The 47643-nt window shown below is 72.5% G+C and carries 49 protein-coding genes, 1 tRNA gene and 1 pseudogene; 33 read left to right on the forward strand and 18 right to left on the reverse strand.

Annotated features, from left to right (window positions below):
• Nucleotides 1-501 (forward strand): M23 family metallopeptidase (locus tag EDM22_RS11480; RefSeq protein WP_138708074.1); only part of this gene is annotated, 501 nt, incomplete at its 5' end.
• A 111-nt stretch (nt 502-612) separates the two neighbouring features.
• On the opposite strand, the gene ppa is transcribed toward EDM22_RS11480, so the two are convergent.
• Nucleotides 613-1098, reverse strand: a complete 486-nt coding sequence (gene ppa / locus EDM22_RS11485) for an inorganic diphosphatase (RefSeq protein ID WP_122937197.1) — start codon at nt 1096-1098, stop codon at nt 613-615.
• A gap of 74 nt (nt 1099-1172) precedes the next feature.
• Between ppa and tilS the strand changes: the two genes are divergently transcribed.
• The 14 genes from tilS to EDM22_RS19570 all read left to right on the forward strand — a co-directional run bounded on the left by tilS (nt 1173) and on the right by EDM22_RS19570 (nt 13629).
• Nucleotides 1173-2279, forward strand: a complete 1107-nt coding sequence (gene tilS / locus EDM22_RS11490) for a tRNA lysidine(34) synthetase TilS (RefSeq protein ID WP_122937198.1) — start codon at nt 1173-1175, stop codon at nt 2277-2279.
• 49 nt (nt 2280-2328) lie between these two features.
• Nucleotides 2329-2880, forward strand: coding sequence for a hypoxanthine phosphoribosyltransferase (gene hpt, locus EDM22_RS11495; protein ID WP_122937199.1), 552 nt, complete (start codon nt 2329-2331; stop codon nt 2878-2880).
• 131 nt (nt 2881-3011) lie between these two features.
• Nucleotides 3012-5030 carry an ATP-dependent zinc metalloprotease FtsH gene (ftsH, locus tag EDM22_RS11500; protein ID WP_122937200.1) on the forward strand — a complete coding sequence of 673 codons (2019 nt, stop codon included), beginning with the start codon at nt 3012-3014 and terminating at the stop codon, nt 5028-5030.
• Nucleotides 5031-5069: 39 nt separating this feature from the next.
• Nucleotides 5070-5666: a GTP cyclohydrolase I gene (folE, locus tag EDM22_RS11505; protein ID WP_122937201.1), complete on the forward strand. Its 597-nt coding sequence runs from the start codon at nt 5070-5072 to the stop codon at nt 5664-5666.
• A 97-nt stretch (nt 5667-5763) separates the two neighbouring features.
• On the forward strand, nt 5764-6555 hold the full coding sequence (folP, locus tag EDM22_RS11510) for a dihydropteroate synthase (protein ID WP_122937202.1): 792 nt from the start codon (nt 5764-5766) through the stop codon (nt 6553-6555).
• Nucleotides 6548-6919 carry a dihydroneopterin aldolase gene (folB, locus tag EDM22_RS11515; RefSeq protein ID WP_245989338.1) on the forward strand — a complete coding sequence of 124 codons (372 nt, stop codon included), beginning with the start codon at nt 6548-6550 and terminating at the stop codon, nt 6917-6919. The genes folP and folB overlap by 8 nt, the downstream gene beginning before the upstream one ends.
• Nucleotides 6916-7401, forward strand: coding sequence for a 2-amino-4-hydroxy-6-hydroxymethyldihydropteridine diphosphokinase (gene folK / locus EDM22_RS11520; RefSeq protein ID WP_122937204.1), 486 nt, complete (start codon nt 6916-6918; stop codon nt 7399-7401). The genes folB and folK overlap by 4 nt, the downstream gene beginning before the upstream one ends.
• Nucleotides 7398-7868 carry a DUF3180 domain-containing protein gene (locus tag EDM22_RS11525; protein ID WP_122937205.1) on the forward strand — a complete coding sequence of 157 codons (471 nt, stop codon included), beginning with the start codon at nt 7398-7400 and terminating at the stop codon, nt 7866-7868. The genes folK and EDM22_RS11525 overlap by 4 nt, the downstream gene beginning before the upstream one ends.
• A complete protein-coding gene (locus tag EDM22_RS11530) occupies nt 7861-8493 on the forward strand; it encodes a PH domain-containing protein (RefSeq protein ID WP_122937206.1) in 633 nt (210 codons plus the stop codon). The genes EDM22_RS11525 and EDM22_RS11530 overlap by 8 nt, the downstream gene beginning before the upstream one ends.
• Nucleotides 8490-10169 carry a PH domain-containing protein gene (locus EDM22_RS11535; RefSeq protein ID WP_122937207.1) on the forward strand — a complete coding sequence of 560 codons (1680 nt, stop codon included), beginning with the start codon at nt 8490-8492 and terminating at the stop codon, nt 10167-10169. The genes EDM22_RS11530 and EDM22_RS11535 overlap by 4 nt, the downstream gene beginning before the upstream one ends.
• Nucleotides 10159-10920 (forward strand): Rossmann-like and DUF2520 domain-containing protein, encoded by a 762-nt coding sequence (locus tag EDM22_RS11540; RefSeq protein ID WP_122937208.1) that lies wholly within the window; start codon nt 10159-10161, stop codon nt 10918-10920. Before EDM22_RS11535 ends, EDM22_RS11540 begins: the two co-directional genes overlap by 11 nt.
• The gene (gene panC, locus EDM22_RS11545; RefSeq protein WP_122937209.1) at nt 10917-11783 is read left to right on the forward strand and encodes a pantoate--beta-alanine ligase; all 867 of its coding nucleotides are present in this window, start codon (nt 10917-10919) and stop codon (nt 11781-11783) included. Before EDM22_RS11540 ends, panC begins: the two co-directional genes overlap by 4 nt.
• 76 nt (nt 11784-11859) lie before the next feature.
• Nucleotides 11860-13377: a lysine--tRNA ligase gene (lysS, locus tag EDM22_RS11550; RefSeq protein ID WP_122937210.1), complete on the forward strand. Its 1518-nt coding sequence runs from the start codon at nt 11860-11862 to the stop codon at nt 13375-13377.
• A gap of 102 nt (nt 13378-13479) precedes the next feature.
• Nucleotides 13480-13629 carry a hypothetical protein gene (locus EDM22_RS19570; protein WP_170964104.1) on the forward strand — a complete coding sequence of 50 codons (150 nt, stop codon included), beginning with the start codon at nt 13480-13482 and terminating at the stop codon, nt 13627-13629.
• Here the strand turns inward: EDM22_RS19570 and EDM22_RS20260 are convergent.
• Nucleotides 13584-13856, reverse strand: coding sequence for a hypothetical protein (locus EDM22_RS20260; protein ID WP_465251356.1), 273 nt, complete (start codon nt 13854-13856; stop codon nt 13584-13586). The genes EDM22_RS19570 and EDM22_RS20260 overlap by 46 nt on opposite strands.
• Between EDM22_RS20260 and EDM22_RS11555 the strand changes: the two genes are divergently transcribed.
• From EDM22_RS11555 to EDM22_RS11575, 6 genes are all read left to right on the forward strand, one after another.
• The gene (locus tag EDM22_RS11555; protein WP_122937211.1) at nt 13855-14700 is read left to right on the forward strand and encodes a hypothetical protein; all 846 of its coding nucleotides are present in this window, start codon (nt 13855-13857) and stop codon (nt 14698-14700) included. The two genes, EDM22_RS20260 and EDM22_RS11555, sit on opposite strands and share 2 nt — an antisense overlap.
• 311 nt (nt 14701-15011) lie before the next feature.
• Nucleotides 15012-15188, forward strand: coding sequence for a hypothetical protein (locus tag EDM22_RS19575; protein ID WP_170964105.1), 177 nt, complete (start codon nt 15012-15014; stop codon nt 15186-15188).
• A 5-nt stretch (nt 15189-15193) separates the two neighbouring features.
• Nucleotides 15194-16660: a cardiolipin synthase gene (gene cls, locus EDM22_RS11560; RefSeq protein WP_122937212.1), complete on the forward strand. Its 1467-nt coding sequence runs from the start codon at nt 15194-15196 to the stop codon at nt 16658-16660.
• Between the two features lie 321 nt (nt 16661-16981).
• On the forward strand, nt 16982-17770 hold the full coding sequence (locus tag EDM22_RS11565) for a DeoR/GlpR family DNA-binding transcription regulator (protein ID WP_122937213.1): 789 nt from the start codon (nt 16982-16984) through the stop codon (nt 17768-17770).
• Entirely contained in the window at nt 17767-18744 is a 978-nt protein-coding gene (locus EDM22_RS11570; protein WP_122937214.1) for a 1-phosphofructokinase family hexose kinase, read from the forward strand. The genes EDM22_RS11565 and EDM22_RS11570 overlap by 4 nt, the downstream gene beginning before the upstream one ends.
• 13 nt (nt 18745-18757) lie before the next feature.
• Nucleotides 18758-20812, forward strand: coding sequence for a PTS fructose transporter subunit IIABC (locus EDM22_RS11575; RefSeq protein WP_122937215.1), 2055 nt, complete (start codon nt 18758-18760; stop codon nt 20810-20812).
• 57 nt (nt 20813-20869) lie between these two features.
• Here EDM22_RS11575 and EDM22_RS11580 read toward each other — a convergent pair whose 3' ends face one another.
• A complete protein-coding gene (locus tag EDM22_RS11580; protein ID WP_122937216.1) occupies nt 20870-21880 on the reverse strand; it encodes a pirin family protein in 1011 nt (336 codons plus the stop codon).
• Nucleotides 21881-22020: 140 nt separating this feature from the next.
• Between EDM22_RS11580 and EDM22_RS11585 the strand changes: the two genes are divergently transcribed.
• On the forward strand, nt 22021-22470 hold the full coding sequence (locus EDM22_RS11585; RefSeq protein WP_122937217.1) for a hypothetical protein: 450 nt from the start codon (nt 22021-22023) through the stop codon (nt 22468-22470).
• A 12-nt stretch (nt 22471-22482) separates the two neighbouring features.
• On the opposite strand, the gene EDM22_RS11590 is transcribed toward EDM22_RS11585, so the two are convergent.
• Nucleotides 22483-23004 carry a glycine cleavage system transcriptional repressor gene (locus EDM22_RS11590; protein WP_122937218.1) on the reverse strand — a complete coding sequence of 174 codons (522 nt, stop codon included), beginning with the start codon at nt 23002-23004 and terminating at the stop codon, nt 22483-22485.
• A gap of 190 nt (nt 23005-23194) precedes the next feature.
• Between EDM22_RS11590 and EDM22_RS11595 the strand changes: the two genes are divergently transcribed.
• The 4 genes from EDM22_RS11595 (at nt 23195) to EDM22_RS11610 (ending at nt 27796) form a co-directional block, all read left to right on the forward strand.
• Nucleotides 23195-25717: an ATP-dependent Clp protease ATP-binding subunit gene (locus tag EDM22_RS11595; protein WP_122937219.1), complete on the forward strand. Its 2523-nt coding sequence runs from the start codon at nt 23195-23197 to the stop codon at nt 25715-25717.
• Between the two features lie 116 nt (nt 25718-25833).
• Nucleotides 25834-26337, forward strand: a complete 504-nt coding sequence (locus EDM22_RS11600; protein WP_122937220.1) for an amino-acid N-acetyltransferase — start codon at nt 25834-25836, stop codon at nt 26335-26337.
• A 138-nt stretch (nt 26338-26475) separates the two neighbouring features.
• Nucleotides 26476-27114, forward strand: a complete 639-nt coding sequence (locus EDM22_RS11605) for a hypothetical protein (protein ID WP_122937238.1) — start codon at nt 26476-26478, stop codon at nt 27112-27114.
• Nucleotides 27115-27388: 274 nt separating this feature from the next.
• Nucleotides 27389-27796 carry a dehydrogenase gene (locus tag EDM22_RS11610; protein ID WP_122937221.1) on the forward strand — a complete coding sequence of 136 codons (408 nt, stop codon included), beginning with the start codon at nt 27389-27391 and terminating at the stop codon, nt 27794-27796.
• Between the two features lie 57 nt (nt 27797-27853).
• On the opposite strand, the gene radA is transcribed toward EDM22_RS11610, so the two are convergent.
• Entirely contained in the window at nt 27854-29218 is a 1365-nt protein-coding gene (radA, locus tag EDM22_RS11615; RefSeq protein ID WP_122937222.1) for a DNA repair protein RadA, read from the reverse strand.
• 75 nt (nt 29219-29293) lie between these two features.
• Between radA and EDM22_RS11620 the strand changes: the two genes are divergently transcribed.
• Entirely contained in the window at nt 29294-30508 is a 1215-nt protein-coding gene (locus EDM22_RS11620; protein ID WP_138708075.1) for a flavin-containing monooxygenase, read from the forward strand.
• On the opposite strand, the gene EDM22_RS11625 is transcribed toward EDM22_RS11620, so the two are convergent.
• Complete coding sequence (locus EDM22_RS11625; RefSeq protein ID WP_122937224.1) at nt 30496-31413, reverse strand: SGNH/GDSL hydrolase family protein; 918 nt, start codon at nt 31411-31413, stop codon at nt 30496-30498. The genes EDM22_RS11620 and EDM22_RS11625 overlap by 13 nt on opposite strands.
• A 104-nt stretch (nt 31414-31517) precedes the next feature.
• On the opposite strand from EDM22_RS11625, the gene EDM22_RS11630 reads away from it, so the two are divergent.
• Nucleotides 31518-31607 (forward strand) — tRNA-Ser (locus tag EDM22_RS11630).
• A 79-nt stretch (nt 31608-31686) separates the two neighbouring features.
• On the opposite strand, the gene EDM22_RS11635 is transcribed toward EDM22_RS11630, so the two are convergent.
• From EDM22_RS11635 to EDM22_RS11650, 4 genes are all read right to left on the reverse strand, one after another.
• Complete coding sequence (locus EDM22_RS11635; RefSeq protein WP_465251355.1) at nt 31687-32760, reverse strand: DNA polymerase IV; 1074 nt, start codon at nt 32758-32760, stop codon at nt 31687-31689.
• Nucleotides 32761-32788: 28 nt separating this feature from the next.
• A complete protein-coding gene (locus tag EDM22_RS11640) occupies nt 32789-34006 on the reverse strand; it encodes a trans-sulfuration enzyme family protein (RefSeq protein WP_122937225.1) in 1218 nt (405 codons plus the stop codon).
• A gap of 108 nt (nt 34007-34114) precedes the next feature.
• On the reverse strand, nt 34115-34939 hold the full coding sequence (locus EDM22_RS11645) for a universal stress protein (RefSeq protein ID WP_122937226.1): 825 nt from the start codon (nt 34937-34939) through the stop codon (nt 34115-34117).
• A 114-nt stretch (nt 34940-35053) separates the two neighbouring features.
• On the reverse strand, nt 35054-36691 hold the full coding sequence (locus EDM22_RS11650) for a DHA2 family efflux MFS transporter permease subunit (protein ID WP_122937227.1): 1638 nt from the start codon (nt 36689-36691) through the stop codon (nt 35054-35056).
• 223 nt (nt 36692-36914) lie between these two features.
• On the opposite strand from EDM22_RS11650, the gene EDM22_RS11655 reads away from it, so the two are divergent.
• Nucleotides 36915-37181 carry a GlsB/YeaQ/YmgE family stress response membrane protein gene (locus EDM22_RS11655; protein WP_122937228.1) on the forward strand — a complete coding sequence of 89 codons (267 nt, stop codon included), beginning with the start codon at nt 36915-36917 and terminating at the stop codon, nt 37179-37181.
• Between the two features lie 62 nt (nt 37182-37243).
• Here the strand turns inward: EDM22_RS11655 and EDM22_RS11660 are convergent, their stop codons facing one another.
• The gene (locus EDM22_RS11660; protein ID WP_122937229.1) at nt 37244-37975 is read right to left on the reverse strand and encodes a glutamine amidotransferase; all 732 of its coding nucleotides are present in this window, start codon (nt 37973-37975) and stop codon (nt 37244-37246) included.
• Nucleotides 37972-38718, reverse strand: coding sequence for a LysR family substrate-binding domain-containing protein (locus tag EDM22_RS19335; RefSeq protein WP_170964106.1), 747 nt, complete (start codon nt 38716-38718; stop codon nt 37972-37974). Before EDM22_RS19335 ends, EDM22_RS11660 begins: the two co-directional genes overlap by 4 nt.
• Before the next feature lie 138 nt (nt 38719-38856).
• Here EDM22_RS19335 and EDM22_RS11675 point away from each other — a divergent pair, with 138 nt between their 5' ends.
• A complete protein-coding gene (locus EDM22_RS11675) occupies nt 38857-39252 on the forward strand; it encodes a DUF5997 family protein (protein WP_122937230.1) in 396 nt (131 codons plus the stop codon).
• A gap of 47 nt (nt 39253-39299) precedes the next feature.
• Here the strand turns inward: EDM22_RS11675 and EDM22_RS11680 are convergent, their stop codons facing one another.
• Nucleotides 39300-39944: an alpha/beta hydrolase gene (locus EDM22_RS11680; protein ID WP_122937231.1), complete on the reverse strand. Its 645-nt coding sequence runs from the start codon at nt 39942-39944 to the stop codon at nt 39300-39302.
• A gap of 51 nt (nt 39945-39995) precedes the next feature.
• Here EDM22_RS11680 and EDM22_RS11685 point away from each other — a divergent pair, with 51 nt between their 5' ends.
• A complete protein-coding gene (locus tag EDM22_RS11685; RefSeq protein WP_122937232.1) occupies nt 39996-40577 on the forward strand; it encodes an NUDIX hydrolase family protein in 582 nt (193 codons plus the stop codon).
• Between the two features lie 35 nt (nt 40578-40612).
• Here the strand turns inward: EDM22_RS11685 and EDM22_RS11690 are convergent, their stop codons facing one another.
• The gene (locus EDM22_RS11690) at nt 40613-41575 is read right to left on the reverse strand and encodes a nucleoside hydrolase (RefSeq protein WP_122937233.1); all 963 of its coding nucleotides are present in this window, start codon (nt 41573-41575) and stop codon (nt 40613-40615) included.
• 51 nt (nt 41576-41626) lie between these two features.
• Entirely contained in the window at nt 41627-42130 is a 504-nt protein-coding gene (locus EDM22_RS11695) for a GNAT family N-acetyltransferase (RefSeq protein ID WP_122937240.1), read from the reverse strand.
• Between the two features lie 147 nt (nt 42131-42277).
• Here EDM22_RS11695 and EDM22_RS11700 point away from each other — a divergent pair, with 147 nt between their 5' ends.
• A complete protein-coding gene (locus EDM22_RS11700; protein ID WP_170964107.1) occupies nt 42278-43783 on the forward strand; it encodes a S1C family serine protease in 1506 nt (501 codons plus the stop codon).
• A 119-nt stretch (nt 43784-43902) separates the two neighbouring features.
• Here EDM22_RS11700 and EDM22_RS11705 read toward each other — a convergent pair whose 3' ends face one another.
• The 3 genes from EDM22_RS11705 to EDM22_RS11715 all read right to left on the reverse strand — a co-directional run bounded on the left by EDM22_RS11705 (nt 43903) and on the right by EDM22_RS11715 (nt 46942).
• Entirely contained in the window at nt 43903-45456 is a 1554-nt protein-coding gene (locus tag EDM22_RS11705; protein ID WP_122937235.1) for a DEAD/DEAH box helicase, read from the reverse strand.
• 237 nt (nt 45457-45693) lie between these two features.
• Nucleotides 45694-46323, reverse strand: coding sequence for a DUF1684 domain-containing protein (locus EDM22_RS11710; RefSeq protein WP_122937236.1), 630 nt, complete (start codon nt 46321-46323; stop codon nt 45694-45696).
• A gap of 103 nt (nt 46324-46426) precedes the next feature.
• A complete protein-coding gene (locus EDM22_RS11715) occupies nt 46427-46942 on the reverse strand; it encodes a hypothetical protein (RefSeq protein ID WP_122937237.1) in 516 nt (171 codons plus the stop codon).
• Between the two features lie 101 nt (nt 46943-47043).
• Between EDM22_RS11715 and EDM22_RS11720 the strand changes: the two are divergent.
• Nucleotides 47044-47643 (forward strand): annotated as a pseudogene (locus tag EDM22_RS11720) (hypothetical protein); the annotation flags it as partial.

Consider the following 47643-nt stretch of genomic DNA (forward strand, 5'->3'; position numbering starts at 1 on the left):
GAGGCCGCCGCCGCAGCGGCCGCGGCGGCGGCAGCCGCGGCGGCGGGCGGCGGGGGCGGATCCGGCGGCGGCGTGCAGAGCTCGGGCTGGGCGAAGCCCGCGTACGGCTACATCTCCGAGTACTACGGCCCGCGCGAGGTCATCTGCAGCGGCGGCTACTGCACCAACCCGTTCCACTACGCGGTCGACATCGCCACCGGGTGCTCGGCGCCCATCTACGCGGCCTCGAGCGGCACGGTCGTCTACGCGGGCTGGTCGGGCAGCTACGGCAACTTCATCAAGATCGACCACGGCGGCGGCATCTCCACGGGCTACGCGCACATCCGGCCCGGCGGCATCTTCGTCGGCTACGGCGAGCAGGTGTCGGCGGGCGAGAACATCGCGTCGAGCGGCACCACGGGTGCGTCGACCGGGTGCCACCTGCACTTCGAGGTCTACGACGGGTGGAGTCGCATCGACCCGATCCCGTTCATGTCGGCGCGGGGCGTCTCGCTGGGCTGAGCGGCGCTGCCAGGCGCGACGCGCCCGACGACGCGGAAGGGGCGAGCCGCACGGCTCGCCCCTTCTCCATGAGCGGATGCCGCAACCACGCGACATCCGCTCGACACCCGGTCAGTGACCGGGGAACGCCTCGATCGCCTTCTGGATGAGCGACTCGGCCTCGGCCGCGTTCGCCCAGCCCTCGGTCTTGACCCACTTGCCGGGCTCGAGGTCCTTGTAGTGCTCGAAGAAGTGCTCGATCTCCTTGCGGGTGAACTCGGGGATGTCGTCGACGTCCAGGATGTGGTTCCAGCGGGGGTCGCCCGCGGGTACGGCGATGACCTTGGCGTCGCCGCCGCCGTCGTCGGTCATGTGGAAGACGCCGACCGGGCGAACGGTCACGCCCACGCCCGGGAAGAGGGGGTACTCGAGCAGCACGAGCACGTCGAGCGGGTCGCCGTCGTCGCCGAGCGTGTTCTCGAAGAATCCGTAGTCGGTGGGGTAGGAGAACGAGGTGTACAGCACGCGGTCGAGGAAGACCCGTCCGGTCTCGTGGTCGACCTCGTACTTGTTGCGGCTCCCCTTGGGGATCTCGATGACGGCGGCGTACTCGCCCATGCTGGTTCTCCTGTCGGTGGAAGTCTCGCCGGCCGCCCGGATCGGGCACGCGATCGGCGCAATAAGGTTACTTGATGCCTTCCGACGAGCCCACGGGCGAGCGAGCGGATGCCGCGACCGGGCGGCGTCCGCGCCTGACACCGCCGATCGCCGACGTGCGGCGCGCGGTGCGCGCGGTGCTCGGGCCCGTCGGTCGAGCAGCGCCGGAGGCGCGTCTCGAGACCACGGGATCGCACGGTCTCGAGACGCCGGCTGCGCCGGCTGGTCGACCGGCGGATGCGCCCCTCGTGCTCGTCGCGCTCTCGGGCGGGGCGGACTCGCTCGCGCTCGCCGCCGCCACCGCGTTCGAGGCCCCGCGCGCAGGCCTGCGGGCCGGCGCCGTCATCGTCGACCACGGCCTGCAGGAGGGCTCCGCGGAGGTCGCGGCCCGTGTCGGCGCGCAGGCGATCGCGCTGGGGCTCGATCCGGTGCTCGTGCGTCGCGTCGACGTGTCGGGCGAGGGCGGCCCCGAGGCATCCGCTCGCACCGCGCGGTACGCCGCCCTCGACGCGGCCGCCGTCGAGACCGGTGCCGCGCTCGTGCTGCTCGGACACACCCTCGACGACCAGGCCGAGACGGTGCTGCTCGGCCTCGCCCGAGGCGCCGGCGCCGCGAGCCTCGCGGGCATGCCCGCACGCTCGGGCCGCTACGTGCGACCGCTGCTCGGCATCCGTCGGGCGACCACCCGGCAGGCCTGCGTCGACGCGGGGCTCGCCCCGTGGGACGACCCGCACAACCTCGATCCTGCGTACGCACGCGTGCGCGTGCGCGAACGGGTGCTGCCGGTGCTCGAGGCGGAGCTCGGACCCGGCATCGCCGAGGCCCTCGCCCGCACCGCCGACCAGCTGCGCGAGGACGACGAGGCGTTCGCCGCCCAGATCGACGAGGTCATCGAGGAGCTCTGCGAGCCCGCCGAGGCCGGCATCGCCGTGTCGGCCGGCGCGCTCGCCGCCAACCCCGCGGCCCTGCGGCAGCGCATCATCCGCCACGTCGTCGCGAGCGAGTTCGGCGTCGCCCTCTCCCGCAGCCAGACCCTCGAGGTCGCCCGGCTCGTGACCGACTGGCACGGCCAGGGGCCCATCGACCTGCCCGGATGCCGCGCCGCCCGCGTCGCCGGGCGCATCGAGTTCAGCGCCCGCTGACGGGGCTAGGCTCGTGGCATCCGTTCGCAGCGACAGAAGGAGCCCGGGCATGGACGCGCGCGAGATCGAGGCCGACCTCAACGAGACGCTCGTGACGGAGGCGGAGATCCACGCGAAGCTCGCCGAACTCGCCCGTCGCATCGAGGCCGACTACGAGGGCCGGGACATCCTGCTCGTCGGCGTGCTCAAGGGCGCCGTCATGGTCATGGCCGACCTCGCCCGCGAGCTCCGGCCGCACGTCACGATGGACTGGATGGCCGTCTCGTCGTACGGCGCGGGCACGCAGTCGTCGGGCGTCGTGCGCATCCTCAAGGACCTCGACTCCGATCTCACCGGCCGGCACGTGCTCATCGTCGAGGACATCATCGACTCGGGCCTCACCCTGAGCTGGCTGCTCGGCAACCTCAGGTCGCGCGGTGCGGCATCCGTCGAGATCTGCGCGCTCTTCCGCAAGCCGGATGCCGCGAAGGTCGAGGTGCCCGTCAGGTACATCGGGTTCGACATCCCGAACAAGTTCGTCGTGGGCTACGGACTCGACTACGCCGAGCGCTACCGCAACCTGCGCGACGTGGCGGTGCTCGCGCCGCACGTCTACTCCTGACCTCATCGAGGCGCACGGCTCCTCACCGGGCGGGGAACGGCCGATCCCTCGACGACGGCTCGGGGCGCCTTGGCAGCCCACAGCGAACACGCGGCCGACGTCCAGCGCCGCCGGGGTAGCCTGTGTGGACCATGAACATGAAGAAGATCCTGCGCGGGCCGGTCATCTACATCCTGCTGGCGATCGTCGCCGTGTGGATCGGCTCGAGCCTCATCACCGCTTCCGGCTTCCGTGAGGTCTCGACGCAGGAGGGGCTCCAGCTCCTCGACGACGGCAAGGTCGCGTCGGCCAAGATCGTCGACGGCGAGAATCGCGTCGACCTCACCCTCACCGAGGCCGACAAGGACCTCGGCACCCAGGTGCAGTTCTACTACGTCACGCCGCGCGGCACCGACGTGGTGCAGGCGATCGACAGCGCGAAGCTCAAGGACGGCTTCAACGACGAGGTGCCGCAGCCGAACTGGTTCCTCTCGATGCTCGGCATCCTGCTGCCGCTCGTGCTCATCGGCCTCTTCTTCTGGATCATGCTCTCGGGCATGCAGGGCGGCGGCAACCGCGTCATGCAGTTCGGCAAGTCGAAGGCGAAGCTCGTCTCGAAGGAGAGCCCGAAGGTCACCTTCGACGACGTCGCAGGCGCCGACGAGGCCATCGAGGAGCTCCACGAGATCAAGGACTTCCTGAAGGATCCCGCGCGATTCCAGGCGGTCGGCGCGCGCATTCCCAAGGGCGTGCTCCTCTACGGCCCTCCCGGAACCGGCAAGACGCTCCTCGCCCGCGCGGTCGCGGGTGAGGCGGGCGTGCCGTTCTACTCGATCTCGGGTTCCGACTTCGTCGAGATGTTCGTGGGCGTCGGCGCGAGCCGCGTGCGCGACCTCTTCGACCAGGCCAAGCAGAACGCCCCGGCGATCATCTTCGTCGACGAGATCGACGCGGTCGGTCGCCACCGCGGCGCCGGCCTCGGCGGCGGGCACGACGAGCGCGAGCAGACGCTCAACCAGTTGCTCGTCGAGATGGACGGCTTCGACCCCAAGACGAACGTCATCCTCATCGCGGCGACGAACCGCCCCGACATCCTCGACCCAGCCCTGCTGCGCCCCGGCCGCTTCGACCGCCAGATCGGCGTCGACGCACCCGACCTCAAGGGCCGCATGAAGATCCTCCAGGTGCACGCCAAGGGCAAGCCGCTCGCGAAGGGCGTCGACCTCGAGGTGCTCGCGCGCAAGACGCCGGGCTTCACGGGCGCCGACCTCGCGAACGTGCTCAACGAGGCCGCTCTCCTCACGGCGCGCTCCAACGCGCAGCTCATCGACAACCGCGCGCTCGACGAGGCCGTCGACCGCGTGATCGCCGGTCCCCAGCGCCGCTCCCGCGTCATGAAGGACAAGGAGAAGCTCATCACGGCCTATCACGAGGGCGGACACGCGCTCGCGGCGGCGGCGATGAACTACACCGATCCCGTGACGAAGATCACGATCCTCCCGCGCGGCCGCGCCCTCGGCTACACCATGGTGCTCCCGCTGGAGGACAAGTACTCGATCAGCCGCAACGAGCTCCTCGACCAGCTCACCTACGCCATGGGCGGTCGCGTCGCCGAGGAGATCGTGTTCCACGACCCCTCCACCGGCGCCTCGAACGACATCGAGAAGGCCACCTCGACGGCCCGCAAGATGGTCACCGAGTACGGCATGAGCGCGAACGTCGGCGCCGTCAAGCTCGGGCAGTCGCAGGGCGAGGTCTTCCTCGGCCGCGACATGGGCCACCAGCGCGACTACTCCGAGGAGATCGCCGAGCGCGTCGACACCGAGGTGCGCACGCTCATCGAGCAGGCGCACGACGAGGCGTGGCAGGTGCTCAACGACAACCGCGACATCCTCGACCGCCTGGCCCTGGAGCTGCTCGAGCACGAGACGCTCGACCACAACCAGATCGCCGAGATCTTCGCGGACGTCAAGAAGCTCCCGCCGCGTCCCCTGTGGCTCTCGAGCGACCGCCGTCCGGTCTCCGACCGCCCGCCGATCGCGTTCCCGACCCAGAAGGCGCCGATCGACCAGGGCGCCGTCGACGGCGGCGTGGACTCCGGCACGAAGGTGGCCGACGAGTCCGCCCCGGCGCGCGCGCCCCGCAGCAACCCGCGTCCCGCGACCGCCTGACCCGTCGTCCGCGACGGCGCGACCGAGGAGGAGGGTGACATGACGGGGGTGGATGCCGCCCGCATCGAGCGTGCCGTGCACGAGCTGCTGCTCGCGATCGGCGAGGACCCCGAGCGCGACGGCCTGAAGCGCACGCCCCAGCGCGTCGCCGAGGCCTACGCCGAGTTCTTCGGCGGACTCGACGCCGACCCCGTCGCGATCCTCGCCGACGCCGTGCCCATCGGCACCACCGACTCCGGAGCCCAGGCGACCTCCGATGCCGTCATGATGCGCGGCATCGACTTCCGGTCGATGTGCGAGCACCACCTGCTGCCGTTCACGGGCGTCGCGCACGTCGCGTACGTGCCCGACGAGCGGATCGTCGGGCTGGGCCGCATCCCGGCCGTCGTCGACGCGCTCGCGAGCCGCCCGCAGCTGCAGGAGCGACTGGCGGAGCAGATCGCCGACGCGCTCGAGGCGGGGCTCGCGCCGAAAGGCGTGCTCGTCGTGCTCGACGCGACGCACGGCTGCGTCACGACCCGCGGCGTGCGTCAGGAGCGCACCTCGACCGTCACGATCGCCAGCCGCGGCGTCCTCGCCGAACCGGCCGCGCGCGCCGAGATCATCGCGCTCATCGGATCGGGCCACGGTGTCTGACGCCCGCCGGTCGAGTGGCGCGCAGCGCGTATCGAGACCGCCGGCCCCATCGGGTCCCGAGAGGCCGGCCGCGGCGGCGACTCGATCGCCGCTCGTCATGGGCGTCGTGAACGTCACGCCCGACTCGTTCAGCGACGGCGGCCGGTGGTTCGACGCGGATGCCGCGATCGCCCACGGCGTCGAGCTCGTCGCCGACGGCGCCGACATCGTCGACGTGGGCGGCGAGTCCACCCGGCCGGGCGCGGCGCGCGTCGAGCCCGAGGAGGAGCTGCGCCGGGTCGTGCCGGTCATCCGCGTGCTCGCGGCCCGCGGCATCCGGGTGAGCGTCGACACCATGCGCGCCGCCACGGCCGCCGCCGCCGTCGAGGCGGGCGCCGAGATCATCAACGACGTGTCGGCCGGGCTCGCGGATGCCGCGATGGCGCGTATCGCGGCCGACTCCGGCGCACGCTACGTCGCCATGCACTGGCGCGGGCACTCGGACCGCATGGACGAGCTCGCGGAGTACCGCGACGTGGCCGCGGAGGTGCGGGACGAGCTCGCCCGCCGCGTCGACGCCCTCGTCGCCGCGGGCGTCGCGCACGACCGCCTGATCCTCGACCCCGGACTCGGGTTCGCGAAGCGCGGCGAGCAGAACTGGGAGCTCCTCGCACGCCTCGACGTGCTGGCGGCGCTCGGACTTCCGCTGCTCGTCGGCGCCTCGCGCAAGCGGTTCCTCGGCGCGCTGCTGCCCGAGGGTGCGCCCGTCGAGGACCGCGACCTGCCCACCGCGGTCGTGAGCGCCCTCTCGGCGCAGGCCGGGGTGTGGGCCGTGCGGGTGCACGACGTGCGTTCGACCCGCATCGCCCTCGACGTCGCACGCGCATGGCAGAGTGGACGCCGTGGCTAGCACTCGCGACCGGATCACGCTCACGGGCATCCGTGTGCGCGCGCATCACGGCGTCTTCGACTTCGAACGCGAGCAGGGCCAGGAGTTCGTGATCGACGTGTCGGTCGCCGTCGACCTCGCCGCCGCGGCATCCGGCGACGAGCTCGCCCGCACCGTGCACTACGGTGAGCTGGCCGTCGCGGTGGCCGAGGCGGTCGAGCGCGACCCCGTCGACCTCATCGAGACCGTCGCCGAGCGCGTCGCGGGCGTCGCCCTCGGCTTCGCCGGCGTCGAGGAGGCCGAGGTCACGGTGCACAAGCCCGGAGCACCCATCTCGGTGCCGTTCGAGGATGTGTCGGTCACGGTCGTGCGGAGCCGCGCATGAGCCGCGCCGTCATCGCCTTCGGGGCGAACCTCGGCGACCGCGAGGCCACGATCGACGAGGCAGTGCGCGAACTCGCCGACGCGCCCGGCGTCGACCTCATGGCCGTCTCGCCCATCTACGAGACCGCGGCGATCAAGCACGAGGGTGTCGACCGCAGCGCACCGCGCTACCTCAACGGCGTCATCATCGTCGAGACCGTGCTCGAGCCGCACGCCCTGCTCGACCTCCTGCAGCGCATCGAGCAGCAGCACGGTCGCGTGCGCGCCGAGCACTGGGGCGATCGCACGCTCGACCTCGACCTCATCGACCTCGACGGGCGCGTGGTCGCCGACGACCGGCTCGTGCTGCCGCATCCGCGGGCGTGGGAGCGGGCGTTCGTGCTGCAGCCGTGGCTCGACCTCGAGCCCGAGGCCGAGCTGCCGGGGCGCGGGCCCATCGCGGCGCTGCGGGCGGCCGCATCCGACGAGGTGGTTCGACGGTGAGGCGCACGCACGCCTCGGCCCTCGTCGCATTCGTGGTGTCCGGGCTCGTCATCGGCTACCTCGGCGAGCTCGCGATCGTCTCCGCGGGCTACTCGGCGCTCGTGCCGCCGCTCTCGCTGCCCATCACGCTCGTGGGCGTGGGGGTGCTCGTCGTGGCGCTCGCGTGGCCCATCCGCAGAGCGGTGAAGGGCTCGTCGAAGGCGCGCATCGACCCGTTCCGGGCGATGCGCATCGCGGTGCTCGCGAAAGCGTGCAGCGGCAGCGGTGCGCTCGTGTTCGGCGCCGGAATCGGCATCTCGCTGTACCTGCTCACGCGCAGCGTCGTGCCGTCGGCGAGCACCGTGTGGCTGGCGGTCGCCACCGCCATCGGCGCGGCACTGCTCATGGTCGGCGGCCTCGTCGCCGAGTACTTCTGCACGCTGCCGCCGCCCGAGGACACCGAGGAGGAGGGTCACGCGCATGCCTGACCCGCTCGCGCACGAGCACGATGTCGAGGGCGACGGCGCGCCATCCGTGCCGGCCCGGGAGCCGATTGCGGCCCCGCCGGTGCCCGACGTTGCCGGCGAGGTCCGCGCCGAGGGCCCCGCCGGGGCAGCCGTGACGGCGGCCCCTGCCCGTACCGCGCCCGACGACACCGGCTGGCGACGGGTCTCGCCGAAGTACGTGGTGGTCGAGGTCGTCGGCTCGCTCATCGGCACCGCGGTGCTCGTCGGCGGCCTGCTGATCGTGAACGCCCTGTTCGACCTCACGTGGGCCGTGTGGATCGCCGTCGCCGTCGGCATCGCCGCGCTCATCGGCATCGCGTTCGAGCCGCGCCGCGTCCGCTCGATCGGGTATCGCCTGCGGGCCGACGACCTCGTGTTCCGGCGGGGCATCATGTTCCAGCGCCAGGTCGCCGTGCCGTACGGGCGCATGCAGCTCGTCGACATCACGCGGGGGCCGGTCGCACGCGCCCTCGGCCTGGCCGACCTCCGGTTCGTCACCGCCGCCGCTGCGACCGCCGTGACGCTGCCCGGCCTGCCGCTCGAGGACGCGGAGTCACTGCGCGACGAGCTCGTGGCCCTCGCCGAGACCCGCCGGGCCGGACTGTGAGCAGTCCCGCCGTCACGGACGCGGGGCACGGCCTCGCCGACGGGGAATGGCATCGCCTGCACCCCGCGAGCCCGCTGCTTCGGGGCGGCCTCGTGCTGCTCGGCGTGCTCGGCTTCATCATCGCCAACCTGCGGGAGCGGGTCATCGACGTGTTCCTGGTGCTCGTGGCGCCCGGCGGCGACGAGGGCTTCCCGGGCTCGCCCGACGGCGACGACTGGGCGGGCGACCCGATCGACGCGATCGTGGCGAACGGCCTCGTCGGGTGGGCGCTCGTCGCGGTCGCCGTCGTGCTCGTGGTGCTCATCGTGGGGTTCTGGCTCTCGTGGCGCATGCACACCTTCCGGGTCACGCACGAGGCCGTGGAGGTGCGCAGCGGCATCCTGTTCCGCTCGCATCGCAGCGCCCGCCTCGATCGCGTGCAGGGCATCAACGTCTCCCGGCCGGTGTTCGCGCGGCTGTTCGGCACGGCGAAGCTCGACATCTCGGTCGCGGGCCAGTCGGGCAACGTGCAGCTCGCCTACCTCGGCTCGGCGGCGGCCGACCGGCTGCGCGGCGACGTGCTGCGGCTGGCATCGGGCATCCGCTCCCAGCGCGCGGCCGCACCGGCGGCCGCATCCGTCGGCGACGATCACCTCGCCCTCGGGGGCATGCCGGCGGGCGCGGATGCCGCGACCGGCGTCCCCGCGGCAGGCGGAGTCCCCGGCGGCATCCCGCCGGGCACTCGCGCCGGTGCCCTCGTCGGCCGGCGCATGGAGGAGTTCCTCGCCCCCGAGCTCGACCCCGGCCTGGCGCCGCCCGAGTCGGTCGTGCACCTCCCGGCCGGCCGCGTCGTCGCGTCGACCCTCCTCGGCGGCGCCACCGTGTGGTTCGCGATCATCGCCGTCGTGATCGCCGTGGGCCTCTCGACGGGCGCGTTCTGGGTGCTGTTCACGTTCGTGCCCGCGGCGATCGGCCTCGTGAGCTACGTCTGGTCGCGCATCACGAAGTCGCTGCGGTACTCCATCGCGGGCACGCCCGACGGCGTGCGCATCGGCCACGGACTGCTCTCCACGGCGAACCAGACCATCCCGCCGGGCCGCGTGCACGCCGTGGAGGCGACGCAGTGGCTGCTGTGGCGGGCCTTCGGCTGGTGGTCGGTGCGCATCAACCTCGCCGGGCAGTCGCTCTCGGGCAACAACGAGCAGGTGCAGCGCACGCTCGTGCTCCCCGTCGGCACGATCGCCGACGTGCATCGCGTGCTCGGCCTGCTGCTGCCCGACGCGGCCGCGGCGGTCGATCCGCTCGTCGACGCCGGCCTCACGGGTGGTGGCGGCGACGCCGGGTTCACGCAGCCGCCGCGCCGCGCGGCCTGGCTGCGACCGTTCTCGTGGCGGCGCACCGGCTGGGCGAGTGCCGCGGGCATCGTGCTCGTGCGCCGCGGCGTGCTGCTGCGCCGGCTCGTGCTCGTGCCGCTGGCGCGCATGCAGTCGGTGGCGATCGAGGTGGGGCCCGTCCGACGCGCGCTCGGGCTCGCGGCGCTGCGCGTGCACACCGTGGCCGGGCCGGTGACGGCCGTCGTGCCGGTGGTGGCGCGATCCGAGGCCGATGCCGCGTTCGAGCGCCTCGCGCACGAGGCGGTCGTGCGTGCCGCCGGCGACCACTCCGAACGATGGGGGGCATCCGCGCATGCGAGCTGAACAACGAGCGGGCCGGCTGGGCGTCGGAACCATCGGGGCCGGCCGGGTCGGCGCGGTGCTCGCCTCCGCGCTCGCCGGGGCGGGTCACGCCCTCACCGGGGTCGCCGCGGTCTCCGAGGCGAGTCGCGAGCGCGCGGCCGCCATGCTGCCCGCGGTGCCGGTGCTCCGGATCCCCGAGATCGTCGAGCGCAGCGAGCTCGTGCTGCTCGCCGTGCCCGCCGACGAGCTCCCCGAACTCGTGGAAGGGCTCGCCGCGGCCGGCGTCTGGCGCCCGGGGCAGCTCGTCGTGCACACCGCTGCGCGCTACGGCGTGGGCGTGCTCACGCCCGCCCTCCGGGCCGGCGCCATCCCGCTCGCCATCCATCCCGCCATGTCGTTCACCGGCACGAGCATGGACCTCGCGCGGCTCGCCGGCACCTGGTTCGCGGTCACGGCGCCGGCACCCGTGCTGCCGATCGCGCAGGCCCTCGTCGTCGAGATGGGCGGCGAGCCGTTCGTGGTCGCCGAGGCCGACCGCGCGGCCTACGCCGAGGCGATCGATACGGCGGTCTCGTTCTCGACCGCGATCGTCGACCAGGCCACCGGTCTCCTCGAGGGCATCGGCGTCGCCCGTGCGGGCGCGGTCCTCGCGCCCCTGGTGCGCAGCTCGGTCGAGAACGCGCTCGCCCGGCACGACCGGGGACCGCTGCCCGACGGTGCGAGTACGATCGACGAGGCCGGAATCGATCGGCCGCTGGGAGGTGGCGAGTGACGAAGCTCACTGCCCGCACACGAACCGTTCCGACGATCGCCGAGCTGCGCGCGCTGCTCGCAGAGCGCCGTGCCGGCGGTGCATCCGTCGCCCTCGTGCCCACGATGGGCGCCCTGCACGAGGGCCACCTCTCGCTCGTGCGCCGGGCGCGGGAGCTCGCCGACGTCGTCGTCGTGTCGATCTTCGTGAACCCGCTGCAGTTCGGCCCATCCGAAGACCTCGACCGCTACCCGCGCACGCTCGAAGCGGATGTCGCCGCCCTCGGCGAGCTCGGCGTCGACGTCGTGTTCGCGCCCGCCGTGGCCGAGATGTACCCGCGCGGTGCGAGCGACACCACGGTGCACGCCGGGCACATCGGCGACCGCTACGAGGGCGCCTCCCGTCCTGGCCACTTCGACGGCATGCTCACCGTCGTCGCGAAGCTCTTCCACATCGCCCAGCCCGACGTGGCGCTCTTCGGCCAGAAGGACGCCCAGCAGGTCTTCCTGGTCGCGCGCATGGTCGACGACCTCGACTTCCCGCTCGAGATCGTGTCGGTGCCCACCGTGCGCGAGCCCGACGGCCTCGCGCTGTCGAGCCGCAACCGCTACCTCCTCGGCGACGAGCGCCGGGCCGCGCTCACGCTCGCCGAGTCGTTGCGGGCAGCGGATGCCGCGGCCGCCCAGGGCACGGCGGAGCTGCTCGCCGAGGCGACGGCCGCCTTCGGCGACCACGACGGCGTGAGCCTCGACTACCTCGTCGTCGTCGACCCTGCGACCTTCCTCCCCGTCGACGACGCCTTCCGCGGCACCGCGCTCGTGCTCGTCGCCGCCGTCGTCGGCTCGACGCGACTCATCGACAACGCGTTCGTCACCATCGGCTGACCCGCGGTCCCGCGAACCCTGCAGGTTCGCACAAGTAGGCTGGTGCACGCACGATTCCGCCGACCGAGAGTGAACGATGGCCGAGACCAACACGGATGCCGCAGCCGAGCCGACCGCCGAGGAGATCTCGGAGCAGAAGGCCGTGCGGCTCGCCAAGCGCGAGCGGCTGATCGCGGCATCCGACGATCTCGGCGGGGGCGCCTACCCGGTCCGCCTGCCGATCACCGCGACGATCCCCGAGGTGCGCGACCGGTTCGTGGGCCTCGGCGTCGACGAGGCGAGCGGTGAGCAGGTTGGCCTCGCCGGCCGTGTGGTGTTCTCGCGCAACACCGGCAAGCTCTGCTTCGCCACTCTGCAGTCGGGCGACGGCAGCCGCATCCAGGCCATGATCTCGCTCGGCGAGGTGGGTGAGGAGTCGCTCGCGGCGTGGAAGGAGCTCGTCGACCTCGGCGACCACGTGTTCGTGGCGGGCGAGGTCATCACGAGCCGCCGCGGCGAGCTCTCGATCATGGCGAAGGAGTGGCAGATCGCGGCGAAGGCGATCCTGCCGCTGCCGAACCTGCACAACGAGCTGTCCGAGGAGACGCGCGTGCGCAGCCGCTACCTCGACCTCATCGCACGCGATCAGGCCCGCCGCAACGTCATCGACCGTGCCCGGGTCAACGCGAGCCTGCGCCGCACCTTCGAGGGGCTCGGCTTCATCGAGGTCGAGACGCCGATGCTGCAGGTCATGCACGGCGGGGCATCCGCTCGCCCGTTCGTGACGCACTCGAACGCCTTCGACACCGAGCTCTACCTCCGCATCGCGCCCGAGCTCTACCTCAAGCGCGCCGTCGTGGGCGGCATCGAGCGCGTCTTCGAGATCAACCGCAACTTCCGCAACGAGGGCGCGGATTCCACGCACAGCCCCGAGTTCGCGATGCTCGAGGCGTACGAGGCCTACGGCGACTACACCACCATGGCCGACCTGACCCAGAAGCTGATCCAGGATGCCGCGCTCGCGGCCACCGGCACGCACGTCGTGACGTGGGCCGACGGCACCGAGTACGACCTCGGCGGCGAGTGGGACCGGCTCTCGATGTACGGCTCCCTCTCCGAGGCGGTGGGGGAGGAGATCACCGCCGAGACCCCCATGTCCCGCCTCCAGCAGCTCGCCGACGCCGAGGGCATCGAGATCGACCACCCGCTGCCGGGCAAGTTCGTCGAGGAACTGTGGGAGCACCACGTGAAGGGCGGCCTCGAGCGGCCCACGTTCGTCATGGACTTCCCGCTCGACACCTCGCCGCTCGTGCGGCAGCACCGCTCGAGCCCGGGCGTCGTCGAGAAGTGGGACCTCTACGTGCGCGGCTTCGAGCTCGCAACCGGCTACTCCGAGCTGGTGGACCCGGTGGTGCAGCGTGAGCGCTTCGTCGCGCAGGCGCACCTCGCCGCGGCCGGCGACCCCGAGGCGATGCGCCTGGACGAGGAGTTCCTGCGCGCGCTCGAGTTCGGCATGCCCCCGTCGGGCGGCATGGGCATGGGCATCGACCGGCTGCTCATGGCGATCACGGGCCTCGGCATCCGTGAGACCATCCTCTTCCCCCTCGTCAAGTAGCCAGGCGCCCGCGCCTCGCGTCGGTCGAGCAGCGCGAGGCGCCGCGACAGCCGTCGGTCGAGTAGCGCGGAGCGCGTATCGAGACCACGATCGGATCGGAACATGAACGACTACCTCCCCAAGAAGGAACTCGAGCCCGAGCCCGACCCGAAGAAGCCGTCGACCGCGCGCCTCGCGATCTGGATCATCGTGGGCGCCATCGGCCTCTACCTCGTCGGCTCCGGAATCTGGGGCATCGTCGCCGGCGGCTGAGGCTCCCACCGCTCCCGACGCCGCCCGGCCGGCCCGGCCGACGTCCCACCCCGCCATGCACGTGACGGAAGCAGGGCGACACGCCGTCGCTGCTGCGGAAGCAGGCGTGAGCGGCGGCGTGGCGGCATCCACCACCTGTCCTCGTCACTGCCGGCGCAGGAGCCGCCATCCACAACACAGGTCCGACCGGCCCGCGGCGGGGCGCCTTGCCACGAGGATCGCCGCATGTCCGACCTCGCCTTCGACCTGCGGCGCTGCGGCGGCCTCGCCCGCAGTGCGCAACTCCGCTCGTGGGGTCACACCCACCGGAGCATCCGGGCCGCGATCGACGCGGGACAGGTGCGCCGAATCGGCAGGTCGTGGATCGCATCGGCCGAGGCGAATCGGGAGGCCGTCCGTGCCGTCGCGGCGCGAGGGATCCTCGGTGGCGAGAGCGCGTTGCGCAGCCACGGCATCTGGGTGTCCCGCGACACCGGCACGTGCATCGTCTCCCCGCCGACGGCCAGCAGGCTGCCGGCACTCGGACGTGGCGAGTACCGGATCCACCGCCGGTGCACGGTCGTCCCGGGCTCGCCGTGGCGCGTCGGGGTGGTCGACGCGCTCGCACAGCACCTCCCGCGCGTGGCCGAGGCGGAACATGCGGTGGCGACGCTCGACAGCGCCCTGAACCGGCGGTTGCTCACCCCGACCGGGCTCGAGCTGTTGATGCAACGGATGCCGCGTCGCATCCGCCGCCTGAGGTCCCGGCTCGACGGCAGCGCCGAATCGGGCCTCGAGTCCCTGCTGCGGCTCGCCATCGAGCGGGAAGGATGGCGGGTCGAGTCGCAGGTGCGTGTCGCAGGGGTCGGACGCGTCGACCTCGTGGTCGACGGCTGGCTCGTCATCGAGGCCGACGGATCGGCCTGGCACGACGGCCACGAGGCCATCGAGCTCGATCGCGAGCGGAACGCCGCGCTCGTCCTTCGCGGGTACCGGTGGCACCGATTCGGGTATCGGCAGGTCATCGACGACCTGGCGGGCTGCATCGCGGTGATCCGTGCGCTGCTGGCCGGCGGGCGCCCCAACGCGTGACGCGAGAGCAGGAGCCTGGTCCGTCGGGATGTCGCCGGCTCCTGTTCTCGAGGCCCACGCGGTGCGGCGTCCTGTTCTCGTGACGGCGGGCGCGCGGGACGGCGGGCGGGTCGGACGGCGGGCGGGTCGGGGTCGGCGAGTGCGGGGCCGGCGCAGGCGCCCGTTCCTGACACGAGAACAGGAGCCGGGGACGTGTCGGATGTCATGCGCTCCTGTTCTCGTTGCCGACGCGGCGTGTCCTCCTGCTTTCGGGCCGGGCCCGCGGCATCCGTGTCACGAAACCGAGGAATGCCCCGTATTCTGGAGGGGCTATGGACGACTTCTGGGTGAACGCGATCTGGTCGATCGCGCCGACCGTGCTCATCGGCCTGCTGTTCTGGTTCGTGATGCGCTCGATCGTGCGCGCCGACCGCAACGAGCGCGACGCCTACGCCCGGATCGAGGCCGAGGAGCGCGCCAAGCTCGGTCGCGAGCGACCGGCAGCCTGATCCGGATGACGGCGGAGCAGACGACCACGGTCGTCGCACTCATCGCGATCCTCGTCGACCTCGTCATCCGCGTCATCGCCGTCATCGTGGTGCCGCGCAACCGCCGTCCCACCGCGGGCATGGCGTGGCTGCTCGCGATCTTCTTCATCCCCTACGTCGGAATCATCTTCTTCCTGCTCATCGGCAACCCGAAGCTGCCGAAGCACCGCCGCGAGAAGCAGGCCGAGGTCGACCGCTTCATCCGCGATTCGACGCTCGGCGTCGAGCGGGTGAGCGACAGCGCCGCATGGCCCGCGTGGTTCGAGGGCGTCGTGCGGCTGAACCGCAACCTCGGGGCGATGCCCCTGATCGGCTCGAACAGCGCCACGCTCATCGGCGACTATCAGGCGTCGCTCGACGCCATGGCCCACGCGATCGACGGCGCGAAGCAGTACGTGCACGTCGAGTTCTACATCTTCGCGTACGACACCACGACCGCCGGCTTCTTCGACGCGCTCGGCCGAGCCGTCCAGCGCGGCGTCGAGGTGAAGGTGCTGCTCGACCACATCGCGTCGGTGCGCGTGAAGGGCTACCGCAAGACCCTCCGGCGCCTCGACGACATGGGCGTCGCGTGGCAGTTCATGCTTCCCGTGCAGCCGCTCAAGGGCAAGTACCAGCGCCCCGACCTGCGCAACCACCGCAAGATCCTCGTGGTCGACGGCGAGGTCGGGTTCACGGGCTCGCAGAACGTCATCGACCGCAGCTACCACAAGCCCGGCAACCTCCGCCGCGGCCTGAAGTGGCAGGAGCTCGTCGCCCGGGTCGAGGGGCCGATCGTGTCGGGCCTCGACGCGATCTTCGCGACCGACTGGTATCTCGAGACGGGCGAGGCGCCGTCGCGCGGCGACATCACGCCGTTCGAGCAGGAGGGCGAGGCGCAGGACCTCGACTGCCAGGTGGTGCCGAGCGGGCCGGGCTACCCGAACGAGAACAACCTCAAGCTCTTCCTCGCGCTCATGTACGCGGCGAAGGAGCGGATCATCCTCACGAGCCCGTACTTCGTGCCCGACGAGGCGATGCTGCGGGCGATCAGCGGCGCCACCCAGCGCGGTGTGCACGTCGAGCTGTTCGTCTCCGAGATCGGCGACCAGGCGCTCGTGTACCACGCGCAGCGCTCCTACTACGAAGCCCTGCTGCGGGCGGGCGTTCGCATCTACATGTACCAATCGCCCTACATCCTGCACTCCAAGCACTTCACGATCGACGACGACGTCGCGGTGATCGGCTCGAGCAACATGGACATCCGCTCATTCGAGCTCAACGCGGAGATCTCGCTCCTCGTGCGCGGCGCCTCCTTCGTGCGCGACATGCGCGCCGTCGAGGACCGCTACCGCGAGCAGAGCCGCGAGCTCACCCTCGACGAGTGGATGCAGCAGCCGGTGCGCTCGACGATCCTCGACAACCTCGCGCGCCTGACCTCGGCCCTGCAGTAGCGCTCGCCCGGCCGATCGGGCGTCGGCGACCCGGTGTGCCGAGCCGTGACGCGCATCGGGCGAGCGGATGCCGCGGCGCGGCGCTGTCCGCAGGTTGCGCCGCCTTCGCCCCGGCGCCCCCGGCACCCCGGGCACCCGGCACCGCGGTCCGGCCGGCCGCCGGACCGTGCCGCGCACCCTCCAACGCCTGCATCGGGCGTTGCCCGCGCCGCCCGCGGCATCCGATGTGACAATTTCTGCGAAACTCTTGCATTCTGTGAGAACTCCTCGCTAAACTCACATAAACGCAGGAATGCAGACAGACTCGGGCAAGGAGGCCACATGTACGCGATGGAGCGTCACGAGCACATCCTCACCGCGCTCGGCCAGACGGGCCGGGTCTCGGTCGCCGGCCTCGCCGACGAGCTGCACGTCGCCGCAGAGACCATCCGCCGCGACCTCGACGCGCTCGAGCGCGCCGGCCACGTGCGACGGGTCCACGGCGGTGCCGTGAGCGCGTCGCGGGCGAGCCTCGCCGAGACCACCGTCATCGAGCGCACGGGTCACCGCACCGAGGCGAAGCGGGCGATCGCCCGGGCCGCGCTCGCACTCGTGCCGCCGACGTTCACCGGCTCCATCCTGCTCGACGCGGGCACGACCACCGGGGCCCTCGCCGACGCGCTCGCCACCTGGCAGCCCGAGGCCGGCGTGCCGCCGCTCACCGTCTACACGAACTCCGTGCCGATCGCGGCGCTGCTGCACGGCAACCCCAGCCTCGTCGTGCGCGTCATCGGTGGCACCGTGCGCGGCATCACGAGCGCCGCGGTCGGCCCGACGGCCGTCGCCCAGCTCGCCGACATCCGGCCCGACATCGCGTTCATCGGCACCAACGGGCTGAGCGCCGAGTTCGGCCTCTCCACCCCTGACGAGCTCGAGGCGCAGGTCAAGCGCACCATGGTCGACCGCTCACGGCTCGCGGTCGTGCTCGTCGACGCATCCAAGCACGACGACGAGGCGCTGCACCGGTTCGCCTGCCTCGACGAGGTCGACGTGGTCATCACCGACGCGCCCCCCGGCCCCGCGCTCGCGGAGGCGCTCGACGAAGCAGAAGTGGAGGTGCGGGTCGCATGATCGTCACGCTCACCGTGAACCCGTCGCTCGACCGCACGGTCGAGCTCGCCCAGCCGCTCGAACGCGGCGAGGTGCAGCGCGTCGCCGCGAGCACCGAGGAGCCCGGGGGCAAGGGCGTCAACGTCACCCGCGCGCTCGCCGCATCCGGCGTCGACAGCATCGCGGTGCTGCCCGGCCGGGCCGACGACCCGCTGGTCGTCGCCCTGCACGCGGCGCAGCTGCCCGTCGCGGTCGTGCCGATCGCGGGCCGACTGCGGTCGAACCTCACGCTCACCGAGCCCGACGGCACCACGACGAAGCTCAACGAGCCCGGGCCGGTACTGTCGGCCGACGAGCAGGCGGCGCTCGTCGACGAGGTCGTGCGACGGTCGGCGGATGCCACGTGGCTCGTGCTCGCCGGCTCACTGACCCCCGACCTCGCCGCCGACTTCTACGTGCGCGTCGTCCGCGCCGTGCGCGCCGCCGGACTCGACTGCCGCATCGCGGTCGACACCTCCGGCGCCCCGCTCGCCGCGCTCGTCGACTCCGGAGCGGACGTCGACCTCATCAAGCCGAACGGCGAGGAGCTCGCCGAGCTCGTCGGCGTCCCCGACGCAGACGTCGACGCGCTCGAGGCCGACCACGAGCGGGTCGCCGGCCTCGCAGCGGGGCTCGCGCCCCGCGGCATCCGCTCGGCCCTCGTGACCCTGGGCGCGGCCGGTGCCGTGCTCGTGACCGGCGAGGGAGCCTGGTTCGCCCCGGCTCCCCGCATCGTGCCCCGCAGCACGGTGGGAGCGGGCGACAGCTCGCTCGCCGGGTTCCTGCTCGCCGTGACCGAGGGAGCGGGGCCCGACCGGGCCCTCGCCCAAGCGGTCGCCCACGGGGCGGCCGCCGCCTCGCTTCCCGGCTCCGCGGTTCCCTCCCGGGAGCTCGCCGATGCATCCGCACTCACCGCAACCCCGATCCGGGACGTCGTCGTCCCCACCCCCCTCTAGGAGGAACCAGCACATGGATACCGTCATCGAACCCCGGCTCGTCGCCCTCGACGAGCAACTCGGCGCGACCAGCTCCGAGGTCATCCGAGCGCTCGCGGGCCTCGTGGTCGACGCGGGCCGCGCCGACGACGCCGAAGCGCTCTTCGCCGACGCCTGGGCGCGCGAGGAGAAGGACAGCACCGGCGTGCCCGGCGGCATCGCGATCCCGCACGCCAAGTCCGACGCGGTGAGCGTGCCCACACTCGCGGCGGCCCGGCTCCCCGTCGGCGTCGACTTCGGCTCGTTCGACGGGCCCGCCGACCTCATCTTCCTCATCGCGGTGCCGAAGGAGGCCACGCAGGACCACCTCGCGGTGCTCTCGACGCTCGCCCGCTCGCTCATCCGAGAGGACTTCGTCGCAGGGCTGCGCGCGGCCCCCGACGCCGAGGCGTTCGTGGCGCTCGTGAACGAGGCGCTCGCCCCGGTGGCCGAGCCGGCCCCTGCCGCAGCGGCCGTGCCCGCAGCGGCAGCAGGCGCAGCGGCAACGGCGGCAGGCGCAGCGGATGCCGCAGCCGCCACCGGTGCCGCCAAGCCCGTGCTCGTCGCCGTCACCGCGTGCCCCACCGGCATCGCCCACACCTACATGGCGGCCGACGCCCTCTCGGCGGCGGCCGAGAAGGCCGGCGTCGAGCTGCACGTCGAGACGCAGGGCTCGTCGGGCGCGAAGCCCCTCGCCCCCGAGGTGATCGCGAGCGCGTCCGCCGCGATCTTCGCGGTCGACGTCGACGTGCGCGACAAGGCGCGGTTCGCGGGCAAGCCCGTGGTGCAGGTGCCGGTCAAGCGCGGCATCGACGACCCCGCCGGGCTCATCCGCGAGGCGCTCGCCGCGGCCGACAACCCCAACGCCGCTCGCGTCGCGGGCGACGCGGCCGCTGCCGGCGCCGCCACCTCGGCGAAGGAGGAGCATTTCGGGCAGAAGATCAAGCGCGTGCTGCTCACGGGCGTCAGCTACATGATCCCGTTCGTCGCAGGTGGTGGCCTGCTCATCGCCCTCGGCTTCCTGCTCGGCGGCTACGACATCACCGCCAACGCGACCGAGATCGTGCTCGGCAACACGATCTTCAACCTGCCTCCGGGCGGCCTCGCCGAGTACTTCGGCGCGGTGTTCTTCTCGATCGGCGCGATCTCGATGGGCTTCCTGGTGCCGGCGCTCGCGGGCTACATCGCCTACGCGATCGCCGACCGTCCCGGTATCGCCCCCGGATTCGTGGTGGGCTCGGTGTCCGTGCTCATGGGCGCCGGCTTCCTCGGCGGCCTCGTGGGCGGCCTGCTCGCGGGCTACGTCGCCCTCTGGCTGACCCGCCTCTCGGTGCCGCGCTGGCTCGCCGGCCTGATGCCCGTCGTGATCATCCCGCTGCTCGGTTCGATCGCGGCATCCGGCCTCATGCTCGTCGTGTTCGGCGGACCCATCGCAGCCCTCACGAACGCCCTGAACGCCTGGCTCTCGGGCCTCACCGGCGCGAGCGCGATCGTGCTCGGCCTGATCCTCGGCGCCATGATGGGCTTCGACCTGGGTGGTCCGGTCAACAAGGTCGCCTACGCGTTCGCGGTCGCCGGCCTCAGCACGGGCTCGCCCGACAACCAGGCGCCGTGGATGATCATGGCCGCCGTCATGGCCGCCGGCATGGTGCCGCCGCTCGCGATGGCACTCGCCACCGTGCTCGACCGTCGCCTCTTCACCCCGGTGGAGCGCGAGAACGGCAAGGCGGCGTGGCTGCTCGGCGCCGCGTTCATCTCGGAGGGCGCGATCCCGTTCGCCGCGGCCGACCTGCTGCGCGTCATCCCGGCGACGGTCATCGGCGGTGCGATCGCGGGTGCGATCTGCATGGGCATGGGCGTCACCTCGCAGGCCCCCCACGGCGGCATCTTCGTGTTCTTCGCGATCGGCAACCTGCTCTGGTTCGTGCTCGCGATCGCCGCGGGCTCCGTCGCCGCCGCGCTCGTGGTCATCGCCCTCAAGCGCTGGGCGCACCGCCGCCCGGTCGAGGCGTCGGTGGGCGTGGCCGAGCCCCAGGTGGCCACGGCCTGAGCCGCTCCGCCTGATCCGATCCGACGGCCGGTCCCTCGCGGGGCCGGCCGTCGGCGTTCAGCGTCGCGGCTTCAGCCGCACCGTGGGGAGTTCGGGCGCGGGGAGGGGCCTGCCCTCGTACCCGGAGACGGTGCCGAACGGGCCGTCGGGGTCGTTGCGGTCGATCACGTCGGACTGCCACCGGCGGCGGAACTCGACGACCTCGTCGTGCGACCGCCCGATGAAGTTCCACCACATCACGAGCTCCTCGCCGAAGGGCACGCCGCCGAGCAGCACGACCCGTGCGGGCCCGTCGACTGCGGTGAGCCGCACCCGGTCGCGGCCCGGCTCCAGGTAGGCGAGCTCGCTCCAGGCCACCTCGGTGGCCTCGTCGGCGCCGGCCGCCTCGAGGCGCACCGGCCCCAGGTCGACGAGCACGCCGTGCTCGAACGCGGGGTCGAGCGCGAGCTCGACGACGCCGCCCGCGGGAAGGTCGACCTGCGCCCCGAGCAGCGGTGAGAAGACGGTGACGGCCGAGGATGCCGCATCCGTCGCGCTGCCCGCGAGCTCGCCGACGAACACCCGCACGGTGGCATCGCCGACCGCGAACGGCGTGGTGTCGGCGTGCTCGAAGAACGGCGCGACGTGGCGGGATGCGTCGGGGAGCGCAACCCACAGCTGCACGCCGTGCAGGCGCGTGGTGCCGGGAGTGGAGACCTCGGAGTGGGAGATGCCCCGCCCCGCGGTCATCAGGTTCACGGAACCGGGGCGCACGAGTTCGTGGCTGCCGGCGGAATCGCGGTGCTCGATCTCGCCCTCGAAGAGCCAGCTCACGGTCTGCAGTCCGGTGTGCGGGTGCGGCGGCACGACCATGCCGCCGGTGAGGGCGACGTCGTCGGGCCCGTAGTGGTCGGCGAAGCACCACGCGCCGATCGTGGTGCGACCGCGCTGGGGGAGCGTGCGGCGCACGGGCATCGCGCGAGGACCGCCCAGCGGCACCTCGCGGTACTCGAGCACCTGCACCACCGGGCCGGTCGGCACGTCGGCCGCGCACAGCAGTTCGACGGGGTCGCGTTCCAGGTTGCTCATGCCGGAATCCTACGCGGGGCGGCCGACCCGGCGACGGGTCGACGGGGCCGCTCCGGCCCGTGCGCTGGGCCCGCGACAGGCGACAGCGCCTCGGCGGGTCCTCCCTCGGCAGCGGATGCCGCGCGCACTAGCATGTGACCATGGCTCAGCACACCGGCGTCAGCCGCCTCCTGCTCATCGGCACCGTGTTCGCCTCCGCGCTCGTGCTCACGGGGTGCGCGCCGGGGTCCGGTCCCGTCACGGACTACCCCGGACTGCCGGTCGTCAACGAGGAGCTCGACCCCGGCGTGCCCATCGAGGAGCCCACGGGCGACGAGCCGTTCGTGCAGTACCTCGGCGACGGAGGCCGCCTGGCCGTGACCATCTGGGGCTCGTCGACGTGCCCGGTCGTGGGCAAGGACCTCGTCGTCACCGCGAAGGCCCACGAGGGCAACGCCGTGGAGGTCGTGCTGCCCGAACCCGACAACGGCCCCTGCACCATGGACTTCGTTCCCCACACCACCGAGTTCTCGACGCCCTACGACGTCACGACCACGAAGCCGCTCGAGGTCACGATCGGCGACGCGGTGGTCACGGTGCCCATCAAGTAGCCTCGCCGCGCGTCAGGGCGCCTCGCCGACCGAGAGGTCGACGAAGAGCTCGCTCGCGACCAGCTCGAGGTCGGCGCGCACGTCGGCGGGGTCCACCCCGGGCGGGACCCGCACGAGGATGTGCGCCTCGAACAGCTGCCCGCCCGCCATCGGCGCGTCGCGCCGCTCGGTGGTGATCGACTCGATGCTGAGGCCGTGCCGTGCGAGCGCCGACGAGACGTCGCGCACGATCCCGGGATGATCGCTGCCGATGAGGTCGAGCCGCAGGTGCGGCCACGCCGCCGACGCGGAGGTCTCGTCACTGCCGGGGTGGGCGCTCACCTCCATGAGTCCCTCGAGCCCGTCGAGCGCCTCGCGAAGCGACGCGGCGTGCTCCGCGGGAACGGTCACGACGACGATCCCCGCGAACTGGCCGGCGAGCTCGGCCATCTGGCTCTGCTCCCAGTTGCCGCCGTGTGCGGCGACGACGTCGGCGAGCGCCTCGACGAGTCCGGCGCGGTCGTCGCCGATGACGGTGAGCACGAGTCTGGGCATGCGTGCATCCAACCACGGACCCTCGGCCGCGGTCGAGTGCCGCGGCATCCGCTCGGACCGCCGCGACGCATGACCGCGACGGTCGGCGCACAACCGATGCGCCCACGGCGAACACGCGCCCACCGCCCGGGTGCGGTCGTTACCGTTGATGTATCGACGCCCCTGCCCAAGGGGTCGTGAGGAGTTGAGGATGTTCGAGAGATTCACCGACCGAGCCCGTCGTGTCGTCGTCCTGGCCCAAGAAGAGGCCAAGATGCTGAACCACAACTACATCGGCACCGAGCACATCCTGCTCGGTCTCATCCACGAAGGTGAGGGCGTCGCCGCCAAGGCGCTCGAGTCGCTCGGCATCTCGCTCGACGCGGTGCGCGAGCAGGTGCAGGACATCATCGGGCAGGGCCAGCAGCAGCCGACCGGGCACATCCCGTTCACGCCGCGCGCCAAGAAGGTGCTCGAGCTGAGCCTGCGCGAGGCGCTGCAGCTCGGCCACAACTACATCGGCACCGAGCACATCCTGCTCGGCCTCATCCGCGAGGGCGAGGGCGTCGCCGCCCAGGTGCTCGTGAAGCTGGGCGCCGACCTCAACCGCGTGCGCCAGCAGGTCATCCAGCTGCTCTCGGGCTACCAGGGCAAGGAGCAGGTGCAGGTCGGCGGCGCGAACGAGCAGCAGGCGCCGCAGGGCGGCTCGCAGATCCTCGACCAGTTCGGCCGCAACCTCACGCAGGCCGCGCGCGAGTCGAAGCTCGACCCCGTGATCGGCCGTGAGAAGGAGATCGAGCGGGTCATGCAGATCCTCTCGCGTCGCTCCAAGAACAACCCCGTGCTGATCGGCGAGCCCGGCGTCGGCAAGACCGCCGTCGTCGAGGGCCTCGCACAGGCGATCGTCAAGGGCGAGGTGCCCGAGACGCTGAAGGACAAGCAGCTGTACTCGCTCGACCTCGGCTCGCTCATCGCGGGTTCCCGCTACCGCGGCGACTTCGAGGAGCGCCTGAAGAAGGTCACGAAGGAGATCCGCACCCGCGGCGACATCATCGTCTTCATCGACGAGATCCACACCCTCGTGGGTGCGGGCGCCGCAGAGGGCGCGATCGACGCGGCGTCGATCCTCAAGCCGTTGCTCGCCCGCGGTGAGCTGCAGACCATCGGCGCGACCACGCTCGACGAGTACCGCAAGCACTTCGAGAAGGATGCCGCGCTCGAGCGTCGCTTCCAGCCGATCCAGGTCGCCGAGCCGAGCCTGCCCCACACGATCAACATCCTCAAGGGGCTGCGCGACCGCTACGAGGCGCACCACAAGGTCTCGATCACCGACGGCGCGATCGTCGCTGCCGCCAACCTCGCCGACCGCTACATCAGCGACCGGTTCCTGCCCGACAAGGCGATCGACCTGATCGACGAGGCCGGCGCCCGCCTGCGTCTCTCGATCCTCTCGTCGCCGCCCGAGCTGCGCGAGTTCGACGAGAAGATCGCCGTCGTGCGTGCTGCGAAGGAGACCGCGATCGAGGAGCAGGACTTCGAGAAGGCCGCGTCGCTGCGCGACGAGGAGAAGAACCTGCTCGGCGAGCGCCTCCGCCTCGAGAAGCAGTGGAAGTCGGGCGACGTCAAGACCACCGCGGTCGTCGACGAGGGCCTGATCGCCGAGGTGCTCGCGCAGGCCACCGGCATCCCCGTCTTCAAGCTCACGGAAGAGGAGTCGAGCCGGCTCGTCTTCATGGAGAAGGCGCTGCACGAGCGCGTCATCGGCCAGGAGGAGGCGATCTCCGCCCTGTCGAAGACGATCCGCCGCACCCGCGCCGGACTCAAGGACCCGAAGCGCCCCTCGGGCTCGTTCATCTTCGCCGGCCCCACGGGCGTCGGAAAGACCGAGCTCGCCAAGGCGCTCGCGGAGTTCCTCTTCGACGACGAGGCGGCGATGATCTCGCTCGACATGTCGGAGTACGGCGAGAAGCACACGGTGTCGCGCCTGTTCGGCGCCCCTCCCGGCTTCGTCGGCTTCGAGGAGGGCGGCCAGCTCACCGAGAAGGTGCGCCGCAAGCCGTTCAGCGTCGTGCTCTTCGACGAGATCGAGAAGGCCCACCCCGACATCTTCAACTCGCTCCTCCAGATCCTGGAGGAGGGCCGCCTCACCGACGGCCAGGGTCGCGTCGTGGACTTCAAGAACACCGTGATCATCATGACCACCAACCTCGGCACGAAGGACATCTCGGGCGGGCCCGTGGGCTTCCAGCTCGAGGGCGACCCGCGCACGGGTTACGACCTCATGCGCGCGAAGGTGAACGAGGAGCTGAAGAAGCACTTCAAGCCCGAGTTCCTGAACCGCGTCGATGAGATCATCGTGTTCCCGCAGCTCAGCAAGGAGGAGCTGCTGCAGATCGTCGACCTCTTCATCAAGCGCCTGAGCGACCGCATGCTCGACCGCGACATGACGGTCGAGCTGACGGTCCCGGCCAAGGAGCGGCTCATCGAGGTCGGGTTCGACCCGGCGCTCGGCGCCCGCCCGCTGCGCCGCGCGGTGCAGCACGAGGTGGAGGACCGCCTGTCGGAGAAGATCCTGCACGGCGAGCTCAACTCGGGCGACCACGTGCACGTCGACTTCAAGGACGGCGAGTTCGTGTTCACCACGACCCAGCGGGCCCTGCCCGTGGGCGTCGGCGTCAACACGGGTGCGGCGATCGGCACCGGTCCGGCTACGCCCGACCTCGCGGCCGGGTAGTCGCTCGACACGATCGAACCGGCGGGGCGGATGCTGCGGCATCCGCCCCGTCGTCGTGCGTGCCGTCGTCGGTGCGAGCGTCGGTCGGCGGCATCCGTCGGCAATAGCATTGGCGGGTGACCGACTACACGGTGCGCCGCGCGCGCACGAGCGATGTGCCGAAGATCGTCGCGCTCGTGGAGCCGCTCGTCGCCCGACGCATCCTGCTCGGCAAGGAGCGGGTCGACCTCTACGGGTCGGTGCAGGAGTTCCGCATCGCCGAGTCGGCCGACGGCGAGGTCATCGGATGCGGCGCGCTGCACGTGATGTGGGAGGACCTCGGCGAGGTGCGCACGCTCGCGGTCGACGACGCATGGCTCGGACACGGGGTCGGACACGCGCTGCTCGACGCCCTCGAGCACGATGCACGCGAGCTCGGGCTGTCGCGTCTGTTCTGCCTCACCTTCGAGGTCGACTTCTTCGGCCGGCACGGCTTCGAGGACATGGGGTCCGAGACGGTCGACCCGTCGCTCTACGCCGAGCTCGTGCGCTCGCACGACGAGGGCGTCGCGGAGTTCCTCGACCTCGCTCGCGTCAAGCAGAACACCCTCGGCAACACGCGCATGCTCAAGCGGCTCTGAACGCTCCAGGGGCCGCCTCGCCGCCGTTCCGGTCCCCGCGGTCTCGGCCTCCGCTCCGTTCCTGAGCGCTGCCTGCGGGGCGTGGGGCGCGCCGAGCGGATGCCGCCCGCCGGGCGGGCGCGGCCGTACCCTGTGAGCATGTCGACGAACCCCACCCCGACAGGCCGTCTGTCGCCGCAGGTGTACCGCCGTCGGCGGCTCGTCGTGCTGCTCGGACTCATCGCCGTCATCGTGGCGATCGTGCTCATCATCGTGCGCCCGGGCTCCAGTCAGGGCGACGAGCCCGAGCCGTCGGCGCCCGCGACGACGACCGCGACGCCCGAGACGGCGCCGCCAACGGCGATCCCGACGGAGCCCACCGCGGCCGACGGCGACGCCTGCACCGACAAGCAGGTCTCGGTCGAGGCGATCACCGACAAGACCGAGTACGCAGTGGGCGAGCAGCCGCAGCTCTCGGTCACCATCATGAACACGGGCAAGAACGTGTGCGTGCTCAACGCGGGCACGAAGGCGCAGGTGTTCACGATCACGAGCGGCGACGACGTCTACTGGAGGTCGACGGACTGCCAGGTCGACCCCATCGACGCGGAGGTGTCCCTCACGCCGGGCACCCCGATCAGTTCGACCGTGCCGATCATCTGGGACCGCACCCGCTCGAGCCCCGACACGTGCCAGGGCGGTCGTGAGGCTGCGCCGGCGGGCGGTGCGTCGTACCATCTCGCGGTCTCGGTCGACGGGTTCGAATCGGCCACGACGAAGCAGTTCCTGCTGTACTGACGCATCGGGGGCGCTGCCGACCGGGCGACGTCGAGGATTTGCGCCGGCACCGTGGGGTCTACGAGAACGCCGGCGTCTTCGTCGACTCCCCGGACCCTCACGATCCGGCTGCGTGATCAGCGTAGGTCACGAACAGGTCACGGAGGCTGTGAGTTCGCCCCTGAAAAGGGGGGACACAGGTCGTGTCGTGTCGGTCGCCACGCGGCGGCGAGGTGGCCGCGGCATCGCCGGCGGGCGTGGGCGGCCCGCGGCATCCGCTGGGTAGGCTGGTGGGATGGCTGGCAAGGCGCGCAAGAAGGGCGGCGAGCCCGTCGAGTTCCGGTCGCAGGCGCTCGCGGAGGCGCTCGAACGACAGGACATGGCGGCGGTGGCGCTCGCGCTCCGCAACGGCAACACGGTCGTGCCGCTCATCAAGCCGGGGCCGCGTGACAAGCCGCTCGACGGTGGCGAGGTGTGGACCTACCGGGATCCCCAGACCGGCGAAGTCGCGCTGCTCCTGTTCAGCGACGCCGCGAACAAGCCGGCGAACCTGCCGCCCGCCGTCGGCCTGCAGAGCCCCGCGTGGCTGCGCACGTTCCTCAAGCGCTACGAGTCCACGATCACGACGGTGTTCCTCGACATCGCGGGGCCGCACCCGATGCAGGCGCCGCCCGGCGAGCTGCTGCGGGTGCTGGAGGCGTAGGGCGGGGCACGGGTTTCGAGACCCGCCCGGAGGGCGCTCCTCGAGCCGCACGAGGGACTAGAACGCGGCGTCGAGTTCGCGCTCGCGCGCGCCGGCGGACTCGAGCATGGCGCGGTCGACGGCGGCACGTACGCTGCCCGCCTCGACGTCGAGGATCGTGGTGTAGCCCAGTCGCCGGGCCTCGGCGCCGCGCTGCTTCGCCGCCGCGACGGGACGCACCTCGCCGGCGAGGCTGATCTCGCCGAACGCGGCGAGGTCGTGCGGCACCGCCCGGTCGCGCATGGCGGAGGCGATCGCCACGGCGATCGCGAGGTCGGCTCCCGGCTCGATGAGCCGCACCCCGCCCACCGTGGAGACGTAGACGTCGTGCTCGCCGAGTTGCCGCAGGCCGGCGCGGCGCTCGAGCACCGCGATGATCATGGCCACGCGCGACGTGTCGACGCCATTGACGACGCGGCGCGGTTGCGGCGCCTTCGTGGCGACGACGAGCGCCTGCACCTCGACGGGCAGGGCACGTCGCCCCTCGAGTGCGACGGTGACGCACGTGCCGCTCACGGCGGTGCGCGAGCGGCTGAGGAAGAGGCCCGAGGGGTCGGGCACCTCGGCGATGCCCTCGCCCGTCATCTCGAAGCAGCCCACCTCGTCGGTGGGCCCGAACCGGTTCTTGAGCGCGCGCACGAAGCGGAGCGCGGTCTGGCGGTCGCCCTCGAACTGGCACACGACGTCGACGAGGTGCTCGAGCAGGCGCGGCCCCGCGATCGAGCCGTCTTTCGTGACGTGCCCGACGAGCAGCACGGGCAGCTGCCGGTCTTTCGCGACGCGGATGAGGGTGGAGGCGACCTCGCGCACCTGGCTCGGCTGGCCCGGCAGGCCGTCGGAGAGCGAACTCGACACCGTCTGCACCGAGTCGACGATGAGCAGTTCGGGACGCACCTGGTCGACCTGCCCGAGGATCGTGGCGAGGTCGGTCTCGGCGGCGAGGTAGAGCTCGTCGTGCAGCGCGTCGGTGCGCCCGGCACGGAGGCGCACCTGGGCGGTGGACTCCTCGGCGCTCACGTAGAGCACCCGCCGGCCCGTGGCCGCCACGCGTGCCGCGACCTCGAGGAGCAGCGTGGACTTGCCGACGCCGGGTTCGCCCGAGAGCAGGATCGCGGCGCCCGCGACGATGCCCCCGCCGAGCACGCGATCGAACTCGCCGATGCCGGTGGGGCGGTGCGCGGCATCCTCGGTCTCGACCTCGCCGATGGGCCGGGCGGCGCGCGTGGCGCTCGGGGCGACCGCCTGCAGGGTGCGCACGATGCCGGTCTGCTCGGCGACGTCGACGACGGTGCCCCACTGCTGGCACTCGGCGCAGCGGCCGGCCCACTTCGCGGTGCTCCAGCCGCATTCCGTGCATCGGAAGGTGGAGGTGGGGCGGGCCATGTCACCGACACTAGCCGTGGCCTCGGACATCCGATCGTCCCACTGCGGCGTGGCCCTCGGGCGTACGCTGTGCGCATGCGCACGGACGTCGACGTCCTCGTCATCGGGGCCGGCCAAGCCGGCCTCTCCGTCAGCCACGGGCTCACCGATCGCGGTGTCGATCACGTGGTCCTCGAGCAGCATCGCGCGGGCTCCGCGTGGGGATCGCGGTGGGACAGCTTCCGGCTGGTGACGCCGAACCACACGATCCGCCTCCCGGGCGGTGAGTATCGCGGCGCGGACCCCGACGGCTTCCTGCCGCGCGACGAGATCGTCGCGCACCTCCGCGGCTACTCTGCATCCTTCGGCGCACCCGTCGTCGAGGGGGTCCAGGTGGAGTCGCTCCGCACCGACGACGGTGGCTTCGTGATGCAGACGTCCGGCGGCCACGTGCGCGCCCGCCGCGTGGTCGTGTGCACGGGGGCGTACCAGCGCGAGCACCGCCCGGCATCCGTCGCCGACCTCGAGATCGTGCTGCCCGTCGTGGGCATGACGCGGTACCGGTCGCCCGACGGGCTTCCCGAGGGCCGGGTGCTCGTGATCGGCAGCGGCCAGTCGGGGTGCCAGATCGCCGAGGAGCTCGTGCGCGCCGGGCGCGAGGTCGTGCTCGCCGCGAGCAGGGCGCCCGCCATGCCACGCCGCGCCGGCGGGCGCGACGGCGTCGACTGGCTCCTCGACTCGGGCTTCTTCGAGCAGACGCTCGCCGACATGCCGTCGCCCGCAGTGCGGCTCGTCTCGAACGCGCTCGCGACGGGCGCCGGCGGCGGCCACGACCTCAACCTCCGCACGCTCGCGGCGCAGGGCGTGCAGCTCATCGGGCACGTGCTCGGCAGCGACGGGGTGCGCATCGTGGCCGCCGACGACCTCGCCGAGTCCGTGGCGGTCGGCGACCAGGCCTTCGCCGACATCTGCGGCATGATCCGCCGCCTCTCGGCCGAGCAGGGGCTGCCCGAACCCGACCTCCCCGAGCCGCCGACGGCGGGGCTCACGGCGGCGGCGGCACCGCGGCTGGACGACCTCGGCGTCATCGTCGTCGCGTGCGGCTTCCGCCCCGCCTACGGCTGGATCCGCATTCCCGATGTGCTCGACGACATGGGCTTCCCCGTGCAGCACGATGGCGCGAGCACGCGCGCCGCGGGCCTCTTCTTCGTGGGCGTGCCGTGGATGCGCACGCGCAAGTCGCCCCTGCTGATGGGCGTCGGCGAGGATGCGGACGTGGTCGTGCGGCAGCTCGCCGGTCAGGCCGGCTGACCGCCACCGGCAGCGGGGACCTCGGCACGCGCGTCGGCCTGCGCCGAGGACTCGACCGCGGTGTGCGGCGTCGCGCCGGTGGGCGGCGTCGCCGAGGCATCCGGTGTCTCATCGACGGGCGCCGGCGCCGTGGCATCCGCCGGGAATCGCGCCACGAGATCGGCGACGAGCGACGGCCGGAAGGCCTGCGCCCAGACCCGGTAGCCGTGGTCGTTGGGGTGGAAGAAGTCGATCGCGAACTGCGAGACGATCGCCCGCACCCCCTGCACGCGGGTCACGGTGTGCAGGGGCACCACCGCGAGGCCGTGCTCGTCGGCGACGGCGCGCACGATGCGGTTCGCGTGCAGCACCTTGCGTTCGTTGTGCGGGAAGTGGAAGTACGGCAGGTTGGCCACGAGCGCGTGCGAGGGGAGGGCCGCGAACAGCTCCCGGATGCCGCGCTCGAACGCCTCGGGGTCCCAGTGGCGGATGTTGTTCGCGCCGATCGCCACCGTCACCACGTCGGGCCGGTACTTCACGAACTTCGGCAGCTGGTCGCGCACTGCGAGCTCGACCGTCGCGCCGGACACGCTCAGGTTGACGACGCGCACGCTGCGACCCGTGACGTCGCGGATGTCGCGGGCGAGCACGCCCACGTAGCTGTGGTCGGGGCGGCTCGCGCCGATGCCCTGCGCGGCGCTGTCGCCCATCGCCACGTAGAGCACCTCGCCCGGCTGCCGGGCGTGATCGCGCCACCACTTCGAGTGCACGGGGAGCGTCTCGTTGACGATCGCGGCGTTCGTGGCGAGCCGCGCGCGCAGCCGTCGATACCCGGCTCTGGCGGCGAGCACGATGCCGCCGATGACGCCGCCCACGACGGCGAGCGAGATGAGGGCGGATGCGGCGCCCGGACGTTCTTCAGCCATCGTCCGACGCTATGGCAGGGTGCTGGGAACTGTCTCGGGCTTGACCCGGCCGGCGGCATCGGCTCGTTTTGGATGATTCCGGGCCGTCGTCTAAGATCGATCCCGGTACCGTGTCCGAGCGGCCGAAGGTGCAACTCTCGAAAAGTTGTGTGGGTGAAAGCCCACCGTGGGTTCAAATCCCACCGGTACCGCCACGTGAACGCCCCGGATCCCAGCAATTGCAGGGATCCGGGGCGTTCGTCGTTCGCCGCCGACGGCGTGGGCGCGGCCGCGTCACCAGCCCCCGCGCGTCGGCGTGTGGCCCTCCCGGGCGTCGTCGGGCATCGTCATCTCGGCCCGCAGGCCCAGTAACCGGATGGGCCGATCGGGCTCGATCCGGCCGACGAGGTCGAGCACGCGGGCCACCACGACCTCGCGATCGGCGGTCTCGGGGATCTTCTTCGTGAAGACCTTGGTGGTGAACGGCGCGTAGCGCACCTTCAGCGTCAGCCCGATGACCGGGCGGCCCTCGGCCTCGACGTCGTCGAGCACGTGGCCGGCGAGCTCGCGCGCCGCCGCCTCGACCTGCGCGGGTTCCGTGAGGTCCTGCTGGTAGGTCGTCTCGCGACTGTGGCCGCGAGCCACCCAGGGCGTGTCATCGACGACGCGCGAGCCCTCGCCGCGGCCGAGCAGGAGGTACCACGGGCCCATCCGCGGGCCGAACTCGGCTGCCAGCACGTCGAGGTCGGCCGCGGCCAGTTCGGCGACCGTGCTGATGCCGAGCGCGGCCAGGCGGCGCGAGATCTTCGTGCCGACGCCCCACAGCTCGATGGTCGGCCGGTCGCCCATGACGTCGAGCCAGTTGTCGGCCGTCAGCCGGAACACGCCGCGCGGCTTGCCGAACCCCGTCGCCACCTTGGCGCGCACGAGCGTGTCGCCGATGCCGACGCTGCAGTGCAGCCGGGTTCGGTCGAGCACGGCCTGCTGGATGTCGCGGGCAGAGGCCTCGGTGTCGTCGGTCTGCACGCCGACGAACGCCTCGTCCCAGCCGAGCACCTGCACGGTCGCACCGGGCTGCGCCCGCAGGGTGGCCATGACCTCCTCGGAGGCGGCCGTGTAGGCCGCGGCATCCACCGGCAGGAACACCGCATCGGGCGCCTTGCGCGCGGCGATGCGCAGCGGCATGCCCGAGCCGACGCCGAACTCCCGCGCCTCGTACGACGCGGTCGAGACCACCGCCCGCTCGGTCGGGTCGCCCCGTCCGCCCACGATCACGGGCCTGCCCGCGAGCTCCGGATGCCGCAGCACCTCGACGGCCGCGACGAACTGGTCGAGGTCGACGTGCAGCACCCAGGCGTGCAGGCTCACGCGACCAGTCTGCCCCCCACGGGCGACGTCAGCTGGATGCCGACCCGTCGAAGGTCGCCGTGAGCGCCCCGTCGAGGTCGGCGATGAGGTCGTCGGGATCCTCGAGCCCGACGGAGAAGCGCAGGTGCCCCCATCGCCGGAACTCGTCGGGGTAGCGGGCGACGCGCGGCCCCTCGGTGCCGACGTGCACGATGAGCGACTCGTCGTGCCCGAGCGAGACGGCCGACGTGACGACGCGGAGGTTCGCGACGAAGCGGTTCTGCACCTCGGGCCCGCCGTCGACGGCGAAGGCGAGCATCGCGCCGAACCCGCGGCCGCCGAACTGGCGCGCGGCGAGTTCGTGCTGCGGGTGGGCGGCCAGTCCCGGGTAGGCGACGTAGGCGATGCGCGGATCCGCGGCGAGGAACTCGGCGACGCGCGACGCCGACTCGAGGTGACGGGGGAGCCGGAGGGGGAGCGTCACGGAGCCCCGCGTGATGAGCCACGCGTTGAAGGGCGCGATGACGCCGCCCACGTCGACCATCGCGTCGGACTTGATCGGCTGGATGAGCTCGCGCGAGCCGATGACCGCGCCGCCCATCGCGTCCCCGTGGCCGTTGATGTACTTGGTGAGCGAGTGCACGACGAGATCGGCGCCGTCGGCGAGCGGGCGGTACAGCGGCGGCGGGGTGAACGTCGAGTCGACCGAGAGCAGGGCGCCCGCGGCGTGGGCCACCCCGGCGACGGCGGCGATGTCGGTCACCTTCGTCGTGGGGTTCGCGATCGCCTCGACGTGGACGAGCTTCGTGTTCCCGCGGATCGCCTCCGCGACCGCGGCCACGTCGCTCGTGTCCACGAACGTCGCCTCGATCCCGTACTTCTGCGGGAGGAGCTCGGCGAAGAGCCGCCACGTCGCCTCGTAGGTGACGTCGCCGACCACCACGTGATCGCCCGTTCGCAGGTGCGTGAAGAACACGGCGTGCAGCGCCGCGACGCCCGAGGCGAGCACGACCGCGTCCTCGCCGCCGTCGAGCGCGGCGAGCCGCTCCTGCAGCGCCAGCTGGTTGACGCCCGAGTTGCGCGTGTAGAGCGGCACGTCCGTGCCCGACCAACTCACCCCCGACGGATCCTCCGGGAGGGCGTACGAGTTGGCCATCACGATCGGCGTGCGGATCGCGCCGGACCCCGTATCGATCCGGTTGCCGGCGTGCACCGCCTGGGTGTGGAACTTGAGCGATGCCGGGTCGTGCTTGTCGGGTCGGGCCATCGATCCAGCCTAGGAGCCCGGGCCGGACTGCGGCCGCTCTGTGACGCCGGATGCCGCGGCGCGCGGGCCCGCGGCCGAACCGTGCCTGGGGGCGCGGCCCCCGCGGGGTCAGCGCGGTTCCTGCGCCTGCGGCGGCACCACGATCGTGGGGCACCACGCGTTCGTCACGAGCGCGTGGCTCACGGAGCCGAGGAACAGGCGCCGCACCGCGCTGACGCGGCGGGACCCGACGACGACCACGCTGCGCTCCTTGGCTCGCCGCAGCAGCGCGCCGACCGTTCCGCCCGACTCGAGGTGGCTCTCCACGTCGAGATCCGGGAACTCCTCGATCACCGGGGCGATGATGCGGTCGAGGATCTCCTGGTCGGTCGCCACGTCGTGCGTGCGCACCCCCACGTGCACGGCGTGCAGCGCCTCGCCCCGCTCCGTGGCGAGCTGGGCGGCGAAGCGGCACACCGCCGCGGCCCCGGCGCTCTCGTCGACGGCGACCATGACGCCCGAGCGGGATCGGTCGTCGCCCACCGGGATGACGGCCACGGGACCGTCGGCCATGCCCGAGACGCGCGCCCCCATGCGTGCGCTGTACCAGTACTCGTCGGTGCGGCCGTTCTCGCCGCCCACGACGACGAGCGTGTCCTCGCCCGCCTGCGCGGCGAGCACCTCGCCCGGTTCGCCGTGGAGCACCTCGGACTCGACCTGCAGGTCGGGGTGCTCGTCGCGCAGGCTCCCTGCGAGGTCGGCGAGCTCCGATGTGGCCGTGTCGGTCCAGTCGGCCCGCTCGTCGGCGTCGACCGCCAGGGCGTCGTCGACGATCCGCACGACGCGCAGCACGCGCGGGCCAGCCGGCTGCCTCAGTGCCCGATCGACCGCCCACGCGATCGCGTTCTCAGCAGTGAAGCTGGCGTCCCATCCCACCACGGTCGTCCCGTACATGGCTCCTCCTCCGTCTGGTTCGAGGCTCCTCCGGCCCGGCGGTGGCGCACGGGGTCGAAGGTCCTCCGCGGGCGGGTACGCGAGGGGCCGCGGCCGAGGCCGCTCGGCCGCTGTTCAGTTGGGGGCGGATGCCGCTGCGCCGGACCCCGCGGCACCGGCACCCGCGTCGGCGGCCTCGTCGGCGCCCTCGCGGGCGCGTCCGCTGCCGAGCGAGATCGTCGCGAGCAGGCCGACCCCGAGGAAGCCCGCTGCGGCCAGCGCCGCCCACCGGGTCGCGTCGCTGAACGACTGCTTCGCGGCATCCGCCACCTCGGGCGACTGCGCCTCGATCGCGGGGATCGCGGTGCCCGCGCTGTCGACGACCGTGTCGACGACCTGCTCGCGCGCCGCGGCGTCGGGGATGGTCGACTCGAGGCTCGCGTCGAGGTCGGCGGCGAGGGACGTGAAGAGGATCGTGCCGAGGATCGCGATGCCGAGCGCCGAGCCCACCTGACGGGCCGTCGACTGCGTGCCCGAGGCCTGGCCGCTCGCCGTGATGGGCACGTCGGCGAGCACGACGCCCGTGAGCTGCGCGGTCGCGAGGCCCACCCCGAAGCCGTACACGAACAGGCCGATGACGATCTGCCACCAGGGGGTGTCGACCGCGATCACGAGCGCCACGATGACGATGCCCACGATCTCGGCCAGGATGCCGCCCCGCACGACCCACACGGCCGCGACGCGCCCCGACAGCGACCCGGCGAGGCCGCTCGCGGCGAACGACCCGATCGCGAGCGCGAGCAGCACGAAGCCGGTCTGCAGGGCGTCGTAGCCGAGCACGTTCTGCAGCCACAGGGGCAGCGAGAGGATGAGGCCGAACTCGCCGAGCGATACGACCAGCGCCGCGATGTTGCCGTTGCGGAACGACGGGATGCGGAACAGCGAGAACGCGATCATGGTGCTGCGCCCCTGCTTCTGCCGGTGCAGCCCCCACGCGACGAACAGGATGCCGCCGACGATCGCGGTGAGGAACGCGAACGGGATCGGCGACACGTCGAGCGGCCACTCCCAGTCGCCGATCATGAGCGGCGGGTTCGCCACCTCCCACCAGCCGAGCGTGCGCCCCTCGATGAGGCCGTAGACGAGCGAGGCGCTCGTGACGACGGAGAGGACGGCCCCGACGAGGTCGACCCGCGACGGGTGCTCCGACCGCGATTCGGCCACGTAGAGGAGCGCGCCGATGATGACGAGGATGCCGAGGGGCACGTTGATGCCGAACGCCCACCGCCACGAGTACGCGGTCGTGAGCCAACCGCCGAGGAGCGGGCCGACGGCCGCCATGCCGCCGATCGTGGACCCCCACACCGCGAAGGCGATGCCGCGCTCGCGGCCGTGGAAGTTGGCGTTCACGAGCGAGAGCGTCGAGGGCAGGATCATGGCGCCGCCGACGCCCTGCACGACGCGGGCGGCGATGAGCGCCTCCCCGCTCGGGGCGAGGGCGGCGAACACGCTCGCGAGGCCGAAGATGACCGTGCCGATGATGAGCATGCGTCGCCGCCCGAAGCGGTCGGCGAGGGTGCCGAACACGAGCAGCAGGGCGGCGAAGACGAGCGTGTAGCTCTCCTGCACCCACTGCACCTGGGTCGAGGTGAGGCCGAGGTCGTCGACGATCGAGGGCACCGCGACGTTCACGATGGTCGAGTCGACGATGATGAGGGCCACGGCGACGCTGATGACGACGAGCCCGACCCATCGGGTGCGCGGAGAGGTCATGGACGGGACGCTAACACCCGAGGCGGTTGCCCGGCGTCAACCATTCGATGCAAAAGCCTGCGCCGGTCGGGGTCGGTGGGACGCATCCGGTGCCCCGCGCCATCGCGCGGTGCCGTGCCCGGGATCCGTCCGTCATTAGCGCGTTCGGCGGCTCGCGCGCAACCTCTTGCACTCAGGTGGCTCACAGGAGCACACTCACGTTAACAACTGAAGGAGTACCCGCATGAGTTTCCTCGCATTCCTCATTCTCGGCCTCATCGCCGGGGCGATCGCCAAGCTCATCCTCCCCGGCAAGCAGGGTGGCGGATGGCTCATCACCCTCCTGCTCGGCGTCGTCGGCGCCCTGCTCGGCGGGTGGCTCGGCAGCGTGCTCTTCGGAGTACCGCTCACGGAGTTCTGGTCGCTCAGCACGTGGCTGCTCGCCATCGGCGGCTCCATCATCGTGCTGCTGATCTACGGGCTCATCGTGAACCGCAGGAAGACCGCCTGACCCATCGGTCGATCACGACCCGGAGGGCCCGCCGACATCGCGTCGGCGGGCCCTCCGGCGCGTCAGCCGTCGGCGAGCTCCACGAAGCGGCGCAGCATCCGCCGCGGTTCGGTCACGGATGCCGCAGCGAGCCGCTCGCTGACCTGGCGCAGCTCGCGCGCGGGGAAGTAGCCGTGGTTGCGGTACACCTGCGCGCGGGCGACGAAGTCCGCGGTGGTGACCTCGGGGTGGAACTGCGTCGCGTACACGTTGCGTCCGACCCGGTAGACCTGCACGGGGCACGCGGGCGAGGACGCGAGCAGCACCGCGTCGCCGGGCAGTCGCGTCGTGGCCTCCTTGTGGCCGACCAGTGCCGCGAATCGCTCGGGAAGCACCCCGACGAGCGGGTCGTCGACGCCCTCCGCGGTGAGCGAGATCTCGACCGCCGACGCGTCCTCCCCGAACTCGGGGCCCACATCGCCGCCGAGCACCCGGGTGAGCACGCCGATGCCATAGCAGGTGAACAGCAGCCGGTGGTCGGCCTCGAGCGCGCGCTCGGCGAGCCGCGCCAGGTCGGCTTCGACGCGCCGCTGCACCGGGTGCTTGCCGACGTCGGGGGTGGTCACGTTGAAGGGGCTCCCGCCCACGACGATGCCCGCGAACCGCTCCGGCGCGAGGTCGCCGAGCGGATCGACGTCGAGGCGCTGGTGCTCCAGCCGGTGGGCGTCGAGGCCCATGGCGCGGCGCACCGACTCGTACTCGGGGCCCACCGCCTCGACCTCGGGCCGCACGGAGAGGAAGAGGAACGGCTTCATCGGCCCCGCCCGCCCCGCCCGTGCGACTTCCGCCCTCCGCGCGGTGCCTGCTTCGCGCCGCGGCCGCCGCCCTTGCCGCCGCCGCTCTTCCTGGTGCCGCCGCTCTTCTCGGTGCCGGCTCGCTTGCCGCCGCCCGTGGGCGCGGTGCCCTTCGCCTGCGCCGGGCGCCTGGAAGGCGCGGATTTCGCGGCCTCCGCGTCGTCCGCGGCGTCGCCGCGCGAGCTGCGGGCCGTGCGTCCGCGCACGACGCCCACGAACTCCTGGATGTCGGCGTCGTCGCGCTCGACGCGCCACACGAGCGCGATGCGCGTGTGCGCCGCATCCGTCACCGGGATCGCCACGACGTCGCGGCGGTGGTGCAGCCGCGCGACGCCGTGCGGCAGGAGCGCCAGGCCCGTGCCCGCGGCGACGAGTTCGACGGTCATCGCGGCGTCGGGCTGCTCGGGCGCACGCGGCTCGCCCTCGAGGTCGGCGAGCTCGAGCGAGTCGGCCTCGGCGAGCGGATGCTCCTTGGGGAGCACGGCGACCGCGACCTCCTCCCACAGGGGGATGGCGTGCAGGCCCTCGGCGTCGATCGGCAGGCGCACGAACGCGACATCCGCCTCGCCCGCGCGCAGCGACGTCAGCTGCTCGGCCTGCTCGACCCGGGTGGCCTCGAGCGGCAGGTCGGGGCGCCGGCCGGCCCACGCGCGCAGCCACTTCGCCGGGCTCACCCCGGCGACGTAGTCGAGCCGCAGCGCCACCGATGCCCCCGTCCGTCGCCGTCGCCGCGTCTGCGGCACCCTACAGGCTAGCGTCGGCGCAGCCGATCGGTGGGCGGATGACGCGCGACGCACTACCGTGGGAGGGTGAACGAGTCCAAGCCCCGCGCGTCCCAGTCGATGAAGCCCGAGACGGCGGCGAAGAAGCTCGGCATCCTGCTCAGCGCAGCCCCCGCGGAGTTCCAGGAGGGCGTCGTCACGCGCGACGAGCTCGCCGCGCTGCAGGCCGATCCGCCCGAGTGGCTGCAGACGCTGCGCCGCGAGGGTCCGCACCCCAAGCCCGTGGTGGCCGCGAAGCTCGGCGTCTCGAACTCCGGCCTCACCCGATCGGGCATCGTCGACCCCATGACGACCGCCGAGATCAAGGCGCTGCTCGAGGCGCCGCCGGCGTGGCTCGTCGAGGAGCGGGCGACGCAGGCCGCCGTGCGTGCCGAGAAGATCCGGGTCGCCGAGCGCGACCGGGAGCGTGCCGCGAAGCGGGGAGCGGGCGGCGGGGGCGGCGGCGCCGGGGTCTGATCCGGCTGGCGCGACGAGGTCTCGATACGCGACGGCTTCGCGCGTCGCTACTCGAGCGGCGGTGCCGGGTAGCGGGCGCGCAGGAACGCCGTGACGTCGGCGAGCTCGCGCTCGGAGACCGAGTGGCCGAGGCCCTCGTAGATGCGCGCGTCGAGGTCCGCGTGCGTCGGCAGCCACGCCTGCGTGCGGGCGACGGATGCCGCGGGCACGACCTCGTCGTCGGTGCCGCGACCCCAGAACACGGGCGGCGCGAGCTGCGACATCCGCTCGTCGCCCTCGCGCTCGCCGGGGAGCACGAAGCCGGCGAGGCTCACCGCGAACGCGAACCGGCCCGGCGAGCGCCGAAGGAGCTCGATCGCCATGGCGGCACCCTGCGAGAACCCCAGCAGGCCCACGGATGCCGCGTCGGGCGCGACCCGGTCGAGCCACTCGAGGATCGCGGTGACGGCCGCGTCGGCGCCCTCCATCGCGGGCTCCTCGCCCTGCACGACGAGCGGGAACCACGCGTGCCCGTAGCCGGTGTCGACCGGTGCGCGCAACGACGCGATCGCGGGCTCGAGCGGCAGGTAGGGCGCGAGTCCGAAGAGGTCGCCCTCGTGCGAGTTGTAGCCGTGCAGGAGCACCAGGAGCGGGCGCCCGGCCCGGTCGGACGGCGAGGCCGACCAGAGCACCGCCTCGTCGTCGATACGCATCCCGGAATCGTACCCCGCCGCGCGGGGGCGTCCGTGGGGCAGAATCGAGGCATGAGCGTACGCACCCCCGACCCGGACTGGACTCCCGGCGACGAGCCCGGCGCCACCCCGCCGGCCAACCCGGGCTGGCTGAGCGACCTCGAACTCGCCCAGATCCGCGGCCGGCTGCCGCTGCTCTACGTGGAGGCGATCCCGGTGCGTGTCGACGGGCTCGGGCAGGTCACCGAGGTCGGCGTGCTGCTGCGCGCCAACGCGGTCGGCGAGATGACCCGCACCCTCGTGTCGGGGCGCGTCATGTACGGCGAGACGCTGCGCGACGCGCTCTTCCGCCACCTCGAGAAGGACCTCGGGCCGATGGCGTTCCCGCTGCTGCCCGCGAGCCCCGTGCCGGCTGCGGTCGCCGAGTACTTCCCGATGCCCGGCATCTCGCCGTTCCACGACGAGCGCCAGCACGCCGTGTCGCTCGTGTACGTGGTGCCCGTGACGGGCACGTGCGAGCCGCGACAGGACGCCCTCGAGGTCACCTGGATGACGCCCGCCGAGGCGGCGAGCGAGGCCGTCGGAGCCGAGATGGAGGGCGGCCGCGGCGCGCTCATGCGGCAGGCGCTCGCCTCGGTCGGCGCGCTGCGCTGAACCGCCGTCCTGAACCGCCGCGGTGACCCGCTGCGCTATCCCGCCGCGCCGAGCCCGAGCGTCGTGAGGAACAGGCGCGCGACGCGTTCGGCATCGACGTCGAGCGCGACCTCGACCCGCGCCCAGTCGCCCGTCAGTCCGTGCATCGTGTCCTCGCCCGACGTGCGCCGCCGGTCGACGAGCGTCTGGCCGCGCCCGTGGCCAGTGAGCTCGACGTGCACCGGCCGCACTTCGGTGCGCAGCGCGAGCGGGTCGACGATCGAGCACACCGCGCCCGCGTCGCCGATGAGGCCGGTGTACTCGGCCGTGCGGTCCTCCGAGAGCGCGACGCGGTGGCCGAGGAGCGCGCCGACGACGCGGCCGAGCGGGTCGGCGCCGTGCTCGAGCGCACGGGCGGTGTCGTGGTCGATCGCCACGCGGTTGAACACGTCGAGGCCGTACATGTAGGCCGGCACGCCGGAGTCGAGCACGATCGCCGCGGCCTCCGGGTCGTGCCACACGTTGAACTCGGCGACCGCGGTGGCATTGCCGACGCTCGCCGATCCGCCCATGAAGACGATGCGCTCGATGCGCTCGGCGACCTCGGGGTGGGTGCGCAGCAGCAGCGCGAGGTTCGTCTGCGGCGCGAGTGCGACGAGGGTGACCGGCCCGTCGTGCGCGAGGATGCGCTGCCGCATGAGCTCGACGGCGCTCACCGGCTCGGGCCGCCGCCGAGTGGGGGGCAGCGCCACGCCGCCGAGGCCGCTCGCGCCGTGCACGTGCGACGCCGACCGTGCGGGCGCGAGCAGCGGGCGCGCCGCTCCCGCCGCGACCGGGATCTCGGGGGCATCGGCCGCATCCAGCACGCGCAGCGTGTTGTCGACGACCCGCTCGAGCGGCGCGTTGCCCGCGACGCAGGAGATGGCGAGCACGTCGATCCCCGGATGCCGCACCGCGAAGAGGATCGCGAGGGCGTCGTCCACCCCGGTGTCGACGTCGAGGATCACGGGAACGGTCATCGGATCACGGTAGCGTGCGATCCGCCCGCCCGTGGGCGCGGGCCACCGGGCTCAGCGCACCATCCGGATCTCGTGGATCGTCTCGCCGAGGAACGGCTCGTCGTGGGCGGCGCCGTCGGCGGTGAACCCGTTGCGCTCGTAGAAGTGCACGGCGCGCTGGTTGGCCGGGGGCACCCAGAGGTAGACGGAGGCCTCGCCGACGGCCGCGTCGAAGAGCTTCTGCCCGATGCCGTGGCCGTGGTGCGAGTCGAGCAGGTGGATGAAGTACAGCTCGCGCTCACGCGGGGCGTCGTCGTCGCGCGCAGGACCGGCGCCGGCGAACCCGACGATCTCGCCGTCGACCAGCGCGGCGACGTGCGTGTAGTCGTCGCCCTGGCCGAGCCAGTGCGTCCACAGCTCGGCGATGCGCCGCGGGGAGAGGTTCTCGAGCGTCGCAGCGCTCACGATGGTGTCGTAGTCCTCATGCCAGCACTTCGCGTGCACGCGCCCCAATGCCTCGGCATCGGAGTCGCGGACGGGACGGATGACGACTTCGGCAACGACCTCGGTGCTCATGCCGGAAGACTAACCCCGGCCCCAGCGTGTCGCGAAATCGAGGGCACGGCTCAGTGCCAGCACTCAGGCGAGGCTCAGGGTGCAGCCCGGCGCAGAGCAGGGAGAACCCGGTGCCGCGTCGCATCGTGCCCCCATACGTTCGGAGGCATGTCTTCGAACACCATCACGATCACCGCTGCCGTCGGCGCGACGGCACTCGCACTCGGCCTCGCCGGCTGCGTTCCCACCGCCTCCGGCGCGACCCCCGTCGGCTTCGACGGCGTGCAGTCGGCCACCATCCAGCTCGAGGCCGTCGGCACCTTCGTCTCGCCCGAGGAGGGCGGCTACGAGGCCGCCGGGCGCGGCTCCGGCTTCATCATCACGCCCGACGGCCTCGCCGTCACGAACAACCACGTGGTCACCGGCGCCGGCACGCTCAAGGTGTGGCGCGGCGGCGACGCCTCGACGGAGCTGAGCGCCAAGGTGCTCGGGTCGTCGGAGTGCCTCGACCTCGCGGTCGTGCAGCTCGAGGGCGGCGGCTACCCCTTCATGGACTGGCGGAAGGGCGACATCGACACCGCGCTCGACGTCTACGCCGCGGGCTTCCCGCTCGGCGACCCGACGTTCACCGAGACCAAGGGCATCGTGTCGAAGGCGAACACCAACGGCGAGACGCCGTGGGCGTCGATCGACGGCGTGATCGAGCACGACGCGCGCATCCGCGGCGGCAACTCGGGCGGCCCGCTCGTCGACTCGACGGGCGCGCTCGTGGGCGTGAACTACGCCGGCAACGACGAGCTCGACTACAACTTCGCCATCCACCGCGACGCCGTGCTCGACGTGATCAGCGACCTCGTCGATGGCAAGGACGTGCTGAGCCTCGGCATCAACGGCGAGGCGCTCGTGGGCGAGGACGGCACCGGGCTCGGCATCTGGGTGAACTCGGTGAAGTCGGGTTCCACGGCCGACGAGGCGGGCGTCGAGCCCGGCGACCTGCTCACCCGCATGGAGGGCGTGAGCCTCGGCGCGAACGGCACCATGACCGAGTACTGCGACGTGCTGCGCACGCACGGCCAGGACGCGACCCTCGCGGTCGAGCTCTACCGCCCGTCGGAGGACGCGTACTACCGCGGCCAGTTCAACGGCGACACCCTCACGGCCGTTCCGGTGGTCGACGGCGGCGGAACCGGCACGGCGACGACGGGCGACTACGTGACGATCAACGACGACTCGGGCGCGATCAGCCTCGAGGTGCCGGCCGAGTGGTCGGATGTCGACGGCGCGGCCGTGACCGACGGCTCGGGCACCACGTGGGAGTCCGTCTCGGCCTCGCCCGACCTCGCGGGCTACCAGGGATCGTGGTCGACGCCGGGCGCGACGGTGTACGCGTCGCAGTCGGCGGCCGGCATGTCCCCGGACGACGCGGCGAACCTGCTCACCGAGGGCCTCGCCGAGCAGGGCTGCGTGTCGACCGGCCGCGAGCCGTACGACGACGGCATGCACACGGGCGTGTGGGAGATCTTCACCGGATGCGGCGGCGAGGCCACCTACGTGGTCGTCGGCGCCACCGACTACGCGGGCACCTACACGGTGATCGTGGGGGCCCAGGCCATCGGCGATGCGGACTTCGACGCCGTCGACCGCGTGCTCGGCAGCTTCTACGCCGCCTACTGATCCGCTCCCGTTCGTCGAGTAGCGCGTCGCGCAGCGGCACGCGTGTCGAGACGCCCGCTACGGCGTCTCGATACGCGTCGTCCCGCGGCCGGCGCTACTCGACGGGCGATGACGAGTGACTAGCCCTGCGCGCGGCGGTTCCCACGGGTGCTGCGCGAGGGCGACACGAGGCTGCCGACCCGCAGGGGCTGCTTCGCGGCACTCGAGCGAGCGGATGACCCGCGCTGCGCGCCGGTCGTCTGCGCGCCGCGGCCCTGTCCGCCGCCCTGCTTCGGGGCATTGGACTTCGCCTCGGCGGGGCGACCGGAACGGTCGCGACGCGGAGCGGCGGCGACATCCGACTGGCCGCGACGGCCCTGGCCCTGGCCGCGCGACTCGCCCGAGCGGCCGGTGCCGCCCTGCTGTCCGTCGCGGGCCGCACGCTTGCGCTGGGCGTTGGCGCCCTGCGAGCGGCCGCCGCCCTGCACCTGCTGCTCGCGCGGCACGGGCTTCACGTAAGGTGCCACCTCGCCGACGAGCTTCGCGACGGCGGGGGACTCGGCGGTCACCTGCTGCGGCGTGACGCGGATGTCGGCCTTGCGGAGGAGCGTCTTCAGGTCCTGCTTCTGCGCGGGCAGGCAGATCGTGACGACGTCGCCCTCGCTGCCGGCACGGGCGGTGCGGCCCGAGCGGTGCAGGTACGCCTTGTGCTCCATGGGCGGGTCGACGTGGATGACGAGCTCGACGTTGTCGACGTGCACGCCGCGCGCCGCGACATCCGTGGCCACGAGCACCCTGACCGAGCCGTCACCGAACGCGGCGAGGTTGCGGTCGCGCTGCGGCTGCGACAGGTTGCCGTGCAGGTCGACCGAGGGGATGCCCTGCTCGGTGAGCTTCTTCGCGAGCTTCTTCGCGTGGTGCTTGGTGCGCATGAAGAGGATGCGGCGGCCGGTGCCGGACGCGAGGGTGCGCACGAGCTCGTTCTTGGTGTCGACGTCCTCGGTCTCGAAGACGTGGTGGGTCATCGCGGCGACGGGCGAGTTCGCCTCGTCGACCGAGTGCCGCACCTCGTTCTGCAGGTAGCGCTTCACGAGCTTGTCCACGCCGTTGTCGAGCGTCGCGGAGAACAGCATGCGCTGGCCGCCCTGCGGGGTCTTGTCCATGATGCGCGTGACGACGGGCAGGAAGCCGAGGTCGGCCATGTGGTCGGCCTCGTCGAGCACGGTGATCTCGATCGCGTCGAGGTGCAGGTAGCCCTGCTTCATGAGGTCCTCGAGGCGGCCGGGGGTGGCCACGACGATGTCGACGCCGGCGCGGAGCGCGGCGACCTGGCGGGTCTGGTTGATGCCGCCGAAGATCGTGGTGACCGTGAGGCCGTACGCCTTCGCGAACGGCTCGAAGGTCTGCATGATCTGGGTGGCGAGCTCGCGGGTGGGGGCGAGCACGAGGCCGAGCGGGCGGCCCGGGCGGCGGTTGCCGCCGGAGAGCTTGCCGCCGAGGCGGGCGACCATGGGCAGCGCGAACGCGATGGTCTTGCCCGAGCCGGTCTTGCCGCGGCCGAGCACGTCGCGTCCGGCGAGCGTGTCGGGCAGCGTGTCGACCTGGATCGGGAACGCGGTGGTCTTGCCGTCGGCCGCGAGCACGGCGACGAGGGGAGCGGGCACGCCGAGCGCGCCGAAGGTGATGTCAGTCACAGATGTCCGTTCAGGGATCCATCCGGGCGGCAGGCAGGCGCGTGGCGCTGCCCTGGAGGCCCGGCGATGGGGAATTGGCGAAGACGCCGGTCGGCGAATCCGTTCGCCGTATGAGAGTCAACGGGCTCGAGGCCCGGAAGCGTTTCTACGACGCAGGCGGCGCGATCATCGCGGCCGCCATGGTCGAGTGTAGCGGATGCTGCGGGGCGAACCCTGAATGCGGGCGCTGCCACTGCGTCAGCGCGGCATCCGCTCGCCGACGGGGATCTCCTCGCGGAGGGTGTTCCCGGGCTGGGCGAGCGGGCACGACCACGACTCGTCGTAGGCGCACGAGGGGTTGTAGGCGAAGTTGAAGTCCACGATGAGCGAGTCGTCGTCGGCTCCCGGGCCGAGGTCGGCGCCCTTTACGGTGTCGAGCAGGTAGCGCCCGCCGCCGTAGGTGCCGCCGGGAGCGCCGGCGAGCTTGTCCTTGACGGGCAGGAACAGGCCGCCGCCGTAGGTCGTGAGCCGCCAGACGTCGAGGTCGCCGAGGTAGGGCAGGTGCACGGTCCCGACGAGCGAGAAGGGGATCGGGCCGTCGGTCGCGCTGTCGACGACGATGCGCACGGGCTCCTCGGCGCGGTGCACCTCGAGCTCGAACCGCCAGTCGGGGTCGTAGCGCGAGACCGTGAGCCCCGTGAACCGCGACCGGTCGTCGGGCAGCAGCGGCGACTGCGGATGCCCCGCGAAGAGCTCGTCGCGTCCGGACTTCCAGAGCTCGTGGCCCGCGGCGGGATCGTGGGCACTCAGCTGGCGCACCCCGGCGTAGAGGCCGAACACGCGCCGCCGCCAGTCCGCGAGCTGCAGGGCGCCGATCGAGAGGCTCATTCCGTCAGCGTAGCCGTCGGCATCCGCCGATCCGCGGGACCAACGGACCAGTGCCCGGCGTGTCCGGAGCGGGCCCGGGGGCGGCCCCGGGATCGATGCGGCGTCAGCTCGCGGCGCGCGCCGCGGCATCCGCAGTGCCCGGCGGGTCGAACGCCCACCCCGGGGCGAGCTGCCGCAGGCGGATGCCGCGCCACTGCCAGAACGCCCACGTCGGGTACCACAGCGCCACGTCGAGTGCGCCCGCGGTCGCGCGCAGCCGGTCGCGGTAGAGCGTGCGCCCGTCGGGGAGCGGGGAGACCGCCATGCGGTGGTCCCAGTTGCCGAAGGCGGCGAACGGACCCGTGAGCGCGCCGCCGCCGTCGCGCAGCATCCGCACCCCGGGCGGCAGGCCTCCCGGATACGAGACGTCGATGATCTCCTCGCCCGCGGGCACCGAGCCGAAGGCGAGCGTGCGCAGGCGGTGCGGTCCCTCGGGCCAGGTCGCGGGGAAGCCGCCGGGTTCGAGCGACGAGAAGTCGAGCCAGGGCGCGACCACCTCGCGCAGCACGGCGGGGCTGCGCAGGGCGCGCCACGCGGCATCCACGTCGCAGTCGAGGGTGAGCTTGAGGAGCACGCGCATGCAGCGAGGCTAGGTTGCGCCGGATGCCGCTGCAACGCGCCCCGACGGATTCACAGGCCGGGCCGGGCGGGCGCGCCGCCGGGCGTCCTAGACTCGCGCACATGACCGGCGGACTCGACCTCCTCCCGTCGCTCGTCGTCTTCGGATCGGCCGCGGTGCTCGTCGCCGCCGGCGTCGTCGGGTTCCGCCGGCTCGGCGTGCGGCGCGAGCGGCTCGATGCGACGGCGGCCCGCGAGCTCGAGACCCGGGCGAAGGTGCGGCTCGTGCGCGCCGACGACGCCGTTCGCGACGCGCAGAGGGAGGTGCGGTTCGTCGAGGCGCAGTTCGGCGCCGAGGCGGCACGCGAGCTCGGCGGCGCCGTCGAACGCGCAGCGGGATGGCTGCGCGAGGCGTTCGTGCTGCAGCAACGGCTCGACGACGCCGAGGCGCACACCGCCGCCGAACGACGCACGTGGAGCGCGCGCATCGAGGGACTCTGCGACTCCATCGAGGGCGTGCTCGGCGCCGCGGCCGCCGACCTCTCCGCTCGCCGGGCCGCGGAGCGCGGTGCCGTCGATGACGCACCCGCCCTGCGCGATCGGGCGGCCGCGCTCGCGCGCCGTCGCGCCGAGGCGGATGCCGCGCTCGCTCGCCTCGCCGACCGGTTCACGCCCGCGGCGCTCGCCGAAGCCCACCGGGGCGCCGACCGCGCCGGACGCGAG

It is taken from the genome of Agromyces tardus (assembly GCF_003710805.1).
Lineage (GTDB): Bacteria > Actinomycetota > Actinomycetes > Actinomycetales > Microbacteriaceae > Agromyces > Agromyces tardus.

Excerpts from the sequence above, each read along its gene's own strand:
- EDM22_RS19575 (WP_170964105.1), top strand. The coding sequence starts at position 15,012 with ATGGACGACTTCTGGGTGAACGCGATCTGGTCGATCGCGCCGACCGTG.
- EDM22_RS11645 (WP_122937226.1), bottom strand. The coding sequence starts at position 34,939 with ATGTACGGGACGACCGTGGTGGGATGGGACGCCAGCTTCACTGCTGAG.
- folK (WP_122937204.1), top strand. The coding sequence starts at position 6,916 with ATGAGCCGCGCCGTCATCGCCTTCGGGGCGAACCTCGGCGACCGCGAG.
- hpt (WP_122937199.1), top strand. The coding sequence starts at position 2,329 with ATGGACGCGCGCGAGATCGAGGCCGACCTCAACGAGACGCTCGTGACG.
- EDM22_RS11660 (WP_122937229.1), bottom strand. The coding sequence starts at position 37,975 with ATGAAGCCGTTCCTCTTCCTCTCCGTGCGGCCCGAGGTCGAGGCGGTG.
- EDM22_RS11700 (WP_170964107.1), top strand. The coding sequence starts at position 42,278 with ATGTCTTCGAACACCATCACGATCACCGCTGCCGTCGGCGCGACGGCA.
- radA (WP_122937222.1), bottom strand. The coding sequence starts at position 29,218 with ATGGCCCGCCCCACCTCCACCTTCCGATGCACGGAATGCGGCTGGAGC.
- EDM22_RS11650 (WP_122937227.1), bottom strand. The coding sequence starts at position 36,691 with ATGACCTCTCCGCGCACCCGATGGGTCGGGCTCGTCGTCATCAGCGTC.
- EDM22_RS11610 (WP_122937221.1), top strand. The coding sequence starts at position 27,389 with ATGGCTGGCAAGGCGCGCAAGAAGGGCGGCGAGCCCGTCGAGTTCCGG.
- EDM22_RS11555 (WP_122937211.1), top strand. The coding sequence starts at position 13,855 with ATGTCCGACCTCGCCTTCGACCTGCGGCGCTGCGGCGGCCTCGCCCGC.
- EDM22_RS11585 (WP_122937217.1), top strand. The coding sequence starts at position 22,021 with ATGGCTCAGCACACCGGCGTCAGCCGCCTCCTGCTCATCGGCACCGTG.
- EDM22_RS19570 (WP_170964104.1), top strand. The coding sequence starts at position 13,480 with ATGAACGACTACCTCCCCAAGAAGGAACTCGAGCCCGAGCCCGACCCG.
- EDM22_RS11710 (WP_122937236.1), bottom strand. The coding sequence starts at position 46,323 with ATGAGCCTCTCGATCGGCGCCCTGCAGCTCGCGGACTGGCGGCGGCGC.
- EDM22_RS11690 (WP_122937233.1), bottom strand. The coding sequence starts at position 41,575 with ATGACCGTTCCCGTGATCCTCGACGTCGACACCGGGGTGGACGACGCC.
- EDM22_RS11565 (WP_122937213.1), top strand. The coding sequence starts at position 16,982 with ATGTACGCGATGGAGCGTCACGAGCACATCCTCACCGCGCTCGGCCAG.
- EDM22_RS11570 (WP_122937214.1), top strand. The coding sequence starts at position 17,767 with ATGATCGTCACGCTCACCGTGAACCCGTCGCTCGACCGCACGGTCGAG.
- EDM22_RS11680 (WP_122937231.1), bottom strand. The coding sequence starts at position 39,944 with ATGCGTATCGACGACGAGGCGGTGCTCTGGTCGGCCTCGCCGTCCGAC.
- EDM22_RS11655 (WP_122937228.1), top strand. The coding sequence starts at position 36,915 with ATGAGTTTCCTCGCATTCCTCATTCTCGGCCTCATCGCCGGGGCGATC.
- EDM22_RS11575 (WP_122937215.1), top strand. The coding sequence starts at position 18,758 with ATGGATACCGTCATCGAACCCCGGCTCGTCGCCCTCGACGAGCAACTC.
- EDM22_RS11675 (WP_122937230.1), top strand. The coding sequence starts at position 38,857 with ATGAAGCCCGAGACGGCGGCGAAGAAGCTCGGCATCCTGCTCAGCGCA.
- EDM22_RS11620 (WP_138708075.1), top strand. The coding sequence starts at position 29,294 with ATGCGCACGGACGTCGACGTCCTCGTCATCGGGGCCGGCCAAGCCGGC.
- EDM22_RS11640 (WP_122937225.1), bottom strand. The coding sequence starts at position 34,006 with ATGGCCCGACCCGACAAGCACGACCCGGCATCGCTCAAGTTCCACACC.
- EDM22_RS11595 (WP_122937219.1), top strand. The coding sequence starts at position 23,195 with ATGTTCGAGAGATTCACCGACCGAGCCCGTCGTGTCGTCGTCCTGGCC.
- EDM22_RS20260 (WP_465251356.1), bottom strand. The coding sequence starts at position 13,856 with ATGCGGCGATCCTCGTGGCAAGGCGCCCCGCCGCGGGCCGGTCGGACC.
- EDM22_RS11580 (WP_122937216.1), bottom strand. The coding sequence starts at position 21,880 with ATGAGCAACCTGGAACGCGACCCCGTCGAACTGCTGTGCGCGGCCGAC.
- cls (WP_122937212.1), top strand. The coding sequence starts at position 15,194 with ATGACGGCGGAGCAGACGACCACGGTCGTCGCACTCATCGCGATCCTC.
- EDM22_RS11715 (WP_122937237.1), bottom strand. The coding sequence starts at position 46,942 with ATGCGCGTGCTCCTCAAGCTCACCCTCGACTGCGACGTGGATGCCGCG.
- ftsH (WP_122937200.1), top strand. The coding sequence starts at position 3,012 with ATGAACATGAAGAAGATCCTGCGCGGGCCGGTCATCTACATCCTGCTG.
- folP (WP_122937202.1), top strand. The coding sequence starts at position 5,764 with ATGGGCGTCGTGAACGTCACGCCCGACTCGTTCAGCGACGGCGGCCGG.
- EDM22_RS11695 (WP_122937240.1), bottom strand. The coding sequence starts at position 42,130 with ATGAGCACCGAGGTCGTTGCCGAAGTCGTCATCCGTCCCGTCCGCGAC.
- ppa (WP_122937197.1), bottom strand. The coding sequence starts at position 1,098 with ATGGGCGAGTACGCCGCCGTCATCGAGATCCCCAAGGGGAGCCGCAAC.
- folE (WP_122937201.1), top strand. The coding sequence starts at position 5,070 with ATGACGGGGGTGGATGCCGCCCGCATCGAGCGTGCCGTGCACGAGCTG.
- lysS (WP_122937210.1), top strand. The coding sequence starts at position 11,860 with ATGGCCGAGACCAACACGGATGCCGCAGCCGAGCCGACCGCCGAGGAG.
- tilS (WP_122937198.1), top strand. The coding sequence starts at position 1,173 with ATGCCTTCCGACGAGCCCACGGGCGAGCGAGCGGATGCCGCGACCGGG.
- EDM22_RS11540 (WP_122937208.1), top strand. The coding sequence starts at position 10,159 with ATGCGAGCTGAACAACGAGCGGGCCGGCTGGGCGTCGGAACCATCGGG.
- EDM22_RS11625 (WP_122937224.1), bottom strand. The coding sequence starts at position 31,413 with ATGGCTGAAGAACGTCCGGGCGCCGCATCCGCCCTCATCTCGCTCGCC.
- EDM22_RS11590 (WP_122937218.1), bottom strand. The coding sequence starts at position 23,004 with ATGCCCAGACTCGTGCTCACCGTCATCGGCGACGACCGCGCCGGACTC.
- EDM22_RS11605 (WP_122937238.1), top strand. The coding sequence starts at position 26,476 with ATGTCGACGAACCCCACCCCGACAGGCCGTCTGTCGCCGCAGGTGTAC.
- EDM22_RS11685 (WP_122937232.1), top strand. The coding sequence starts at position 39,996 with ATGAGCGTACGCACCCCCGACCCGGACTGGACTCCCGGCGACGAGCCC.
- EDM22_RS11530 (WP_122937206.1), top strand. The coding sequence starts at position 7,861 with ATGCCTGACCCGCTCGCGCACGAGCACGATGTCGAGGGCGACGGCGCG.